Annotated in this window: 41 protein-coding genes, 2 tRNA genes and 1 pseudogene; 17 read left to right on the forward strand and 27 right to left on the reverse strand. The window is 65.9% G+C overall.

The window, feature by feature from the left end:
- Positions 1 to 33 precede the first annotated feature (33 nt).
- The 3 genes from BMY25_RS11190 to tsaD are packed head-to-tail and all read right to left on the reverse strand — an operon-like array spanning position 34 to position 2,589.
- Positions 34 to 459, reverse strand: coding sequence for an EVE domain-containing protein (locus BMY25_RS11190; protein WP_092496721.1), 426 nt, complete (start codon positions 457 to 459; stop codon positions 34 to 36).
- Positions 460 to 487: 28 nt separating this feature from the next.
- Positions 488 to 1,492 (reverse strand): NAD(P)H-dependent glycerol-3-phosphate dehydrogenase, encoded by a 1,005-nt coding sequence (locus BMY25_RS11195; RefSeq protein WP_092496722.1) that lies wholly within the window; start codon positions 1,490 to 1,492, stop codon positions 488 to 490.
- Between the two features lie 23 nt (positions 1,493 to 1,515).
- Positions 1,516 to 2,589: a tRNA (adenosine(37)-N6)-threonylcarbamoyltransferase complex transferase subunit TsaD gene (gene tsaD, locus BMY25_RS11200; protein WP_177176828.1), complete on the reverse strand. Its 1,074-nt coding sequence runs from the start codon at positions 2,587 to 2,589 to the stop codon at positions 1,516 to 1,518.
- A 125-nt stretch (positions 2,590 to 2,714) separates the two neighbouring features.
- Between tsaD and hemC the strand changes: the two genes are divergently transcribed.
- Both hemC and BMY25_RS11210 read left to right on the forward strand, forming a co-directional pair.
- Positions 2,715 to 3,635 carry a hydroxymethylbilane synthase gene (gene hemC / locus BMY25_RS11205; protein ID WP_092496724.1) on the forward strand — a complete coding sequence of 307 codons (921 nt, stop codon included), beginning with the start codon at positions 2,715 to 2,717 and terminating at the stop codon, positions 3,633 to 3,635.
- Entirely contained in the window at positions 3,635 to 4,357 is a 723-nt protein-coding gene (locus tag BMY25_RS11210) for a uroporphyrinogen-III synthase (RefSeq protein WP_092496725.1), read from the forward strand. Before hemC ends, BMY25_RS11210 begins: the two co-directional genes overlap by 1 nt.
- 349 nt (positions 4,358 to 4,706) lie before the next feature.
- On the opposite strand, the gene BMY25_RS11215 is transcribed toward BMY25_RS11210, so the two are convergent.
- Positions 4,707 to 5,165 carry a hypothetical protein gene (locus BMY25_RS11215; RefSeq protein ID WP_092496726.1) on the reverse strand — a complete coding sequence of 153 codons (459 nt, stop codon included), beginning with the start codon at positions 5,163 to 5,165 and terminating at the stop codon, positions 4,707 to 4,709.
- Between the two features lie 43 nt (positions 5,166 to 5,208).
- On the opposite strand from BMY25_RS11215, the gene BMY25_RS11220 reads away from it, so the two are divergent.
- The 3 genes from BMY25_RS11220 (at position 5,209) to BMY25_RS11230 (ending at position 8,581) form a co-directional block, all read left to right on the forward strand.
- Positions 5,209 to 6,567 carry a hypothetical protein gene (locus BMY25_RS11220; protein WP_092496727.1) on the forward strand — a complete coding sequence of 453 codons (1,359 nt, stop codon included), beginning with the start codon at positions 5,209 to 5,211 and terminating at the stop codon, positions 6,565 to 6,567.
- A 7-nt stretch (positions 6,568 to 6,574) separates the two neighbouring features.
- A complete protein-coding gene (locus BMY25_RS11225; RefSeq protein WP_092496728.1) occupies positions 6,575 to 8,374 on the forward strand; it encodes a heme biosynthesis HemY N-terminal domain-containing protein in 1,800 nt (599 codons plus the stop codon).
- A gap of 131 nt (positions 8,375 to 8,505) precedes the next feature.
- Positions 8,506 to 8,581: transfer RNA gene (locus BMY25_RS11230), tRNA-Thr, on the forward strand.
- A gap of 147 nt (positions 8,582 to 8,728) precedes the next feature.
- On the opposite strand, the gene BMY25_RS11235 is transcribed toward BMY25_RS11230, so the two are convergent.
- Positions 8,729 to 9,607 carry an aldo/keto reductase family oxidoreductase gene (locus BMY25_RS11235; protein ID WP_092496729.1) on the reverse strand — a complete coding sequence of 293 codons (879 nt, stop codon included), beginning with the start codon at positions 9,605 to 9,607 and terminating at the stop codon, positions 8,729 to 8,731.
- Positions 9,608 to 9,701: 94 nt separating this feature from the next.
- On the opposite strand from BMY25_RS11235, the gene BMY25_RS11240 reads away from it, so the two are divergent.
- The 4 genes from BMY25_RS11240 to BMY25_RS11255 all read left to right on the forward strand — a co-directional run bounded on the left by BMY25_RS11240 (position 9,702) and on the right by BMY25_RS11255 (position 13,947).
- Complete coding sequence (locus tag BMY25_RS11240) at positions 9,702 to 10,595, forward strand: LysR family transcriptional regulator (protein WP_092496730.1); 894 nt, start codon at positions 9,702 to 9,704, stop codon at positions 10,593 to 10,595.
- A gap of 152 nt (positions 10,596 to 10,747) precedes the next feature.
- On the forward strand, positions 10,748 to 11,380 hold the full coding sequence (locus BMY25_RS11245) for a TetR/AcrR family transcriptional regulator (protein WP_177176821.1): 633 nt from the start codon (positions 10,748 to 10,750) through the stop codon (positions 11,378 to 11,380).
- A gap of 35 nt (positions 11,381 to 11,415) precedes the next feature.
- Positions 11,416 to 12,507 (forward strand): Zn-dependent alcohol dehydrogenase, encoded by a 1,092-nt coding sequence (locus BMY25_RS11250; protein WP_092496732.1) that lies wholly within the window; start codon positions 11,416 to 11,418, stop codon positions 12,505 to 12,507.
- A 27-nt stretch (positions 12,508 to 12,534) separates the two neighbouring features.
- Positions 12,535 to 13,947, forward strand: a complete 1,413-nt coding sequence (locus BMY25_RS11255) for an aldehyde dehydrogenase family protein (RefSeq protein ID WP_092496733.1) — start codon at positions 12,535 to 12,537, stop codon at positions 13,945 to 13,947.
- Between the two features lie 566 nt (positions 13,948 to 14,513).
- Here the strand turns inward: BMY25_RS11255 and BMY25_RS11265 are convergent.
- A complete protein-coding gene (locus tag BMY25_RS11265) occupies positions 14,514 to 15,365 on the reverse strand; it encodes an SDR family NAD(P)-dependent oxidoreductase (RefSeq protein WP_238858284.1) in 852 nt (283 codons plus the stop codon).
- Between the two features lie 63 nt (positions 15,366 to 15,428).
- On the opposite strand from BMY25_RS11265, the gene BMY25_RS11270 reads away from it, so the two are divergent.
- Together BMY25_RS11270 and BMY25_RS20805 are read left to right on the forward strand one after the other, a co-directional pair.
- Positions 15,429 to 15,998, forward strand: coding sequence for a TetR/AcrR family transcriptional regulator (locus BMY25_RS11270; RefSeq protein ID WP_092496736.1), 570 nt, complete (start codon positions 15,429 to 15,431; stop codon positions 15,996 to 15,998).
- 318 nt (positions 15,999 to 16,316) lie between these two features.
- Positions 16,317 to 16,478: a hypothetical protein gene (locus BMY25_RS20805; RefSeq protein WP_177176822.1), complete on the forward strand. Its 162-nt coding sequence runs from the start codon at positions 16,317 to 16,319 to the stop codon at positions 16,476 to 16,478.
- Positions 16,479 to 17,008: 530 nt separating this feature from the next.
- On the opposite strand, the gene BMY25_RS11275 is transcribed toward BMY25_RS20805, so the two are convergent.
- From BMY25_RS11275 to murA, 8 genes are all read right to left on the reverse strand, one after another.
- Positions 17,009 to 17,083 (reverse strand) — tRNA-Phe (locus BMY25_RS11275).
- Between the two features lie 88 nt (positions 17,084 to 17,171).
- Positions 17,172 to 17,378 (reverse strand): DNA gyrase inhibitor YacG, encoded by a 207-nt coding sequence (gene yacG / locus BMY25_RS11280; protein WP_092496737.1) that lies wholly within the window; start codon positions 17,376 to 17,378, stop codon positions 17,172 to 17,174.
- Positions 17,375 to 18,010 (reverse strand): Maf-like protein, encoded by a 636-nt coding sequence (locus BMY25_RS11285; protein WP_092496738.1) that lies wholly within the window; start codon positions 18,008 to 18,010, stop codon positions 17,375 to 17,377. The genes yacG and BMY25_RS11285 overlap by 4 nt, the downstream gene beginning before the upstream one ends.
- A 41-nt stretch (positions 18,011 to 18,051) precedes the next feature.
- On the reverse strand, positions 18,052 to 18,513 hold the full coding sequence (locus BMY25_RS11290; protein WP_092496781.1) for an arsenate-mycothiol transferase ArsC: 462 nt from the start codon (positions 18,511 to 18,513) through the stop codon (positions 18,052 to 18,054).
- 26 nt (positions 18,514 to 18,539) lie between these two features.
- Entirely contained in the window at positions 18,540 to 19,019 is a 480-nt protein-coding gene (locus tag BMY25_RS11295) for a UPF0262 family protein (protein ID WP_092496739.1), read from the reverse strand.
- A gap of 9 nt (positions 19,020 to 19,028) precedes the next feature.
- Positions 19,029 to 20,321: a histidinol dehydrogenase gene (gene hisD / locus BMY25_RS11300; RefSeq protein WP_092496740.1), complete on the reverse strand. Its 1,293-nt coding sequence runs from the start codon at positions 20,319 to 20,321 to the stop codon at positions 19,029 to 19,031.
- Between the two features lies 1 nt (position 20,322).
- Positions 20,323 to 20,763 (reverse strand): DUF2948 family protein, encoded by a 441-nt coding sequence (locus BMY25_RS11305; RefSeq protein WP_092496741.1) that lies wholly within the window; start codon positions 20,761 to 20,763, stop codon positions 20,323 to 20,325.
- A 193-nt stretch (positions 20,764 to 20,956) separates the two neighbouring features.
- Positions 20,957 to 22,246 carry a UDP-N-acetylglucosamine 1-carboxyvinyltransferase gene (gene murA, locus BMY25_RS11310; RefSeq protein WP_092496742.1) on the reverse strand — a complete coding sequence of 430 codons (1,290 nt, stop codon included), beginning with the start codon at positions 22,244 to 22,246 and terminating at the stop codon, positions 20,957 to 20,959.
- A gap of 61 nt (positions 22,247 to 22,307) precedes the next feature.
- Here murA and BMY25_RS20810 point away from each other — a divergent pair, with 61 nt between their 5' ends.
- Together BMY25_RS20810 and BMY25_RS11320 are read left to right on the forward strand one after the other, a co-directional pair.
- Positions 22,308 to 22,481 carry a hypothetical protein gene (locus BMY25_RS20810; protein WP_177176823.1) on the forward strand — a complete coding sequence of 58 codons (174 nt, stop codon included), beginning with the start codon at positions 22,308 to 22,310 and terminating at the stop codon, positions 22,479 to 22,481.
- A gap of 231 nt (positions 22,482 to 22,712) precedes the next feature.
- Positions 22,713 to 24,749, forward strand: a complete 2,037-nt coding sequence (locus BMY25_RS11320; protein ID WP_177176824.1) for a glycosyltransferase — start codon at positions 22,713 to 22,715, stop codon at positions 24,747 to 24,749.
- On the opposite strand, the gene BMY25_RS11325 is transcribed toward BMY25_RS11320, so the two are convergent.
- Positions 24,682 to 26,505 (reverse strand): potassium/proton antiporter, encoded by a 1,824-nt coding sequence (locus BMY25_RS11325; RefSeq protein ID WP_092496745.1) that lies wholly within the window; start codon positions 26,503 to 26,505, stop codon positions 24,682 to 24,684. The genes BMY25_RS11320 and BMY25_RS11325 overlap by 68 nt on opposite strands.
- A gap of 81 nt (positions 26,506 to 26,586) precedes the next feature.
- A complete protein-coding gene (locus BMY25_RS11330) occupies positions 26,587 to 27,114 on the reverse strand; it encodes a heme-degrading domain-containing protein (RefSeq protein WP_092496746.1) in 528 nt (175 codons plus the stop codon).
- A 269-nt stretch (positions 27,115 to 27,383) separates the two neighbouring features.
- Here BMY25_RS11330 and BMY25_RS11335 point away from each other — a divergent pair, with 269 nt between their 5' ends.
- Together BMY25_RS11335 and BMY25_RS11340 are read left to right on the forward strand one after the other, a co-directional pair.
- Positions 27,384 to 27,845 (forward strand): Hsp20 family protein, encoded by a 462-nt coding sequence (locus tag BMY25_RS11335; RefSeq protein WP_092496747.1) that lies wholly within the window; start codon positions 27,384 to 27,386, stop codon positions 27,843 to 27,845.
- Positions 27,846 to 27,864: 19 nt separating this feature from the next.
- The gene (locus BMY25_RS11340) at positions 27,865 to 28,119 is read left to right on the forward strand and encodes a BQ00720 family protein (protein WP_092496748.1); all 255 of its coding nucleotides are present in this window, start codon (positions 27,865 to 27,867) and stop codon (positions 28,117 to 28,119) included.
- Between the two features lie 100 nt (positions 28,120 to 28,219).
- Here the strand turns inward: BMY25_RS11340 and ptsN are convergent, their stop codons facing one another.
- From ptsN to BMY25_RS11370, 6 genes are all read right to left on the reverse strand, one after another.
- Positions 28,220 to 28,693 carry a PTS IIA-like nitrogen regulatory protein PtsN gene (gene ptsN / locus BMY25_RS11345; protein WP_092496749.1) on the reverse strand — a complete coding sequence of 158 codons (474 nt, stop codon included), beginning with the start codon at positions 28,691 to 28,693 and terminating at the stop codon, positions 28,220 to 28,222.
- A 294-nt stretch (positions 28,694 to 28,987) separates the two neighbouring features.
- Positions 28,988 to 30,469 carry an RNA polymerase factor sigma-54 gene (rpoN, locus tag BMY25_RS11350; RefSeq protein ID WP_092496750.1) on the reverse strand — a complete coding sequence of 494 codons (1,482 nt, stop codon included), beginning with the start codon at positions 30,467 to 30,469 and terminating at the stop codon, positions 28,988 to 28,990.
- A gap of 84 nt (positions 30,470 to 30,553) precedes the next feature.
- Positions 30,554 to 31,528, reverse strand: coding sequence for an LPS export ABC transporter ATP-binding protein (gene lptB, locus BMY25_RS11355; protein WP_092496751.1), 975 nt, complete (start codon positions 31,526 to 31,528; stop codon positions 30,554 to 30,556).
- Entirely contained in the window at positions 31,443 to 32,132 is a 690-nt protein-coding gene (locus tag BMY25_RS11360; protein WP_092496752.1) for an LptA/OstA family protein, read from the reverse strand. The genes lptB and BMY25_RS11360 overlap by 86 nt, the downstream gene beginning before the upstream one ends.
- Positions 32,129 to 32,788 carry an LPS export ABC transporter periplasmic protein LptC gene (lptC, locus tag BMY25_RS11365; protein WP_177176825.1) on the reverse strand — a complete coding sequence of 220 codons (660 nt, stop codon included), beginning with the start codon at positions 32,786 to 32,788 and terminating at the stop codon, positions 32,129 to 32,131. Before lptC ends, BMY25_RS11360 begins: the two co-directional genes overlap by 4 nt.
- A gap of 259 nt (positions 32,789 to 33,047) precedes the next feature.
- Positions 33,048 to 33,662 carry a ribonuclease D gene (locus tag BMY25_RS11370; protein WP_092496754.1) on the reverse strand — a complete coding sequence of 205 codons (615 nt, stop codon included), beginning with the start codon at positions 33,660 to 33,662 and terminating at the stop codon, positions 33,048 to 33,050.
- Between the two features lie 102 nt (positions 33,663 to 33,764).
- Here BMY25_RS11370 and BMY25_RS20815 point away from each other — a divergent pair, with 102 nt between their 5' ends.
- Entirely contained in the window at positions 33,765 to 34,049 is a 285-nt protein-coding gene (locus BMY25_RS20815) for a hypothetical protein (protein WP_177176826.1), read from the forward strand.
- A 669-nt stretch (positions 34,050 to 34,718) separates the two neighbouring features.
- On the opposite strand, the gene BMY25_RS11380 is transcribed toward BMY25_RS20815, so the two are convergent.
- The 4 genes from BMY25_RS11380 to BMY25_RS11395 form a co-directional block, all read right to left on the reverse strand.
- On the reverse strand, positions 34,719 to 35,861 hold the full coding sequence (locus tag BMY25_RS11380; RefSeq protein WP_092496755.1) for a hypothetical protein: 1,143 nt from the start codon (positions 35,859 to 35,861) through the stop codon (positions 34,719 to 34,721).
- Between the two features lie 158 nt (positions 35,862 to 36,019).
- Positions 36,020 to 36,385: a hypothetical protein gene (locus tag BMY25_RS11385; protein ID WP_092496756.1), complete on the reverse strand. Its 366-nt coding sequence runs from the start codon at positions 36,383 to 36,385 to the stop codon at positions 36,020 to 36,022.
- A gap of 638 nt (positions 36,386 to 37,023) precedes the next feature.
- Positions 37,024 to 37,569 carry a hypothetical protein gene (locus tag BMY25_RS11390; RefSeq protein ID WP_092496757.1) on the reverse strand — a complete coding sequence of 182 codons (546 nt, stop codon included), beginning with the start codon at positions 37,567 to 37,569 and terminating at the stop codon, positions 37,024 to 37,026.
- Between the two features lie 844 nt (positions 37,570 to 38,413).
- A complete protein-coding gene (locus BMY25_RS11395; protein ID WP_092496758.1) occupies positions 38,414 to 39,001 on the reverse strand; it encodes a recombinase family protein in 588 nt (195 codons plus the stop codon).
- A gap of 806 nt (positions 39,002 to 39,807) precedes the next feature.
- Here BMY25_RS11395 and BMY25_RS11400 point away from each other — a divergent pair.
- Positions 39,808 to 40,287 carry a toll/interleukin-1 receptor domain-containing protein gene (locus BMY25_RS11400; RefSeq protein WP_428976959.1) on the forward strand — a complete coding sequence of 160 codons (480 nt, stop codon included), beginning with the start codon at positions 39,808 to 39,810 and terminating at the stop codon, positions 40,285 to 40,287.
- A 180-nt stretch (positions 40,288 to 40,467) separates the two neighbouring features.
- Here BMY25_RS11400 and BMY25_RS11405 read toward each other — a convergent pair.
- Positions 40,468 to 40,674, reverse strand: a pseudogene (locus BMY25_RS11405) (integrase core domain-containing protein); the annotation flags it as partial.
- Positions 40,675 to 40,788 lie beyond the last annotated feature (114 nt).

Raw genomic sequence — 40,788 nt, forward strand, 5'->3', positions numbered from 1 at the left:
GTTCCCTCCGGATCCGATCTGCGAAAGCGAAGCTCAGGCCGGAACGGTGAGCCCGCCCATTTCGCAAACCATCCGCCACTCTTCGTCCGTAACCGGCTGAACGGAAAGCCGGGAATTGCCGGCAAGCACCATATTCTGCAGGCGGGGATCGGCCTTTACCTCGTCCAGGGTGACCGGGCGCGGCAGGTCGGCCACCGCTTTCAGGTCGACGCAGGCCCAGGTTCCGGTCGGATCGGTGGAGTCCGGGTGCGCCTCGGCGATCACTTCCACGACGCCGACGACGGCCTTGCCCTCGTTGGAATGATAGAAGAAGCCACGGTCGCCGACGGTCATGGCGCGCATGAAGTTGCGCGCCTGATAGTTGCGAACCCCGTCCCATTCCTGCCCGGCGTCGCCCTTCGCCTTCTGCATGGCGAAGGACCACTTGAAGGGTTCCGACTTGAAGAGCCAGTAAGCCATGTCGTTCCTGAGCGTGCCCGTGTGCGTCTCAGGCGTTCTCCGCCTTGAGCGGGCGCGTGACAAGGCCGTCGATGGCTTCGTCCACGGTGATCGCACCGTCGAGGATGGCGGCGACCGCCGCGATGATCGGCGCGTCCACCTCATGTTCGCGCGCCAGCAGGGCGGCGGTGCGGGCGGTGTGCGCGCCCTCGGCCAGGGGCTCGCCGCTGGCGAGGAGTTCGTGGACCGAACGACCTTCGCCGAGGCCGATGCCGAAGGAGGTGTTGCGCGACGCCGTGCTCGTGGCCGTCAGCACGAGATCGCCGAGGCCGGAAAGACCCATGAAGGTCTCGGGGCGAGCGCCGAGCGCGGTCCCCAGCCGTGTCATTTCCGCCAGACCGCGCGAGATCAGCGCCGCGCGGGCGCTTTCGCCGAGACCCTTGCCGGCAGCGATGCCGCAGGCGATGGCGAGCACGTTCTTGGCCGCGCCGCCGAGTTCCACGCCGACCGGATCGTCGCTGGCATAACAGCGGAAGTCGTCCGTGGAGAGGGCGGATGAGACATGCCGCGCGACCGCCATGTCGGTGCTGGCGACGGTGACGGCCGTGGGCAGGCCGTGCGCGATCTCGCGAGCGAAACCGGGGCCGGACAGCGCGCCCAGCACCGCGCCGGGCAGGCACTCCGACAGGATTTCCGTCTGGCGCAGGCCGGTGTCGCGCTCCAGTCCCTTGGCGCAGGCGATCACCGGCACGCCGGGACGAAGATGGGCGGCGAGTTTCTCGGCGGTGGCGCGCGTCGCCTGCGACGGAACGGCCATCAGCACGAGATCGGCATCGGCGGCGGCGGAAACGTCATGCGCGGCGTCGATCTCGTCGTGGATCGCGACCCCCGGCAGGTACTTCTCGTTGGCGTGGCGATCGCGGATATGGCCGGAATGAATTTCGTTGCGGGTGACGAGGCAGACATCGCGGCCGGAGCGCGCGGCCACCACTGCCAGCGCCGTCCCGAAGGCCCCGGCGCCGATCACGACCACCCGCTGCAGATCCATCGTCATGATATTCCTTTCTGATTCCAGTATCAGGCGCGCGCGCCGAGCCGGCCGGAGCCATGCATGGGTTCGGCGCTTTCATCGAGCGGCCAGCGGGGCCGGGCCGGGAGTTCGGGATCGGGGCTTAGCCCTTCGGCCAGCCTCAGCGCTCCCGCCCAGGCGATCATCGCCGCGTTATCGGTGCAAAGCGCCATCGGCGGGGCAACGAAGGCGAGGCCCATCCCGTTGCAGAGCGTTTCCAGCCGCGCCCGGATCGCCTTGTTGGCGGCGACACCGCCGGCGACGACAAGCGCGGTCGGCGCGCCGATCTCCTCGCGCATCAGGGCGAGCGCGCGGCGGGAGCGGTCTTCCACCACTTCTGCCACGGCCGCCTGGAAGGAGGCGCAGAGATCGGAAACGTCCCGCTCGGTCAGCGGTGCCGCGTCTTCCGCCGCAAGCCGCACGGCGGTCTTCAGGCCGGAGAGCGAGAAGTTGCAGCCGGGCTGGCCCTTCAGCGGACGGGGCAGGGGGAAGCGCGTCGGATCGCCGGCGAGCGCCGTCTTTTCCACGTTCGGGCCGCCGGGATAGGGCAGGCCCAGCATCTTCGCCGTCTTGTCGAAGGCCTCGCCCAGCGCGTCGTCGATCGTGGTGCCGAGACGGCGGTAGCGGCCGACCCCCTCCACCGCGACGAGCTGCGTGTGGCCGCCGGACACCAGCAGCAGGAGATAGGGAAAGGCAGTGCCGTCCGTCAGCGTGGCGGTCAGCGCGTGGCCTTCCAGATGGTTCACCGGCAAGAGCGGCAGCCCGCGCGCGGCGGCGATCGCCTTGGCCGTCATCACGCCGACCAGAAGGCCGCCGATCAGGCCCGGTCCGGCGGTCACCGCGATGCCGTCGAGGTCAACCCAGTTCCTGCCGCTTTCGCCCAGCGCCGCGCGGACGAGGCCGTCCAGCGCTTCCACATGGGCGCGCGCGGCGATCTCCGGCACCACGCCGCCGTAGATCGCGTGATCCTCGATCTGGCTGAACACCACGTTGGACAGGATCGTCCCGCGCCCGTCCGCCTCGCGACGGACGACCGAGGCGGACGTCTCGTCGCAACTCGTCTCGATGCCGAGCAGCGTCACTCCGCGCACCTGCATGTCGTCTTCACTCATTGCGATTCAGGGAGCCAGCCTTTAGGGGTTCGGGCTTATTGCCCGCGAGGCTCCTAACATTTGAGGGCGAGGTGGCGCAAACAAGCCCCACAAGCATGAAGATCGGTACGCGCGGCAGCGCTCTTGCACTCTGGCAGGCGAATGCCGTCCGCGACGCGCTGATGCAGGCGCACGGACTGCCGGAAGAGGCGCTGGAAATCGTGGTGATCCGCACGTCCGGTGACCGGATCCAGGATCGCGCGCTGCTGGAGGCAGGCGGCAAGGGCCTCTTCACCAAGGAGATCGAGGAGGCGCTTCTTTCCGGCGCCATCGATCTGGCCGTGCATTCCGCCAAGGACATGCCGACCTTTCTGCCGGACGGCCTGACCCTCGGCGGCTATCTGCCGCGCGCCGACGTGCGCGATGCCTTCATCTCCGGCGTCGCACAGACGGTGCAGGACCTGCCCCGCAACGCGGTGGTGGGAACGGCATCGCTTCGCCGGGAGGCGCTCCTGAAGCGCATCAGGCCGGATATCGAGGTGAAGCTCCTGCGCGGCAACGTGCCGACCCGGCTGAAGCGGGTGGAGGACGGCGACTTCCACGCCACGCTGCTGGCGGCGGCGGGGCTGGAGCGGCTGGGGCTGCAAGCCCACATCACCTCGCTCCTCGATGTCAGGTCTTTCCTCCCGGCCTGCGGGCAGGGCGCCGTGACCATCGAATGCCGTGAGCAGGATGGCATCACCCGCACCGCGCTGGACGCGATCAACCACCTGCCGACGCAGCTCGCGGCGGAATGCGAGCGCACCTTCCTTGGCGTGCTCGACGGTTCGTGCCGCACGCCGATCGGCGGCTATGCCTCCGTCACGGCCGACCGGCTTTCCTTCAAGGGCATCATCCTGTCGGAAGACGGACGCGATTTCTTCGAGGTGGAGGAATCCGGGGCGGCTGCCGACGCGGCGGAGATCGGCCGGCGCGCCGGACACGACATCCGCACCCGCGCGCCGCGTGAGTTCCTGGAAAAGCTCGGCATCGCCTGATGCGGCTGCTGATCACCCGTCCCGAGCCCGACGCGACGAGAACCGCCGAGGCGCTCGCCGCGCTCGGCCACGAGGCGCTGGTCTCGCCTTCGCTGGCCGTCACCTTGCTGCCGGACGTGCCGCTGCCGAGAGGTCGCTTTCAGGCGTTGATCGCGACCAGCGCCAATGCCCTGCGCGCGCTCGCCTCCCATCACGAGCGCGCCATGGTGCTGGACCTGCCCATCTTCACGGTCGGCGACCAGAGCACCCGGCAGGCGCAGGAGGCCGGTTTCGCCAATGCCGTCTCGGCGGAAGGCGCGGTCGACGAGCTGGTCGCGATGGTGTCGTCGCGGCTGAAGCCGGAAGGCGGCCCGATCCTCTATCTCGCGGGCGAGACGCAGGCGGGCGACCCGGCGGGGCAGCTGGAAGCCGCCGGCTTCGCCGTGCAGACGTGGGTGCTCTACCAGACGGAGCCTGTCGTCCGTCTTTCGCCGGAAGCGACGCTGGCGCTGCGCAGCGGCCATATCGACGGCGTGCTGCTGTATTCCCGCAAGAGCGCGACCGCCTTTGCCCTGGCGCTGAGAGGCGGCAGGCTTTCGCCGCTGCCGGAAAACACCGCGATCTATTGCATTTCCGAGGCGGCGGCCGAGCCCGTGCGACGCCATGCCCGAGGCCCCGTTCTCGTGGCCGAGCGGCCCGACGGGGCGCATCTTTTCGCGCTGCTGACCGCGCCGGAAGGCTGAATCGACGCGTTAACCCGGTCCTCAGCCTTGTTTGCATTAGATGTTGGCCCGATGTAGTCGAACGGAATAAGCCGGCAGGCGTTTAGCCTGCGAACAAGCGCAGCCGCGCTTTCACGGAGACAGTCTTGGCCAAAGATCCCCGCCAACCCGGTCCCGCAGGCGCGGGTCAGTCGCAGGAAGCTCAGAAGGGCGACGACACCTCCCGCACCCCGTCGGCCGCCGACAGCGCGCGCGACCGTCGGCTGACCATCGACCTCCCGGCCAAGGATGTATCTCGCGCCGGTGAACCGTCCGCCCCGGCCTCCGCCGGCGCGACACCCACGTTCACGGACAGGGGTGCGCCGTCGTCTCACACGGATGGGGGTGCGAGTGCCCCGACCGGTGGCATGACGAGCGGCGAGCGCGCGCAGGCGGCGGAGCCCGCCAAGACCGGGACGGCCGGGCCAGACGCCGTGCCGGGCGCGACGTCGAACATGCCAACCTCGAACAGCGCGGCCTCGAACGCCTCCACGAAGCCTTCGACGGTCGCCTCCACCACCAGTCCGAAGAGCGAGCCGTCGAAGCCGGCTTCGCCCGTCATCGAGGCCGCCGGGTCACGCGCTGCGGAGACCAGGGCCGGCGACAGCGGGAAGCCTGATGGCGCTGCAAAGGCTGCCGCAGCTTCGGCAGCATCGACCACGGCCGCGAAGTCCGGTCCGACGGCCTCCACAACGCCCGGCGGTGGCAGCGCCAGCGGTTCCGGGCCGGCAAGCAGTGCCCCCCGGCGCGAGAGCGCGGATGTCGCCGCGCGCAAGAGTTCGGTCTCCATTCCCGCGCTGCTGATCGCGGCTATTCTCGGCGGTGCGCTCGGAATGGGCGGGGTCTACGCGCTCCAGCGATCCGGCCACTGGCCGCAGGCGACGGCCTCGGCCCCTTCCGGCGACGTGGCGACCAAGGCCGAAGTGGCTGATCTTCGCACCCAGCTGCAGCAGGTGCAGGGCACTGTCACCGATCTGCAGGGACGCGCGCAGGCGGCTCTGGCGGTCGCTTCCGGCGAGGGCGGCCAGAACGGCGCCGACCAGAACGCTGTACAGGATCTCGGCACCCGGGTCGCAGCTCTGGAAGCCAAGCTGACCGCGCCGGCGACACAGCCGGGCGAGGGGGCACAGCCGGGCGCGGGCCCCGCCGATACCGCCGCTTCGGGCCATCTTCGCGATCGCCTCGCCGCGCTTGAAGGCAAGGTGAACACCAATTCGGACGCCGTGAACGGCAAGGCCGATGCCACAGCCATCGCCGATCTCGGCAAGCGCGTCGACCAGCTTCAGGCGGCGGTCGGCACCGGCGATCAGGTCGCGCCCGATTCGCTTTCCGGCCGCCTCGCCTCCCTCACCGACCAGTTCGGCCAGTTGCGCGATTCCATCGGGCCCACCGCGATCTCCGCCATGAAGCCGGAGATCGACCAGCTCGGCCAGCGCGTGGACCAGATGGCCGGAACGGTGGATCAGCTGAACGGCAAGGTGCAGGACACGCAGACCACGGCCGCCACCACGCTCGCCAACATGGCGCAGACCACCACACATGTGCAGCAGCAGCTGACGGAGGTGACCGGCACGGTGGCGCAGCTCTCCGATCAGGTCGCGCATGCCGCCCCGAGCCAGAAGATCGACGAGTTGACGAAGGCTGTCCAGGCGGCGCAGAGCCGCGCGGATCAGGCCGCCGCCGTGGCGCCGGTCATCGCCGCCAACGGCCTCGTGGACGCCGTGCAGGGGGGTAGCTCCTTCGCGACGGAGCTGAAGGCCGTACAGACAGTGACGCCGGGGGACGCCGCCATCGGCACGCTGGAGCCCTATGCGGCTTCCGGCCTGCCGCGGATCGCCGACCTCAAGCAGGGTTTCGACAAGGTCATGGCGAGCCGCGTCTCCACGGCGGATCTGCCGGCCGAGGGCGGCGGCACACTGACCCGGCTCCTGCAGAGCGCCAAGGGCGTCATCAAGGTCACGCCGGCCGGCCCCATCGAGGGCAACAGCAGCGCCGCCATCCTGTCGCGCATCGATGCCGATTTCGACAGCGGCAACCTCAAGGGCGTGCTGGACGAATGGAACGGGCTGCCGCAGGCCGACAAGGATGCGACGCACGAATTCATCCAGCCGGTGCAGGCCCATGCCGCGGCGATCGATCTCGCCGGCCGTTTGAGGGCGAATGCCCTCGGTCAACTCAGTTCAGCGAAGTAGGTGACCGATGATCCGTCTCCTGATTGTCGTCGCCGTCCTCTTTGCCGTCGTCCTCGAGTTCCAGTGGCTGAAGGGCACCTCCGGCGAGGTCGCGCTGACGCTGCACGGCAATGTCTATTCGGTGGATCTCTCCACCGCCGTCCTGGGCCTTGTGGTCGCGCTGGCGCTGTTCGCCGTCATCGTGCTGCTGCTGCGGTTCCTCGTCCGCATCCCCGCCAATTCGGGACGCCGCCGTCGCTGGCGTCGTGAGGAGCGCGCCCGCGAAGCGCTGACGGCGGGCCTCCTCGCCGTCGCGGCGGGCGATGTCCGGGGCGCGGAGCGTGCGACCGGCGATGCGCTGCGGCGCATTCCGAACCGGCCGCTGACGATGCTGCTGCGCGCCCAGACGGCGCAGCTCAAGGGCGATCATGCCGAGGCCGGCGAGGCCTTCAAAGCCATGCTGGAAGAGCCGGACGCCCGCATCGTGGGCCTGCGCGGCCTCTACATCGAGGCGGAGCGGCAGGGCAATCACGAGGCGGCGCGCCGCATCGCGGAGGAAGCGCGGCAAGACGCGTCCACCAGCCCCTGGGCCTCGCGCGCGTTGCTGCGCTATCAGGCGGCCGAAGGCGACTGGGCCGGCGCGCTTGAACTCCTCGGCAGCTACAGCCGCACGCTCGACCGCAAGGCGGCCCGCCGCCAGCGCGCGGTGATCCTGACCGCGCAGGCGCTGGACAAGGAGATCGGCGAGCCGGAAACGGCCCGCAACGCCGCGCTGGAAGCGCATGAGCTCGCGCCCGAGCTCGTGCCCGCCGCCGTGGTCGCGGGCCGGCTTCTGTCCCGGCTGGGCGAGGTACGGCGTGCCTCAAAGGTTCTGGAGGCGACCTGGAAGGAAGCGCCGCATCCGGAGATCGCCGAGGCCTATGCGCATGTTCGCTCGGGCGATTCCGCCACCGACCGCCTGAAGCGCATGGAAACGTTGCACCGCCTGCAGCCGGATGCGCCGGAAGCGCGGATCGCATTGGCGCGCGCGGCGGCGGAAGCGCGCGAATGGGAACGTGCCCGCACCGCGCTGGAGCCCCTGGTCAAGGACCGGCCGGACCAGCGCGTGCTGATCCTCATGGCCGAGATCGAAGAAGGCCAGTCCGGCGATCGCGGCCGGGCGCGCGAATGGCTTGCCCGTGCCGTCAGAGCGCCGCGCGGCCCCGCCTGGACCGCAGATGGCGTGGTGCTGGAGCAATGGGCGCCGGTTTCGCCCGTCACCGGTCGCCTCGACGCGGTGGAGTGGAAGCTCCCCCTGGAAGAGCCGGAAGCGGTCGCACTGCCGGACCTCGTGCAGGACGCGCTCGGCCCGGACCAGCCGCGACAGGTCGGCCGCTTCGTCGAACCGCAGGGCGAGACGACCGGCGGTGCGGAGCGAACGTTCGAGATCGACGGCGAGCCCGTTCCGGTGGATGTCGCGATCCAGGAAGAAGAGCTGGCCCGCGCCGCGAAGTCCGGACGCACGGCACCTGATCGCGTCACGCCCAGCCCGGTTGTGACCGGTCCGACGATCGTGGCCCAGCCGGTAGCCATGCGACCCGCTGCGCCGGTTTCCGGCAAGACGGACGGACCTGACGCGGTGATCGTGGATGGCCCGAAGCCGGCCCCGACGGCCCAGCCGGTCATCGGCAGCGGAACGCAGCCGCCGAAGCTCGTCACGCCGCCGCTGCCGGACAGGCCGGAGGAAACGCTGGTCGCCGAGGAAGACCTCGTGCCGCCGTCCCCCGACGATCCGGGCGTGGAAGAGGGAACGGCGAAGGAGCCGCCGCGCCGCTTCGGCCTGTTCTAGGCCTGTTCCGTGCCCGGGCGGGCGACCCTTTCCGGTCGCCTTCCCCCGCAGTGTTTTTCCGGGAGGAAGTCGTCAACAGGGCTATCTGATGGCTTGCTCCCGAGCCCGTGACCTTGTATGAGGCACCCATCGCCGCTTTAGCTCAGTCGGTAGAGCACATCATTCGTAATGATGGGGTCAGGTGTTCGAGTCACCTAAGCGGCACCATTTTCCTTCCAGATCCGGTTTTCTTCACCTCGGCGGTTTCCGTTCGGGGTCGTCCCGCTCGCGGTGTCGCGGATGCGACGCGAAAGACCGGCCCGGCTTTCGCCGAACCGGTCTGACACCCGACAGGAAGGTGGAGTTGCGTCGCGACTATTGACGGTCGGCCGCCCCGATCCCGTCCAGTTCGGCGACGACATCCTCGGAAAGCTTGAGCTCGGTGGCCGCGAGGTTTTCGCGGAGGTGGCCGAGCGACGAGGTGCCGGGGATCAGCAGGATGTTGGGCGAGCGCTGCAGCAGCCAGGCGAGGGCCACCTGCATCGGCGTTGCTCCCAGCCGTTCCGCCACGCCCGACAGCGTGGAGGATTGCAGCGGCGTGAAGCCGCCCAGCGGGAAGAACGGCACGAAGGCCGTGCCCTGCGTGGCCAGTTCCTCGATCAACGCGTCGTCATCGCGATGGGCGAGATTGTACAGGTTCTGCACGCAGACGATCTCGCAGATCCCGCGTCCTTCCGCGATCTGCTTCGACGTCGCGTTGCTGAGGCCGATGTGGCGAACGAGGCCCTGCTGCTGCAGCTCCGCCAGTGCGGTGAGGGGCGCCTCGATCGAGCCCTCGCTGGGACCATGGACGTCGCCCATGATGCGCAGGTTGACCACGTCGAGTGCGTCGAGGCCGAGATTGCGAAGATTGTCATGCACGGCGCTGGCGAGCTCGGCGGGCTGCATCGCCGGGTTCCACGATGCGTCCTCGCCGCGAACCGCTCCGATCTTGGTGACGATCACGAGATCGTCGCCATACGGGTGCAGCGCCTCGCGGATGATCTGGTTGGTGACGTGCGGGCCGTAGAAGTCGCTGGTGTCGATGTGATCCACCCCGGCGGCAACGGCCTCGCGAAGCACCGCGATCGCCGCCTCGCGATCCTTGGGCGGCCCGAACACGCCGGGGCCGGCAAGTTGCATCGCGCCATAGCCCATGCGCTTCACATTGTGGCTGCCGAGCCGGAAGCTGCCGGCTGCATCGAGATTGGTCATGGTTTTCTCCGTTGCTGCTGGTCTTCCATATGGATCAGATGCCCTTGGGTGATAATCCGGTATAATCGGGACGGGTTGTACGAAAGGGTGGACAATGAAGGAGCTTCAGGATCTCGCGGCTTTCGTGGCGGTCGCGCGCGCCGGTGGGTTTCGCGAAGCGGCAAAGGCGGGCGGCGTCTCCGCTTCCGGTCTCAGCGAAGCGGTGCGGCGGCTGGAAACGCGGCTCGGCGTTCGGCTGCTCAACCGGACGACCCGGAGCGTCGCGCCGACGGAAGCCGGCCAGCGTCTGTTGGAGCGGCTGGTGCCGGCCTTGGGCGAGGTGGAAGCCTCGCTCGATGTGGTCAACGCCTTTCGGGATCGCCCGGCCGGCACCTTGCGGCTGAACGTGCCGGCAAGCGTCGCCCGCCTCGTGCTGCCGGAGTTCGTTCCGCCGTTCCTCAAGGCTTATCCGGACATCCGCATGGAGGTGATCGTCGAGGATGGCTTCGTGGACGTGCTGGCCGCCGGCTGCGATGCCGGAATCCGCTACGGCGAAAGGTTGGAGCAGGACATGATCGCCGTCCCGATTGGTCCGCGCACGCAGCGTTTCGCCACCGCCGCCGCACCCTCTTACCTCGACGCACATGGTCGCCCGGAGCATCCGCGCGACCTGCTGTCCCACGCCTGCCTGCGCGGCCAGTTCGCCAGCGGTAATATCCCGCCCTGGGAATTCGAGCGGGACGGCGAGGTGTTGCATGTCGATCCGGACGGGTCCCTCGTGGTGCGCCTCGGAGCCGCGGTGGACCTTGCGATCGACGCGGCGCTGCAGGGCCTCGGCATCATCCAGCTCTTTGAGGCGTGGCTCGCCCCCCACTTCGAGAGCGGCGCGCTGGAACCGGTGCTGGAACCGTGGTGGGAAAGCTTCCCCGGCCCCTTCCTCTATTATCCCGGCCGGCACCACTTGCCGGCCCCGCTTCGGGCTTTCGTCGATTTTACGCGGAGGGGATAGCGCGTCCGCAGACGCAGCCTGGTCAAAGCCATCCCCCCTCGACCGTGCTTTAAAAAGGCTCCCTTACGTTTTCGGTTGACCGGAATGGCTGGACCTTGGATAAATATCCAACAGGTGTTGCGTATCTGGGGTTTGGCCGAATGGAGGGTCGTATGCCGTCGCGCACGATTCCGAAGCAATTGCCGACAGGCCAGGGGTCGGAAGACGCGCGGGTAGAGCGGACCCGAGCCCGGCTTGCCCAAGCGGTATTGTCGCTTGCCGCCGAGCGCGACATCACGACCGCGTCGGTGGCTGAACTGGCGCGCCGCGCCGGCGTAAACCGAAGCACCTTCTACGCGCACGCACAAACCCCGGTGGAACTGCTGACCCGCGTGCTTTCGTCCGAACTGGACGAAGTCCGCCGGCACACGATGGAGCAGCTGGACTTCGACGGGCGGCTGCTGCGCTCCCTTACGCGCTCGACCCTGTGCGAGATCGTGGATCACATCATCAAGCATGAGGCGGTTTATGGCGGCACCAGCCACGCCTCATCGATGTTCGCGCTGCGCATCGTGCTCGCGGAGCACGTCGAGCAATCCGTCCTGATCGTGTTGCGCGAGGGATTCCTGGTGGCGCCCGAACCGGGACCCGAGGCTGCCGCGCTCTATGCCGCCTTTCTCGCTCACGGCGTCGCCGGGGCGGTGGAGGCGTGGCTGCACCTTCCCGCACCGCGCGACGAGCGCGTGCTGCTGACCGCCATCGAGGCCATGTACCCGTCCTGGTACGCGCCCGACCCCGGCCCATAAGGGCCTCAAGCAAGACCAACCAAAGGAGAAACGCCTTGAAAGCTGCTGTACTCAACAAACTGGACGGAACGTTCGCGGTCGAGGACGTCCAGATCGACAAGCCACGGGGCCGCGAGGTGCTCGTCGAGGTGAAGGCTTCGGGCCTGTGCCATTCCGACCTGCACATGGCCGAAAGCGACTTCGGCGTTCCGTTGCCGGCCGTCTTCGGCCATGAGCTCGCCGGCATCGTCAAGGAGATCGGCCCCGACGTGCGCGAGTTCAAGGTCGGCGATCATGTCGTGGGATCGCTGATCCAATATTGCGGACATTGCGAAGCCTGCCTCGACGGACGCACCTACCAGTGCGACCACCCGGAGGAAACGGTGCGCGGGCCTGACGATGGCCAGCGTCTCACGCGCAACGGGCAGCCCGTGACGCCTGTCTTCGGCACGTCCGCTTTCGCCGAGTATTCCCTGGTGCATGAGAACCAGCTTGCCAGGGTGCCGGACGAGATTCCCTTCCCGCAGGCATCGATCCTCGGCTGTGGGTGCGTGACCGGCGCGGGCGCCGCGATCAACACCGCCGATGTGAAGCCCGGCGACACGGTGGCGGTGATCGGCGTCGGCGGCGTCGGCCTCAACGTCATCTCCGGCGCGCGTCTCGCCGGCGCGGGCCGGATCATCGCCATCGACATGCAGCCGGCCAAGGAAGAGCTCGCGCGGAAGTTCGGCGCAACGGATTTCATCGACGCGGGCAAGGGCGACGCGGTCGAGACCGTGCGTGCGCTCACGGGCGGCGGCGTCGCTCACGCCTTCGAGGTTATCGGTCTCAAGCCCACCTCGGAGCAGGCCATCAAGATGGCCCGAAAGGGCGGTGGGGCCTATCTGATCGGCGTTCACAAGCCCGGCGCGCCAATCAATGTCGACGTGCTCGTGGACCTCATCTCCAACCAGGTGACTGTGAAGGGGGTCTACATGGGTTCCACCAATATCAAGCACGACATCCCGATGTATGCCGACCTCTATCTGCAGGGTCGCTTCAACCTCGACGACCTGATCTCCAAGGAGATCAACATCGCCGAGATCAACGACGCCTATCAGGAACTCAAGAAGGGCGCGATCGCGCGCAGCGTCATCACCTCCTTCTGACCGACATCGAATCGAGAGGACAAGATCATGGCATACAGACTTCTGATCGATGGCAAGCTGGTCGATGGGGCCTCCACGCTCGACGTGATCGACCCTGCTACCGGCGCGGTATTCGAAACGTGCGCGCGCGCGGACGAGGCGCAGCTCGAACAGGCGATCGCGGCCGCCAAGCGCGCGTTTCCCGCCTGGGCCGCGCTTGGCCACGAGAAGCGCCGGGACTACCTCAACCAGCTCGCCGACGCGATGCAGGGACGTTACGACGAGTTCTGCAAGCTGCTCACGCGCGAGCAGGGCAAGCCGCTCGCCCAGTCGCAGTTCGAGGTCGGGGGCGCGATCGCGGCCTTGCGCTATTTCGGCGAGCAGGACCTGCCGCTGGAAACGATCCGCGAGACCGAGGACGGCAAGATCCTTGAGCAGCGCACCCCGCTCGGCGTGGTCGCTGCGATCACGCCCTGGAACTTCCCCGTCATCCTGTTGATGATGAAGCTTGCCCCCGCACTCAGCGTCGGCAACACGATGGTTGCGAAGCCGGCTCCGTCCACCCCTCTGACGACGGCTCTGTTCGGCGAACTGGCGGCGGAGATCCTGCCCCCGGGAGTGCTCAACGTGATCGTCGACGCCAACGATCTCGGCGGCAAGATCACCGCGCATTCCGACATAGCCAAGGTGAGCTTCACCGGCTCGACCGGCACCGGGAAGCGCGTGATGGAAAGCGCAGCCGGCACGCTCAAGCGGCTGACGCTGGAACTGGGCGGCAACGACGCGGCGATCATCCTCGACGATGTCGACGCCAAGGAGGTCGCGCCCAAGGTCTTCCAGGCGGCGATGGTCAATGCCGGCCAGGTCTGCCTGGCTGCGAAGCGCGTCTACGCCCCGCGATCGATGTACGACGCCATCTGCGAGGAACTGGCGAAACTCGCAAGAGAAGCCGTGGTCGATGACGGCCTCAACCAGGGCGCGGAGATCGGCCCTCTCCAGAACAAGCAGCAGTATGAGAAAGTGCTGGAGATCATCGAGGAGGCCAAGGCACAGGGCAAGGTGATCGCCGGTGGCGCCGCACTCGACCGCGAGGGGTATTTCATCGCGCCGACGGTGGTGCGCGACCTGCCCGACAGCGCGCGACTTGTGCGCGAAGAGCAGTTCGGACCTGCCATCCCGGTCCTCGTCTATGACACGATCGAGGAAGTAATCGAGCGCGCCAACGACAGCGAATACGGCCTTGGCGGCACGATCTGGACCAACGATGCCGATCGCGGTCTGCAGGTCGCGCTGCAGGTCCAGTCGGGTACCGTCTGGGTAAACAAGCATCTCGACATGCCCTTCGACGTGCCGTTCGGCGGCGCAAAGCAGTCCGGTATCGGCCGGGAGCAGGGCATCGACGGGATGAAGGAATTCACCCAGGCCAAGATCATCAACGTGGCCAACAAGATCGCGGCATAAGTCTGCCGGATTTCGAAGCACCTGAGCTGGTCCGGCCGTCCCGCAAGGGGCGGCCGGTTGCAAAGGGCTTCTGACGAAGGGTGGCTGCAAGGCACCGCTCGGGAACCTTTACAGATGCCCGAGGGTATCGAAAATTCCATCGCCGCCGACTTCGCAGTTGCCGCCGCCAGCCGATCTGCTTCCTCGAAGCTGACGGAGGCACGAACCGACGCGACCCCCCCCGGATGGACGGACACGCCTCGGACCATCCGCGCGGCCTCTGCCCTCTGCATCACGGCGAACACGACCTGCGCTCCGTGGCTGCCGTGAAGCTCTGCGACACCGGCGCTGACGTGAACGGCTCCGCCGATGCGAGTGCTTCCGGCTCCGCTGCCGCAGTCGCTGGAAGCGACGGCAAACGGCTGGCGCTTGTTGTCAGAAGGGCCGTTCCTGCCGATCTGCCTTGGGGCGGCTTCTCTTCTTTGGCACAAGCCAACTCAGGTAAGTTGGATGTGCTCCCGGCGAGTTCGGAATAAAGGGAACAGGAGCAGCGCCGTTCGCCGCTCCCTTCTCTCGTCAGGGTGGGCTCAGCGCTCCATCACCGGGGTGACGCCGCCGGAAACGGAAAGACCTCCGTCGATGACCTGAGACGTCCCGGTGGTGAACCAGGCCTCGTCACTGGCGAGGTAGAGCACCAGATAGGCGACATCGATCGGCCGGCCCATGCGGCGCAAGGGCTGAGCGGCTGCCGCGGCATCGATGGACGCCTTGTCAGGGAATGCTTCATCCACCATCGCCGTGTGGATAACGCCGGGATCGACCGAATTAACGCGGATGTTGAAAGGGGCGAGTTCGATAGCGGCCGCGCGGGACACCGCATCGACCGCACCCTTGCTGGCGGTATACGCGGTGAAGCGACCGCAGGCATTGACCACGGCGAGAGAGGCGATGTTGACGATAGAGCCGACGCCGGCTTCCTTCATGTGCGGGATCACCGTCTGCATGCCGACGAACTGACTCCAGGCGTTGACGTCCATGGTCCTCTGCCAGTGGGCGTAGGTGACCTTGTCGTAAGATGCGGGCGCGAGAATGCCAGCGTTGTTCACCAGGATCGTGATCGGCCCGAATTTCTCGACACCCTGTGCCACGACAGATGCCCAGTCCTCTCCCGAGGAGACGTCATGCTTCAGCGCCAGGGCCGCACCCGGACGTTGCGCGTTGATATCGTTCACCACCCTGCTGACCGCATCGAGATTGATGTCGGTCGCGATCACTGATGCGCCTTCGGCCGCGAGCAGCCGTGCCTCGGCCTCACCTTGGCCTGTACCTGCGCCTGTCACTATCGCGACCTTGTTCGAAACTCGTCCCATCCCGTGCATCCTTGTTGATTGAGCTTTGCCCCCGGACGGGGCGCGCAATAAGTGGTCAACGATGTCCACTTTAGCAAGAGCCTTTGAAAGGAGTGCTCGCCTTCGGTTGCGCAGTTAGGATAGGAAGTGCTGATGCCGCCTCTGTCCGAGACCAAGCCGCTTCGCTCTGATGCCGCCCGTCGACGTCGTGCGATCCTGGATGCTGCCCGCTCGATCTTCACGAACGAGGGCATCGAAGTGGCGATTGAGCGGATCGCAATGGAGGCCGGCGTGGGACGTGCGACCGTCCATCGCAATTTTTATGATCGTAAGGGGCTTCTGATAGCGCTGCTTGACGAGGAGCTCGATCAGTTCGCGGCAGACGTGGCGGCAGCGGATCTTCTCCTCCACCCGACAGCGTTGATCGACGCCTTCGTCCGCCTGTCACTCAACAATGCCGCATTGCTTCCGCACTGGCAGGCGATGAATTCGCGCGAACCCGAGTTCTCTCGCGTCCGAGACAAGTTTCTATCGATCGTCGAGGCGGCGCTACCTGCCATGAAGGCATCGGGGCGCATGAGGGACGATCTGACAGCAGCCGACCTCGAACTGATCGCAGGGATGCTCGGCGCGGCGCTGAAGGGCGATACAGAACGCGCGCGGCAAGACCTTACCGCTCGCGCCCTTGATATCATCAAGAACGGGGTAGAGCGCCCTGAGTAGGGTTTACCCTCTCAGTTAAGCTGAATCGGATCAGGCGTTCACCAGCCTTTCACGCTGACGGGTGAGTTGTCCCGGCTTGCAAGGCCACTGCGCTCCTGACGAAGGTGCGGCTGCGGTATGAAGCGGTCCAGACGTGCCGATGAGCGCAAGTCGGCAAGTGCCCTTCGTCGATACGGCGTCTGCCTGCGCATGAACCCAAGCCCGTCTTGGGCGGGCTTTTTCTTTGCCGGGAATCTCCATGAGCCCCACGAATGTCGTCACCGTCTGGATTGGTAACGAGGGGCGTTACAGATTGCGCTGCAGGATTCAGACCGGACGGTGATCGACCTGACCGGCTACACCGTCATCGGCAAGTTCTACCGGCACGGCAGCCTTGCCGTGGTCGCCGGCCCCGGTGAGCAAGAGCCATCTGGATCAGTGACAGTCTATGTTCCGGGGCCGCAGGGAACGACGGGGAGCGAGGCGAGATGGGTGACGTGAACCTGGCGAGCCCGCGGCAGTCGACGATGCGCAGGCGGCGAAGGATGCGGCTGAGCCGTCGAAAGCAGCTCAACGCAGATCCTGAAAGCCGAGCGTACGGGATTGACTGCACCAGAACCCCGACGTGCTGCATAAGGTCAAGCAAGCGGTGGACGGAACGCCGTCCAGGCCGGTGTTGCACGCCGGCTACCGTTCCGGCGCGGGTTCGAAGAGGCCGAGCCTTATGCTGGCCCGGTTCTTCGAAGCTCCGCGGGCTTGCTCATGACGGAAGAATGCCGCGGCCTTCGCCTGCCCGACGGGCGGAAGCTGTCTGACGGGCGGAAGCTGTCTGACGTTGGCGATCTCGACGCGGCGCTCAGATCCTTACCCGTCGAAAACGAGACACGAGCGGATAGCTCGCCCAATCTGAAAGGGGGCGACGTTCAAGCTGAAGCAGGTCGAGGCAAGGGGGCCGATTGGAACCGGCAGCGGAGTTGCTCGCACGCCACGTTCCCGCTCGAAAGCTCAATCATTTCGGCAGCATTGGGAAATGGTGCCCAGGGGCGGAATCGAACCACCGACACGCGGATTTTCAATCCGCTGCTCTACCCCTGAGCTACCTGGGCTACCTTCCGGTCCGGCCGCTTCAGCGGCGCCGGAAAGTGACGCGCTTATAGGCAAAGGAGCCGGGTCTGTCCAGCACCTCAAGCGCACTTATTCAAAATCTTCGTCATCCGGCACGGTGGCGCTTTCGCTGCCCGGGATTACGTAGGATCCCTTGAGCCAACGGTTCAGGTCGATGTCGGCGCAGCGCTTCGAGCAGAAGGGGTAAGCGTCGGGCGCCGCCTTCTTTCCGCAGATAGGGCATTTGCGCTGAGGGCGCAGCGGCACGACCTTGGCTTCTCCCCGGTCGTCGCTCAAAGCCCTTCTCCCCAGCCATGGCTGACGGGAAACCGGTTGCCCTCCAGAAGCGTGACGGTCTCGAAAAGCGGCAGGCCGACGACATTGGTGTAGGAGCCGACGAGCCGCGTCACGAAGGCGCCGGCGCGGCCCTGGATCGCATAGCCGCCAGCCTTGCCCTCCCACTCGCCGGAGGCGAGATAGCTCTCGATCTCGTCACGCGACAGGCGCTTGAAGCGGACGCGCGTTTCCACGAGCTTCTGCCGGCATTTGCCGGCCGGCGTGATCAGGCACACGGCGGTGAAGACGCGGTGCGCGCGGCCGGAGAGCAGGCGCAGGCACGTCGCGCCCTCGTCGGAAAGCTCGGGCTTGGGCAGGATGCGCCGACCGACGGCAACCACCGTATCGGCGGCCAGCACGAAGGCGCCCTTGAGTTCCGGGTCCTGCTCCACGGCGCGATGGGAGATCTCGGCCTTGTTGCGGGCAAGCCGCTTGGCCAACGAGCGCGGCAGTTCGTTCTTCTCCGGCGTCTCGTCCATGTCGGCGGGCACGAGCCGGGCCGGCGTGACGCCGATCTGGTTCAGCAGGGCGAGCCGGCGCGGCGAGGCGGACGCGAGCACAAGGCGAGGCTGTTCTGTTCGGGAACTCGGCATGGCGATCCGGCGCTGTTGGGAAGGACGGGGAGAGCCCGTTCCTAGCCCATTTGGGGTTTTCTGTGAACTTTTAACAACCGCGAGTGCCGCGGCCCTTCCGGCGCGAAACGATCGCGGATGCGATGGGCCAGGAGATCGCGGAGATCGCGATAGCCGTCCAGGATCTGCTCGCGCGTGGAGAAGGTTTCGGTGAGGTTCGCCGCCGGATCCATGGTCGGCCAATATTCGACCTCCAGCGCTTCCGTCCGCGTCAGTTCCATCGCGTAATGGTGCGCTTCGGGCGAAAGCGTGACCACGAGATCGAAGTTCAGGTCATGCAGGTCGTCGAGGCCGCGCGGGCGATGCGGACCGAGATCGAGCGCCACTTCCTTCAGGACGATGTCGACGAAGGGATCGCGATCGCCGGGCAGGATGCCGGCGGAGGCAAGATAGAAGGCCTTGGGAAAAAAGCCTTCCACCAGGGCGGCGGCCATGGGCGAACGGATGCTGTTGCGTCCGCACATGAAGAGGATCGAACTCGGGCGCTTGCTCACATCGTACCCCGCCAGTGCAGGGCCGCGATCAGGGTGAAGAGGCGGCGCGCGGTCTGGAAGTCCATGCGCGCGGTTCGTGACAGGCGCGCGCGCAGGAGCTCGGCGGCTTCGTCGTGAATGCCGCGACGGCCCATGTCGATCGCCTCGATGCGGGTGACGACACCGCTGCGCAGCGCCTCGCGATAGCTGTCGCAGACGATGCGGTAGTCTTTCAGGATGCGCCGGAAGGGAACCAGCGACAGCGGGTGCGTCGCCGTGCTCTCATCCGTCTCGCTCATGATGTCGAAGACCAGGCGGTCCTCGGTGATCGACAGGTTCAGCCGATAGGGACCGGGCACCGTCGCGACCTCGAACTCGCTCTCGGCCACGAGGTCGCGAACGGCGACGCTGCGCTCCTGCTCCATCTCCGCCGAGCCGTTGCCGGCGGGAAGATCCAGCACGATCTCAGTCAGCCTGTTGCGCGTCTCCTGGTCCATGGCGGGCCGTCAGAGATTGAGCCGGATCCCGACGGAGCGGGCATGCGCGGCGAGGCCTTCCGCTTCGGCCAGCCGGATGGCGGCGGGCGCGAGTTCGCGCAGTCCTTCCGGGCTGCAGCGCAGCAGCGAAGTCCGCTTCATGAAATCCAGCACGGAGAGGCCGGAGGAGAAGCGTGCCGACCGGGCTGTCGGCAGGACGTGGTTGGAGCCGCCGACATAGTCGCCGATGACTTCCGGCGTATGACGGCCGAGGAACACCGCGCCGGCATTGCGGATGTCCTTGAGCAGCGCCTCGGGATCGTCCACGGCGAGCTCCAGATGCTCGGCGGCGATCCTGTCGATCAGCGGCAGTGCCTGACGGAGCTCGTCCACCACGATGATGGCGCCGAAATCGGTCCAGCTCGCCCGCGCGGTTTCCTGTCGCGGCAGGTGGATGAGCTGGCGTTCGACGGCCTCGGCGACCTCGTCGGCGAGCGTCGCGTCGTCGGTGATCAGGATCGACTGCGCCGCCGTGTCGTGCTCGGCCTGGGCCAGGAGATCGGCGGCCAGCCAGTCCGGATCGTTGCGGCCGTCGGCCACCACCAGCACCTCGGAGGGGCCGGCGATCATGTCGATGCCCACCGTGCCGAAGACCTGCCGCTTAGCGGCGGCGACATAGGCGTTGCCCGGCCCGACGATCTTGAAGACCGGCGCGATGGTCCCGGTGCCGTAGGCCAGCGCGGCGATCGCCTGCGCACCGCCCACCTTGTAGATCTCGTCCACGCCGGCGATGCGCGCGGCGGCAAGCACCAGCGGGTTCAGCCGGCCGTCAGGCGCGGGAACCACCATGACGAGCCGCTCCACGCCGGCAACCTTGGCCGGCACCGCGTTCATCAGCACGGAGGAGGGATAGCTCGCCGTCCCGCCGGGCACGTAGATTCCGACGGCGGAGATCGCCGTCCAGACCGAGCCGAGCTCGATGCCGAGTGCGTCGGTATAGCGGTCGTCCTGGGGCTTCTGGCGGCTGTGATGGGCATGGATGCGGGCGCGCGCGAACTCCAGCGCCTTCACCGTCTGCGGGTCGGCCGCCCTGAACGCCGCCTCGATCTCCTCCTCGCCGACGCGGAAGCCGCCGGGGGGAGTGGGATTGCGGTCATATCGCCCGGTGTATTCTGCGAGCGCCGCGTCCCCACGGCTTCGCACGTCATCCACGATGGTGCGCACGGCACGCTCGACGTCTTCGGAAACCTCCCGCTTGGCAGCGAGCAGGGCGGCGAAGCGGGCCTCGAAATCGGCCTCGGAACTGCGGAGAAAGATAGCCATGTCAGTCTAATCTGTGTCTGGGTGTCATCCGGGCGGACCATTGCGGCCCGAGATCGGCAAGGCGGGCCTCGATGCAATCCACTTCGAGGCGGATCGTGGCGCCGCCGGAAAAGACGAGCGTGAGATGGCCGTGCGGGGCGGCATCCTCGAACTGCAGCGCCAGCAGGGACAGCACATCGTTCGGCCGGCTGCGGTCGATGCCCTGCGATTGCACCGCGAAGACGCGGTCCAGCGTGAGCGCCGAGCGCCGGCGCTCGGGCGCGCCGAACCGGAGCTTGCGAACTTCCCAGGCGAAGCGGTTGCAGCTCAGCGTGAGGCGCCGGTCACGGGGGAGATACACAAGGTCCCGAACGGTGAGCACGGCATCCTGGAGAGCCGCGGAAATGACCTGCAGGTCTTCCGTGTCCAGGGCGGCGAGGCGGAGGCTGTCGGCAGCGGACATGGGCACCGTTCAGTCTGGAGAACAATTGCAAGGGTCGTAGGGCGTTGCCCCGCGTCCGGCAAGGTCGGCTCCAGCTTTGTTGATCGGTCCGGCACGCGGGTCGCCGCTGATCGCCGGTGTCGAACGTTTCGTCTCAGGCCCGGGCCCGGCCACCAACCGCCGCGCGCCGAGAGCGCGGCGGGTGAAAGGACGATCAGGCGCGCAGGCGCTCGATTTCCGCGCCGCAGGCGGAAAGCTTCTGCTCCAGCTTCTCGAAGCCGCGATCCAGATGGTAGACGCGGTTGATCGTGGTCTCGCCGTCGGCGACGAGCCCGGCGATCACCAGCGACACGGAAGCGCGCAGATCGGTCGCCATGACCGGCGCGCCCTTCAGCGACTTGACGCCCGTCACTGTGGCGCGCTGGCCGTCGAGGTGGATGTCCGCGCCGAGGCGGGCGAGCTCCGCCACATGCATGAAGCGGTTCTCGAAGATCGTCTCGGTGATCTCCGAGCGGCCGTCGGCGCGGGTGATCAGCGCCATGAGCTGCGCCTGTAGGTCGGTCGGGAAGCCCGGGAACGGAGCGGTCGTGACCTTCACCGGGGCAAGGCCCGCGCCGTTGCGATAAATGCGCAGGCCGTGATTGGTCTCGGTGATCTCGACCCCGGCCTGAACCAGCACGTCGAGCGCGTTCTGCAGGAGATCGGCGCGCACGCCTTCCAGCGTCACGTCGCCGCCGGTCGCGGCCACGGCCATGGCATAGGTGCCGGTCTCGATGCGGTCGGGCAGCACGCTGTGGGTGCAGCCGTGCAGGCTGTCGACGCCCTGGATGTGGATCGTGTCCGTGCCGGCGCCCTCGATCTGCGCGCCCATCTTGATGAGGCAGGCGGCGAGATCCTGGATCTCGGGCTCGCGCGCGGCGTTCTCGATCACCGTTTCGCCGCGGGCCAGCGTCGCGGCCATCATCACCGTGTGGGTGGCGCCGACCGAAACGCTCGGGAAGCGGACGCGGCCGCCCTTGAGGCCGCCGGGCGCGCTCGCCAGCACGTAGCCGCTTTCCAGCTCGATCTTGGCGCCCAGCCCTTCCATGCCATGCAGGAAGAAGTCGACGGGCCGGGTGCCGATGGCGCAGCCGCCGGGCAGCGAGACCCGCGCCTCGTGCATGCGCGCCACCAGCGGGCCGATCACCCAGAAGCTCGCCCGCATGCGCGAGACGAGGTCGTAGGGAGCCGTGGTGTCGACGATCTCCTCGGCCCGGAAGTTCAGCGTCTCGCCCGCATGCCCGCTTTCGCCGATGCGCTTGCCGTTGACGGTATAGTCGACGCCGTGATTGCCGAGAATGCGCTTCAGCAGCGCCACGTCGGCGAGATCGGGCACGTTTTCCAGCGTCAGCGTTTCCGACGTGAGCAGGCTGGCGATCATCAGCGGCAGGGCGGCGTTCTTCGCGCCCGAGATCGGGATGCTGCCGTTCAGCCTGTGGCCGCCAGTGATTCGGATTCGGTCCATACGGATTTCCTGGTGTCTGGTCTTGGAGGACCGGATTGTTTCATTCGCCCCGACCGGCCGCGTGGTCCTGATCGTCCGCGTTGCCACGATCGGTTGCGTCGCCCTGGTCGAAGGGTGGGCCCGGATTGCGGTCTGCCGCGCGATTCGTCGCTCCGGCAGCCTTGCGGCGCCTGAGATTGGCGCGCAGGGCCTCGGCAAGACGCTTTTCGCGATCCTGCTTAGAGGTGCTGACTGAGTCGCGATCCGTGGCCATGACCGTTGTGCATAGACCAGACCGGCCGCACTGCAAAGCAAAGTCCCTCGCAGGACGGAGGATTACTCGCAGACGTTGTACAAAGGATTCGCACTTGGAGCGAAAATCCGGCAGAAGCACGTTCTGTTGGGGAACTTACCTTTGGTGGGGTAGGTGGTGCATTCCAGTCTGGAAGATCCGGGGGGCGGCCGCAGGCGCCTTTTGCAGGGACGTTTGCGTCTGCGTGGGGCTGGCGCGACTCTGCGCGAGGCCGTTCCGGCTTTGCCGACCGCGCAAGGCTCGGCGCGGGTCGTCCATCTCGGCCGGGCTCACCGGGCGCTGCCGCCGGAGATCGCCTTTCTGGAGCGCCATGGCTTCGGCCGCCCGCTGCTCGACACCGCCGCCCGCCTTGCCGATCTTCGCGGAACAAGCCCGCGCGACGAACTCTTCTCCTTTCCGAGCTTCGACCGGAATAGCTACTGGCGCCTGCTGGCCGATGACCTGGGGCTGGAATATCTCCCCGATCTCCACGGCGCCGACCTCGATCCAGCCGCCGGTCCTGTGGTGAGCCAGGCGCTCCGCCGCGCCGATACCGTGCATGCGATCCTCGGTGGCGAGGCGCTGTTGGTCCGCGCGCCCGACGGTGAGGGAATAGAGTTCCTCCGCGCGTCGCTGGCGCGGCTGCCGGGGCTCGACCAGCGCGTTCGTATCGCCGCGCCGGAGGCGATCCGCACCCTGCTGCTCGCCCGCCGCCGCGCCGCCTTCCTGCGCCTGTCGGTGGAGCGGCTGCGGCGCGCCATGCCGGATTGCTCCGCCTCGAGGCTGCACCGGGCGGGGTTCTTCAGCCTCGGCATCGTCTTCGCGCTGGTCGCGCTCTTCATGAGCGTGATCCTGCACCCGATGCCGGTCTTCTCGGTCGCGGCGGCGCTGGTCACGATGTGCTTCTGTCCGGCCGTTGCCTGGAAGCTTGCCGCGGCCTTTATCCGGCCGAAGCTGCCGGTGGGCGAGCCTCTGCCCGATCATCTGCTGCCGACCTACACGATCATGGTCGCCCTCTACCAGGAGGGGGACGTGGTGCAGGACCTGCTCTCGCATCTCGACCGGATCGACTATCCCCGCTCCAAGCTGCAGATCCTGCTGGTGCTGGAAGAGGACGACGCCGACACGCATTTCGCGGCCTGGCGCGCCTACGCGGAGCGGCCGTTCGAGACGGTGCTCGTGCCGCCCTGCCGCCCGCGCAACAAACCGAAGGCGCTGGTCTACGCGCTGCCCTTCGCGCGCGGCGATCATGTCGTCGTCTTCGATGCGGAGGACCGGCCCGAGCCCGGCCAGCTCCGGCAGGCGGCGGCGCTCTTCCACGAGGACCCGGAGCTCGGCTGCCTGCAGGCGAAGCTGACGCCCGACACGCACGAATCCTGGTACGCGCGCATGTTCACGCTGGAATATGCGACGCATTTCGAGGTGCTGCTGCCGGCGCTGGCGGCCTGGAAGATGCCGCTGCCCTTGGGCGGCACGTCGAACCACTTTCCCCGCCACGTTCTGGAGCGGGTGGGGGCGTGGGATCCATTCAACGTCACCGAGGATGCCGATCTCGGCGTTCGTCTCGCGCGCTTCGGCTACAAGGCCGCGATGTTCGGGGCGCGCACCTTCGAGGAGGCGCCGGTCACGCTCGGCCAGTGGTTGCCGCAGCGGCGGCGCTGGATCAAGGGGTGGATCCAGACCGCGCTGGTCTGCTTCATGGCGCAGGGCAGCGGACGCCGCGATCTGCCCCTGGTCAAGGCGCTCTCCGCCCATGTGGTGCTGACGATCGGCGTGCTGGGCCTGCTGCTTTATCCCGTCTCCATCCTCGCCTTCGTTCAGGCGGTGGAGCAGATGCTGCGGGGCGTGCGGTCGCCCGATCTCGCGGTCAACGTCCTGTCCTGCCTCGCGGTGCTGAATGCGGGGATCTGGCTGTTCGGCTCGGCGGTGGCGAGCCTGCGAGGCTTACGCTCGGCTGGAGCGTGGAAGCTCGCGCCGCATGTCCTCTGGCTGCCGATCTACTGGGCGCTGATGTCGCTGGCGGCGTGGCAGGCGCTGTTCCAGGTCGTGCGCGATCCCTTCCATTGGGAAAAGACGAAGCACGGCGTCGCCCGTCACCGCGGCGGCGCGGTTAAGGGGGAGCCGGAGCGGCGCGGGATCGCGGGTGGCCTCGGTCGAGCCCGCGTCACTGCGCGGCTCGGGAGCCTTTGGCTTTCCCGCCGAAAAACTGCCGGATCCGCACCGCCACCCTGAGCAGCGCACGCACCGTCTGCATGGTCGGGCCGACGACCGCCTGCGGTTCCAGGGCCAGGCCGGCCGAAATCACGCGCCCCTCGTCGTCCGTGTCGCGCACGACGAGATCGACCGGGCCGCAGCCGACGCGGTCGCCGACTTCCGCCCGGCCGCCGAGCCGATCGGCCATGAAGCGGGAGATGGTCAGCTCGGGATCGGCCGTGGGCACCTGCGCGCCGTAGGCCTGCGCCAGGCCGGCCACCGGCTTTGTCGGATCGATCACGAAGGCGCCGAAGAAATCGTCGTCGTCGGCCGCCAGACGCGCCGGACTGCCGAACAGCCGGTCGAGAAGGCGGGTGTAGCGCGGCGCGGCGAAGAGATAGACGTAGTCGCCTTCCTGCAATCGCCCGGCATACTGATACCGCATCGACTGGCCCTTGCGGATCACCAGCGAGGGACGCGCCCAGCGCGGCACGCGCTCGCCCAAAGCCACGGGGCTGTTCCCGACGATGCGATAGACGACCAGCTCATGATGCGCGCTGCCCGGCAGCTCCAGCTCGACGCGCTCCACCAGCCCGGTCTTCGGCGGGATGACGAGGCCGAGCCGCGTGGCCAGAGGCGTGATCGTCCAGCCATGCACCAGCAGCGAGGTGAGCACGACGATGAAGGCGACGTTGAAATAGGTCTGGCTGTGGTCGATGCCTTCCGCCAGCGGCAGGATGGCGAGCAGGATCGAGACGGCACCTCGCAGGCCCACCCAGGAGATGAAGGTGCGCTCGCTGCTCTGGAAGCGGAACGGCCAGAGGCAGACCCAGACGGCGAGCGGCCGCGCGATGAAGATCAGCACCAGCGCGATCAGAACGGACGGAAGGGCGATCATGGCGAAGCGGGCGGGATTGGCGAGCAGGCCCAGCATCAGGAACATGATGATCTGCGCCAGCCACGTCATGCCCTCCTGGAACCGCTGCAAGGTGGCCTTGGCCTTGAGCGGCCGGTTTCCGGCATAAAGACCCGCGACGTAGACGGCGAGGAAGCCGCTGCCTTCCACCTCGCCCGCCGCGGCGAAGATGACCAGCGAGGCCGCCAGCACCAGCACGGGATAGAGCCCGTGCTCGAAGTTGAAGCGGTTCACCATCTTGGTGATGAGAAAGCCGCCGATCAGGCCGAAGACCACGCCGAGGCCCATCTCCCGCACGAAGCTGAGGACGAGGCCAGGAATGCTGATCCCGCCATGCGCGCTGCCGAACCGGATCAGCTCCACGAGCGTGATGGTGAGGAAGATCGCCATCGGGTCGTTGGCACCGGATTCGATCTCCAGCGTGGAGCGCACCCTTTCGCGGATCGGCGTGCCGCCGACGCGCATCAGAAAGAAGAGGGCGGCCGCGTCGGTGGAGCTCAGGATCGCGCCGAGCAGCAACGATTCCGGCCATGAAAAGGGGAGAACGACATGCGTCGCGAGAGCGATGAGGCCGGCGGTCACCAGCACGCCGACGGTGGCGAGCGCCAGCGCGGGACCGGCTGCCTGCCGCAGCGACGCCAGCCGCATCTGGAAACCGCTGTCGAACAGGATCACCGCCAGCGCGAGGTTGCCCACGACATAGGCCGTGGTGGCGTCGTCGAAATGCAGCCCGAGACCGTCCTCGCCGGCAAGCAGGCCGACGGCCAGGAAGACCAGCAGGATCGGCGCGCCGAAACGGAATGCGAGCAGGCTCGTGAAGATCGCGATCATGATGAGCCCGGCGCAAATCAGGATCGCCGGGTACAACAGATCGAGCATCAGCAAACTTTCCTCAGTCTATGTCGGTCGCGCGGCGGTGGGCTTCGCCCCGAGCGGGTTCCCGTTCCAGGCCGGATCGGATCAACGCGCGGGGGACGCCGGCGGGGCAGGCTCGTCGGGGCCGCCCCCGTCCAGGTGAGCCCGGGAGAGATAATCCCTCAGCGTCGTCACGATCAGCGCATGATCTTCCGTCTGGGGCAGTCCGGACACCGTGATAGTGCCGACGAAACCGGCCGACTGGACGAAAAGCGGGAAGGCCCCACCATGCACGGCGAACTCGCGCTCGTCGAGGAGATATTTCTCGTGAAACGACGTACCCTTGCCTTCGGAGCTCATGCGCATCAGCATCGTGCTGTGGTGAAAGCGCTCGACCACCGCACGTTTGCGGCGGATCCATTCCACGTTGTCGGGCGTGGCGCCGGGAGCGGCATAGAAGAAGAGCCGCTCCGCCCCCTGCATGATCTCGATGGCGATCGGCAGCCCGCGCTGCAGCGCCCGCAGGGCGAGGCGGGAGCCTATCTCCCAGGCGACCGCATGGTCGAAATGGGGAAAGCGAAGCTCCGCCTCCTGCCGGGTCAGCTCTTCGACAAGGCGCGCGTAATCGGTCATCGGTCTCCCGCCGTCAGAACCCGCCGATTGAACAACATGGCCGCCGCCTTTTCCAGTGCGCCGTGTCCGCCACTGGCCGAAGATCGCGATCGCCCCGGCTGAGTGGCGGCAATCGGCGTGGGAAGTGAGAGGTGCTGGCGGGAGGGGTTGCCGGGATCGCTGTGGCGGGGCGTTGAAGGCGCCGCCGGACCGCCCATATATTCGTTATGCAATGGCCGGATGCCCGTCGGGGTCCGGCATGCGAAGTCGCTTGCGAAGGACTTTGCGGAATGTCTCGTATGACTGCCTTTTCAAGCCCGCTGCTGTTGGGCTTCGACGATATCGAACGGCTGCTCGACCGGGTATCCAAGACCTCGGCCGACGGCTACCCTCCCTATAATATCGAGCGGATCGTTCCGCCCGGCGGGGAGGTGCAGGACGCCGGCGCCGAGGAAGGCGCCGGGCCGACGCGGATCCGCATTACGCTGGCCGTGGCCGGTTTCTCGCCCCGCGATCTCGATATCTCCGTGGAGGAAAACGAACTCGTGATCCGGGGTCGCCAAACCGAGGAGCAGGGTCGTGAGTTCCTTCACCGGGGCATCGCAGCCCGCCAGTTCCAGCGCACCTTCGTGCTGGCGGACGGAATGCGGGTCACCGGAGCGGATCTGAAGGACGGGCTTCTGGCTATCGATCTCGAAAGGCCGGAGCCGGTCAAGACGGTTCGCAAGATCCAGATCGTTTCGCGCGACTGAGCCAACAAGGAGCCAAGACATGAGTAATACGGCACCGAACACAATGTCGGCCGACGAGCTGGAAAGCTTCGGCGACAGCGGGCTCGCTTATGTGCGTCCGGTCTGGTCGGATGAAGTGCGTTCGCTGTTTCCCCAGGCCCCGGATCTTGCGCCGGGCCTCAAGCTCTGGGCGCTTCTGACGGCGGAGGGCCAGCCGATCCTGCTGACAGACGACAGGTCGGTCGCGATCGCCAACGCCCACGAGCACGATCTCGAGCCGGTCAGCGTTCACTGATCTGTCACGCCGGTCCGGAGAGCCTGCGGGCTCGCGCCGGATCGGTTTCGATCCCTGAAATCAGGGGCACGCCTGCCGCGTTTTCCTGCGGCACCGCGCGTCAGGCGAGGGCGTCCGAGGATTGCGGATTCACCGGCGCCAGCAGGAGCGCCAGCCCGGCCGCCTCGTTGGTCGCGCGAAGATCCTTGGCAAATTCCGGATCGCGCAAAAGCCGCGCCACGCGGGCCAGCGCCTTCAGGTGATCCGCGCCCGCGCTTTCCGGCGCAAGCAGCAGGAACACCAGATCGACCGGCTGATCGTCCAGGGATTCGAACTCCACCGGGCGGACGAGGCGCGCGAAGACGCCTGTCATGTGCTCGATGCCGGGAAGCTTGCCGTGCGGGATCGCAACGCCATGCCCCACGCCTGTCGAGCCCAGCTTCTCGCGTTGCTGGATCGTGTCGAGAATGTTCTTCTCCGGCAACCCGGTCAGGCCCGCCGCAATGGCCGCGAGTTCCTGCAGAACCTGCTTCTTGCCCTGCGCCTTCATGCACGGAATCACGGCTTCCGGCTTTAGGAGATCACTGAGGTTCATGGAAACATCCCGGCTGTGGGGCGGCATCGGAACCGGACGCTCTCGCCCGATCCTGCTGCTGCTTGTGCCTGGTCCTTATCAAGGGCTCTGTGGCGGGTTGCCTTGCTGGCGCAGCCTCGACTGCGCCTGATCTCGGACGGCCATGGCCGAGGCCCGTCCGTTTCTTTCAGCGAAGTCCCGTTCGTCGCAGCGAGGCGGCGCCGGGAGGGAACTGCGAGGCGGACGTGTACGCGCCGAACCTGGTGAAGTCAATCTGACGCATCCGGGAGCCCTCGGGTCTGTTTCGATGAGCCTTCATGAGGCCAAGGCACGCCGCTTGTCGCGCCGGCGCTGCACCGATGAGGCGATGCCCATCATCTCGCGGTACTTTGCGACCGTCCGGCGGGCGATGTCGATGCCGTCGCGGTCGAGCAGGGCCACGATGCCGTCATCGGAGAGGACAGCCTCGTTGTGCTCGGCGGCGATCAGCTGGCGGATGCGGTGCTTCACCGCCTCGGCGGAATGACCCTCGCCGCCATCGGTGGCGGGGACGGAGGAGGAGAAGAAGAACTTCAGCTCGAAGACGCCCCGCGACGTCGCCATGTATTTCTGCGCGGTGGCGCGGCTGACCGTGGATTCGTGCACGCCGATCGCGTCGGCGATGGCGCGCAGGTTCAGGGGCTTCAGCCGCGACACGCCGTGCAGCAGGAACTCCTCCTGCTGGCGCACGATCTCGCTCGCCACCTTGAGAATGGTCCGGGCGCGCTGGTCGAGGCTCTTCTCCAGCCAGCTCGCCTTCTGCAGGCATTCCGACAGAAAGCGCCGCTCGGCCCCATCCGGCAGCTTGCCGCACACCTTGGCGTGATAGCTCCGGCTGACGAGGATGCGCGGCAGCGTCTCCTCGTTGAGCTCGACCAGCCAGCTGCCGTCACGCGCCTTCCTGACCAGGATATCCGGAACCACGGTGGGGGCGAATTCATGCGAAAAGGCCAGACCCGGCTTCGGATCGAGCGCCCGGATCTCCGCGATCATGTCTCTGATGTCGTCGGCATCGACACCGCAGACGAGGCGGAGAGCCGCGAAGTTGCCGGAGGCCAGCAAGGGCAGGTTGGCGCAGAGCGTCTGCATGGCGGGATCGAGCCGGTTCTTCTCCGCCAGCTGCAACGAGAGGCACTCGGCGAGATCGCGGGCGAAAATGCCGGTGGGTTCGAAGGTCTGGCAGCGGAGCAGCACCCGCTCCACATGCCCGACATTCGTGCCGAGTGTCGTCGCGACGACTTCGGTCGTCGTGGTGAGATAGCCGGCGGGGTCGAGTTCGGAAAGCAGATGCGAGGCGATCAGCCTGTCGCCGGCGTCCCTGAAGGTCGTCTCGATGCGGCGTTCGAGGGCGGCGGTGAGGCTCTCCTGTTCCTCCGCCCAGTTGTCGAACTCCCCCGATCCGCCTTCCGGGGCGGGGAGGCGGGAAGCGCCTGACGAAAGCGAGGAAAAGCTTTCCGGCAAGGCGTCCGAAAGGGTGTCTGAGCCGCTGTCATGCGGGGAAACGTCCGCCGGCTCGGCGTCAAGCTCCCGCAAGGCGACGATGCCGTCTTCGGCAAGGGTCTCGGAAACCGCCGGCGCTTCGCTGTCGGCGGTGGTTTCCCCGCCGCGCTCCAGCAGCGGATTCTGCTGCAATTCGGTATCGAGGAACTGCTCCAGCTCGAAGCTCGACATCTGCAGCAGACGGATCGCCTGCATGAGCTGCGGAGTGATGACCAGAGACTGACTCTGTCGCATCTGAAGCTTGGCGGAAAGACTCATGACACCTGCCCCGCCGCGCCCGAAGGCTTCAACTCTCCTTCCGGCCCGGTTCTTGCATGAAGCTTAATCGGGCCTTCGGATAAGTCAAAGCCTGAACTGCTCGCCGAGGTAGACGCGGCGCACATCCGGATTGGCGACGATCGCTTCCGGTCGGCCCTCGGTCAGCACGTGACCGGAATGGATGATGTAGGCGCGGTCGATCAGGCCCAGCGTTTCCCGGACATTGTGATCGGTGATCAGCACGCCGATGCCGCGCTGCGTGAGGTGGCGCACCAGCGCCTGGATATCGCCGACCGCGATCGGGTCGATGCCGGCGAAAGGCTCGTCCAGCAGCATGAAGGACGGTCGGCTCGCCAGCGCCCGGGCGATCTCGCAGCGCCGCCGCTCGCCGCCGGAAAGCGCGATGGAGGGCGACTTGCGCAGATGCGTGATGTGGAATTCCTCAAGGAGGCTGTCGAGTTCCTCCTCGCGCCGCTTCTTGTTGGGCTCGACCACCTCCAGAACGGCGCGGATATTGTCCTCGACGTTCAGGCCGCGAAAGATCGATGCTTCCTGCGGGAGATAGCCGACGCCCAGCCGCGCGCGCTGGTACATCGGCAGATGGGTGATGTCGAAACCGTCCATTTCGATCCGCCCGCCATTGGGCCGGATCAGGCCGGTGATCATGTAGAAGACGGTGGTCTTGCCCGCGCCATTGGGGCCGAGCAGGCCCACGGCCTCCCCCTGCCGGACGGCAATGGAGACATCCTCCACGACGACGCGCGACTTGAAGGCCTTGCGCAGCCCGCGGGCCACGAGCCACCCTTCGCTGCCGGAGAGCGCGGCGCCTTCGGCAAACTCGGCGGAGCGCACGGCCTGCCCGATTCCGGCGTCAGGGCGGTGCGGCTCGCTCGGGGCGCCCTTCGGGGCAGGGCGGGCGGGGGAATTCCGTTTCAGCAGGATAGTCCGGTCCTCGGGTTCGGGAGTGGCGCGGTCAGCGCTTCTTCGCTGCGGGGGCGCCACGCTTTCCCTGGTTGCTGGACGGCGCAAGAATGGTCTGGACGCGCCCGCCCTGAACATGCGCTTCCTTGGTCTTGAGGTTCACGGTCAGGCGATTGCCCCGAACGACATTGCCGTTCTGCGTCAGCACGACGTTGCCTGTCATGGTCACCATGTCGGTCGCCATCACGAAGGTCGCGTGGTCGCCGGTGGCCGTCTGGTCCTGGGATTGAACGACAACCGGCCCGGTGGCCTCGATGCGTTCGATCGAGCTGCCCGGCGCGCCGGCCACGCCGGAAGCAGCCGCGCCGCCGCCATTCGCGCCCGCGCTCTTGCTGGCCGCCCCGTTGCTGGCAGTGCCGGTGTTGGCAGCATTGGTGCCGCCCCCGGAATTGCCGCCGGCACCGCCCCCGACGCTGCCGGTGTAGAAGACCTGCATTTCCGGGGTCTTCATCAGCGATTCGCCCTGGCGAACGCGGACGTTGCCGCGATAGATCGCGAGCTTCTTGGCGTCCTGGATCTCCAGCGAATCCGCCTCGATCTGGATCGGATCGTTGGAATTGGCGGACAGGCCGGTGAAGGCCGCGCCGGGGTTCTGATCCTGCGACTGTGCGAACGCCGCGCCGGCCCCCAGCAGCGCCGCCGCCGCGAAAATCCCCGTTCTGAGAATATGACCCGAAATCATTTGGCCTGCCCGCCCCCCTGATCGGCCGCCGTGGCGGCGCCTTCCTCATTCTGCCTCTTGGGAGGCATCAGTGTCGAGCGCACGCCGCCCTCAAGCCTGATATTCTGCCCGCCCTCGCTAACGGAGAGTGTATCTCCGCTGGTCTGGCTGTCCTGATAGTGCACTGTCACCTCGTTGGGTGAAGTCATCGTGCCTCCCTTCAGGTCGATATCCGCATCATGCATTCGGACATCATAGCCGTCGGTCGATTCAATATTGATGTTGCCGTAGAGCTTCAGCGTGTTCTTCTGATTATCGAAGTCGCCGCTCTCCGCCGAGATGTTGGCCGAGCCCTGGCTCGGCAGCTTGATGACCCCGTTGATCGCCTTCAGGTTCACCTGGTTCGGTGAGCCCAGCGCCTGAACCGCCTGCGTCGCGTTGATGGTGTATTCGCGATGGGACTTGTCGAAGCCGGTCAGCTTCGGATCCTGCATCACGATGCCATTCTTGGTGATACTGAGCTTCAGCGCGGAAAGATCCGGGAGATTGTAGCTGGCGAGCTTGGCGATCACGGCGAAGAGCACCAGCGCCAGAGCGCCCGAGACGGGCAAAAACCGGCGGAGGAAGCGGACGGTCCGGCTGTGCCGGCGGGCGGACAGGAAAGCGCGCGTGCGCATCCGCGATCCTCGCGTCGGCAGGGCGGGATCGAGGGGGCTTTCACCGTTCATCGTGGCCGGTATCGACAAAGTCACGTTCCTTCAGTCCCGGCAGGCCGGACCGCGAGGCATCCATCCAGTACAATTGGGTTGCTTTCGCGGCAGTGGCAAGACAGCTCCGCCAGGACCGGGGAAGGCGGGAGGAAACCCAGCACCGAGCGTCGGGAACCGGAGCCAGGCCGGGGGCCCGAAAACAGCGAAGGCACGACAGGCAAACCCGTCAGGCGTGAGCGAAGATGTCGTTGTCCTCCCAGCCCAGGAGATCGAGTTCGGCCCGGGTGGAAAGAAAGTCGAAGCAGCGCTGCGCCAGGTGCAGCCGCCCTTCGCGCGCCAGCCGCTCCTCCAGCACCGCCTTCATGCGGTGGAGATAAAGGACATCGCTGGCGGCATATTCGAGCTGCTCGGCGGAAAGCGTCGGCGCGCCCCAGTCGGACGATTGCTGCTGCTTGTTCATCTCGACGCCGACGAGTTCGCGCGCGAGATCCTTCAGTCCGTGGCGGTCGGTATAGGTGCGCACCAGCTTGGACGCGATCTTGGTGCACCAGACCGGGTTCACGTCGATACCGAAGGCCTGTCGGAGCGTGGCCACGTCGAAGCGTGCGAAGTGGAAGATCTTGACGACCGCGGGATCGGTCAGGAGCCGCTCGAGATTGGGCGCGCGCTGCTGGCCGAGAGCGATGCGCACCACGTCGGCGCTGCCGTCGCCCGGCGAAAGCTGTACCACGCAGAGGCGGTCGCGATGATGGTTGAGGCCCATCGTCTCGGTGTCGACGGCCACGCTGTCGCGGTAGCGGGACAGATCGGGGAGGTCGCCCTCATGGAACCGGATGGTCATGGGCGATGGTCTCCGTCTGTCGTCTTGGGGAGGGCGACGGTCGCAGAACTGCGACCGGGAATGGTGCCCAGGAGAGGATTTCGCCATACCCGAGCTAACTGGTTGAAGAACAACAAGATTTCTCCGCGTTCAGGAGGCGTTGTTTATCACCCCTGTAGCACACTGGCAACCCGCTCAGCGCATCGCGTCCTTCTTGCCGCCGAAGCCAATCCGCCGATAAGCTTAAAGGCGAGTCAGGGGGAGGACATTGGTTATGCAAAAGAAGGTTTTTTCGCCCTTGCTGGTAGTGTCGTCTTTTTTGATGAGTGCTCCTGCATGGGGCTATTGTTCGGAGCCAAGCTTCAGCAGTTCAGCCCCGAATGCCCCATCAAGCTCCTCACGTCCTAGTGTTCCCTATTGCTTAGAGGAGTACCGGATCACCGGACGTCCCACTTGTCAGAGTTGGGAAATAGACAGCTATAAGTCTGAGCTGCGGGACTACATCGAGAAGCTTCAGCGATATGCAAACGAGAGCATCGACTTCGCCAAAGAGGCCATCTCCTTCGCGAAGAATGCGCAGGCCTATTCAAAGTGCGAGGCCACGGAAGCGGCAAACAGAGATTGAACGGGATCGGACCCGAGAGCCCTTAAGTGGCAGTGGGCGTTAAACGTGAGGGAGCGACACTCGGGCGTCACTCAGCAAGTCTGCTGCTCAAGCAGACCCGGCGGTGCATCGAAGCCGTGAAGCTCCCACTTGCGTCGGCGAGGGCACATGAAGGCAGAACAGGTCTCGCCTGAGTGCAGGATCAGCGTGGCCGCTTCATGGATGCTCGCGCGTTTGGGTGGAAGTTTAAAAACCATTGCTTGGCAAAGACTTAGTGCGACAGAGATCGCTATCTGCGTACTATAAGGACACAGAGGGGCCCTCTAAGCAGCTACGCTCCGGTTATGAGACAACCATATCATCTCCTTCACCTCAGCGGCATCCAAGATGGACCTCCTTCCTTCTCCTTTGTCCTAGCCATTAAGTGACCAACCAGAGAGACCTCTAGGCCTGTCACTCAGTGGTGAGGGTGATTAGGTCTCCTCTCCCTTCAGCTCCTTCCGCACCACTGGAAGCCTTGCCAGGACGTGTAGCTCTGCCGTCTTCTCCATGATCGCTATAGCTTCGTCAGCCCGAGAGGCCGCGACCATGATGCCATCGTGCATCCCGAGCGCGGTGATCCCCCTCTCATTGAGCGCCAAGGCGGCATAGACGAGAATGCAGCTCTCCTTCCACATCAGGTGGAGCCCCAAGCCCCTCTCGAAGCAGTCCGCCAAGGACGGGTGATGATCGTGGATGGTGTCTCTGATCCGCCGAATGGACCACCCGGCGGGCAGCTTCGCCGCCACCTCGGCGGGAAGGCCTCGTTTCGGCCCGTCGTTGAATAGCAGCGTTGCGACCGCTGCCTTAACGCCATCGCGATGCCCTTCCAGGCCCGGCACCGCGTAGAGGTCAATTCCATCCTCCGGCTGCGGGTGACCCATCCCCAGCAAGGCGAGCCTCGGGAACAGGCTCTTGAAGTCGAGGTCCGCTATCGGCTCCCCATCGATCCGGATGAAGCGCCTCTGGTGGCGCTTGAGGCTCTGCCACCACCCTCCGAAGAGCCGGCCGCCCAAGTCGAAGCGGGGCTTGTTGTCCCCGAGTGGCTGCGTGAAGTACCTCCGCAGAACCCGCTTAGACGTGTCCACGGGCTCGTCTCCGGTGAACCGGATATCGGCCGTCCTGAGATGACGGTTGATCCGGGCTACCTCGGCCCTGAGTTTCTTGGTCTTCCCCGTATCGCGGTAGTCGGACTGGGTGCTCCGGCGCTCCCATCGAGTGCTTCCCGGCATGGTCGGATTGTCCGCAAAGCCCCACTCCTTGCGGGTGAGGATGATGGTCTCGGGCTCCTCTTGCTCGATGTCGTCCAGCGTTGCTCCGGCGGCCCTAAGACGCTCCTGGAAGCTCTCTAAGGGAAAGATGATGGTAGTGAGGCCAGTCTTCTTCGATCCAGGCTGTAGCCCTATCCAGCCCGCTTTTTGAAGGGCCGTGAGGGCTTCCGAAAGATTCCGGAAGATCTTGCGGCTATAGCGCGTCTGCGCCTGGCCCTGGACCCTGAGGAACACAGCCAACCTGCTATCGCCCTGAGGAGGAGCAAGGCAGGCACAGGTAAGATTTGCCACGACCGCATCCAGCATCGCGAACTGCCGCTGGGCGGCGTCTGAGCGCTGCTGACGAGACCGCACCGCGCCCTCGTTCAGGAGTACAACGGCTTCGCGGGTGAGGACACGAAGAGGGGAATCAGGCCGGCTGGAAACCCACTGTTCAAACGGTGGTGCTCGATCAGCGGCTCCGTTCATGCTGGTTGCCCCTTACTGAGGAAGGGCGGGAAACCGTCTGCCTCGGTCACGATCACGGCGTCGAATTCGCTGGAGAGCCTCAGCTTCAACATCACGTCTCTTTTATCTCGGGCGAGCTTGGAAGCCCCTGCAAGCATGTGAGCATCTTCTGGGGCACCCGAGACGACCTCAAAATACTCCCGAAGCTTCTGAAGCCGCTTCCATTCTTCCACATTCAAGTAGGGTCTTCCACCTCTCGACGGAGAGGGATGGTCGAAGTCGAGGGCAAGCCGGTCCACCAACCAGCGACCGCTAACGTGGATGACGAGCTTCACCCCTTCTGCGCTTTGAACGACCAGGCGCGGGATCGCACGCATCGCCATAGCGCAGCCCTCTATGGTCTTCCCCGATCCCCAGTTCTTGTAGAGAGGTCCCGGTCCCTCAGGCCCAACCTCGAAAAGATAGGCGCCGTATGCCGCCGCAACGGGTGCACCCGGATGACTGCGAGCCCTGCCAGTGATGCTGTAGGCGATGAAGGCGTGAAGGATCGTGAGATCGTTCTTTCGCGTGGACGAGTTCTTTCGGGGATGATGATGCCTCGATCTTCCTGGCGCTCGGGGACGGAGCTGGCGTGCAGCTCTTGCTGCCCCTTGGAGGGACCGTGGATGGTTGATGGTCGAGGAGTGGCGTATGTCTTTCGTTTCCCCCTGAGAGTGGCCCAGGAGGCCTTGTGGGGGCCTCCCGCCGTTCGAGGGTGTTTGGATGAGCAACTGGGGCATATCGTTCGCTACCGCATCGGCCTCGGAGCGGACTGCTACCTGTCTCGGCCATTGAGATAGGGGCGGGCTGAGTCGAAGGTTGATCCGTTGATGATGCAGGCGGTATTCCGAGACCGGGGCCGACGAGCTCTTCGGGGTGCCCAGGCTAGCCGTCTTGTGGCGGCTGGTCGGAAGGCAGGCACTCAGAGAAGCATCAAAGCGGCCGGAGAGCGCTGGGCTTGCAGCGTGTCGGACATGCCGACTCATGCTGTTCCCTCTTCCTCAGGATCACAGGGGCCGAACCCCCAGTTCCGCGTGTCGTCCGTTATCACCGCGTCAAAGTCACCGAGGCCCTTCTGAAGTGCCTCCCCAAGTTTGGCCTTAGCCAGCTTCGAGGCTCGGGGGAGAACAGGGGTATCTTGAGTGGCGATGACAAAGCGATGCCGTAGCGATTGAAGCTGACGCCATTCATCAACATTGCTGTACGGCTTCCTCCGGGTTTTGGGAGGATTGTCGAAGTCGGTGGCCAAGCGGTCGGGCAGTCCAGGGCCTTTGACGTACACCGTTAGATCGGTGCCCTCCGGATATTCCTCAATCAGGCGGAAGATTGCCCTAGCGAGCATGATGAGGTCCTCAGCAGCCTTACCGGCACCCCAGATCGTTCGCCACGGCGCTGACGCCTGCGGGTTGGTTTCGAAGATGACCCCGGCGTAGGCTGCCTCAATGGTGGCCGCGAAGCCTTCCCGGCGTTTGCCGGAGATGGCTGCGGCTAGATAGGCGTGGACGGAGGTCGGGCTTTTCTTTTGCATGGTATGTTTCCTTTCTGGATGATGTCTCGGAGGGCCAGGGCGAGCGGAGCCTTGCGCGGGGTGACCGGACTTCGTTCGACTGATATCCACGCGGGAGACTTGGAGGCTCGTGAGCCGGCACAAGCCGAGATGGAGAAGGAGCGGAGCTTGCTCTGTTCGAGGCCTCGTCCCGCTTGCTTCAAGCCAGGCGGATTGAGTTCGAGCCTAGGGAATGCGGTTAGGCTGCTTCTTCATTCGGTCGCCCTAAATGGCCATCCCGCAGCCGACCGCTCCTTCAAGTGGGATGTCTAAATGCTCCGGGCCGGACGATCGCTCTCTCTTCTGGCGTCCAGATGCCGGGCGGAGCTCACACCGATTGCGTTGATTAGTCGGAAAAAAGGGGTGAGGAGGAATGACTGAGTAGCAAGCCATTCGGGTGTCGCGGTCGCGCGACAAAGCTGGCCTGCGGCACCGCTCGACCGCCCACGCAAATGAGACGCCCCCGCTTGTTGCCGAGGACGTGAGCAGAACTGGGAGAAGGAAGTGCTCCGCTACGCGCTTGATGTCTTGTCGCACTTGATGCGCAAAGCCGAACGCGCCGGAGAGCCAGAGAACGGATATAAGAATGCTCACAAGCAACCACTCCCAATTGGCAAGAACCAAGTACGGGCGGGAGTGGTGGACCCCTGGAGCTGGGCTTCCTCTCAGAGGGAGAGTTGGTGGCGAAGCCTAAGCCATAGTTGATGCTAGCTAGGCGATGCCAATCCTGCAAGACCCGTCATCCGCCTTCCTGGCAGCTGTCTGGGCTTTCGATCCGGAAGGACTTTGCCGAGCGGCCCGAGTGTGACCACGGGGCCCTTGACGATCACGCCGGGGAGGAGGTTGGCTTGTGTAGCCCCGCCGCCTCAAGCGCCCGGTACACTGAGCCGCGCCCGACGCCTGTGAGCTTTACGATGTCGGAGACACGCTTCCCGTCCCTGAACAGCGCGACGACTTCATCGGCTTTGGCGCGAGCCGTAGGCTTTCGACCCTTGTATCGGTTCTCCGCCTTGGCCTTGGCGATGCCCTCTGCCTGCCGCTCCAGCATGATCTCCCGCTCGAACTGCGCGATGGCCGCCAGGACGTTGAGCATGAGGCGGCCCGTAGAGCCGGTCGTGTCGAGGGTCTCACTGCCGAACTGGAGTATGCAGAGGCCCACTTTGCGGGAGTGGAGGCTGTCTGCAAGCTCTGCTACGGATCGCACGTTGCGCCCCAGGCGGTCGAGCTTCGTGACGACCAGCTTGTCTCCCTCTCGGAGGAACCGCAGAGCCTCATCCAGCTCCGGTCGTTCCGTCACTGACGAGCGCTGCTCGCTGAAGATCCTCTCGCATCCTGCCGCTTTGAGGTCTCGAAGCTGAGCCTCCAAGCCTGCTTCCTGCTCGACGGTCGAGGTCCGCGCATATCCCACCAGCATCCGTGTTCCCTGAGTGTCCATTAGGCTCAAGAGATGATGAGTCGTGATTGTCCGAAAGTCAATGGGGCTCTATTGGACACAAAGAAGGGGAGGGGCGGACACGTCCGATAGCTCCTGCCCTAGTGGACATGGCGCCTGCACTCGCAGTGGCGCACGTAGGGCTTGCCCTCACGTCGCCAGGTGCTAAGCTAGCTTTCGCTAGAGGCGGTCTGACAGGCCGCTGCCCGAGGCAACCTCACTTAGATGACGATCCAGAAGGTCACGGTAAGCAGCGCCGTGGCCTTCATTCTCCTCCCCCTTCAAGACGCATGCCTCCACCCGCGCTTAGGTCCGGATGGTAGGCTGTGCGCGGGTGTTAGCCCCCACCGGGGGGAATGCGTTCGCTGCCGCGTGAAATATCACCCCTCGCGCGGGTGACCCTCGCGCAGACTCCTGAGGGGGGCAAAATCAGTAAGCCACGCACCGATTTTCCGAATGATCTAGAAAATTGGAGCGGGCCGCCGGTATAGAGGATGTGCCGCCCGTAATGATGCTTGTGAGCGGCAGTGGTATACGGGATCATCAACCACATGGCAAAATGCACAGCACCAGTAAACGGTCACCACTCAGCTAGCGCTGAAGCGGCCTGCCCTGCATGCCGTGAGCGCTACGGTCGCTACAGCAGCTACGGGACCTACTCGTCCGGTTCCTACTCCGCTTCGGCCAGCAGTGGGAGTAGCCGGAGTAGTGTCGGCGGGTCCGGCAGTAGCGTCGGTGGAGCCGGTAGCGGCGTGCGGCCGAGCTGGTCGCGAGCCGGTTCGTCCGTGATGTACACGCCCGCCGAGGTGCGGGCACTTACGCCGATCCGCAGCAGCGTCGAAAAGCGAGCGCCCCTGCCTGACCGTCGGGACGTCTTTCTCTGCCACGCGTGGGACGACCGGAGAGGGGCTGCCAAGGAACTGCACGATCTTCTCGAGTCGCTTGGTGTCTCGGTCTGGTTCAGCGAGAAAGACGTCGCCCTCGGCACTTCGTTGCTACGCGAAATTGATAAGGGGCTGGCCAAATCGAGAGTTGGGATCGTGCTGGTGACCCCTGCACTGCTTCGCCGCGTTCAAGGCGAGGGCATTGCGGACAAAGAACTTTCGGCGCTTCTAGCGCGTGACCTGCTCGTCCCCATTGTGCACGATACGACGTATGAAGCTCTCCGCGAAGTAAGTCCTCTGCTTGGGTCACGAAGCGGCCTTAGCACCGCAGAGGGGCCAATGGCGGACGTCGCGGCTAAGCTTGCTGAGCTTGTCGCCAGCTAGCTCTACGATTTTGTTAGAGGAACGACGAAGGGGCAGGGCGGCCAAGGTACCCGTGCCGCTGCGGAACAAAATGCGTTCAGCACTCTATGAGCGAGCTATGGTTGTGGCGTGATGATGTCACGAAACTTCTTCGGCCGACGCTAGGCCTGGCCTGCCCCCAATCGGTGGCCCGTTTCAAATCTAATGCATTGTTGGCTTGTCGGCCACGCTTGAGGCGGCCGGGGAAGCGGGTTGTGTTGGCGTCGCCGGCCACAGCACGGCGTTGGGTGCGGGCGGCTTGTAACCGAGCGAAGAGTGCGGGCGACGGGTGTTGTAGTGCTGCCTCCAGCCCTCAATGATGATCCGTGCCTCGGCCAGGCTATAGAACAGCTCGCCGTTCAAAAGCTCATGACCTGCCCCTAAGATATCCTCCACGCGGCGTTAGAGTCCGGCCCTTGAAAGGACGGACGGACGGAATGAAGCGAGCGAGATTCACGGAAGAGCAGATCATCGGGATCCTGC

The organism is Faunimonas pinastri (assembly GCF_900110915.1).
GTDB lineage: Bacteria > Pseudomonadota > Alphaproteobacteria > Rhizobiales > Afifellaceae > Faunimonas > Faunimonas pinastri.

Coding starts and splice junctions, on each gene's coding strand:
- BMY25_RS11190 (WP_092496721.1), bottom strand. CDS start 459: ATGGCTTACTGGCTCTTCAAGTCGGAACCCTTCAAGTGGTCCTTCGCC.
- BMY25_RS11195 (WP_092496722.1), bottom strand. CDS start 1,492: ATGACGATGGATCTGCAGCGGGTGGTCGTGATCGGCGCCGGGGCCTTC.
- hemC (WP_092496724.1), top strand. CDS start 2,715: ATGAAGATCGGTACGCGCGGCAGCGCTCTTGCACTCTGGCAGGCGAAT.
- BMY25_RS11210 (WP_092496725.1), top strand. CDS start 3,635: ATGCGGCTGCTGATCACCCGTCCCGAGCCCGACGCGACGAGAACCGCC.
- BMY25_RS11215 (WP_092496726.1), bottom strand. CDS start 5,165: ATGGAGACCGAACTCTTGCGCGCGGCGACATCCGCGCTCTCGCGCCGG.
- BMY25_RS11220 (WP_092496727.1), top strand. CDS start 5,209: ATGGGCGGGGTCTACGCGCTCCAGCGATCCGGCCACTGGCCGCAGGCG.
- BMY25_RS11225 (WP_092496728.1), top strand. CDS start 6,575: ATGATCCGTCTCCTGATTGTCGTCGCCGTCCTCTTTGCCGTCGTCCTC.
- BMY25_RS11235 (WP_092496729.1), bottom strand. CDS start 9,607: ATGACCAATCTCGATGCAGCCGGCAGCTTCCGGCTCGGCAGCCACAAT.
- BMY25_RS11240 (WP_092496730.1), top strand. CDS start 9,702: ATGAAGGAGCTTCAGGATCTCGCGGCTTTCGTGGCGGTCGCGCGCGCC.
- BMY25_RS11245 (WP_177176821.1), top strand. CDS start 10,748: ATGCCGTCGCGCACGATTCCGAAGCAATTGCCGACAGGCCAGGGGTCG.
- BMY25_RS11255 (WP_092496733.1), top strand. CDS start 12,535: ATGGCATACAGACTTCTGATCGATGGCAAGCTGGTCGATGGGGCCTCC.
- BMY25_RS11270 (WP_092496736.1), top strand. CDS start 15,429: ATGCCGCCTCTGTCCGAGACCAAGCCGCTTCGCTCTGATGCCGCCCGT.
- BMY25_RS11285 (WP_092496738.1), bottom strand. CDS start 18,010: ATGCCGAGTTCCCGAACAGAACAGCCTCGCCTTGTGCTCGCGTCCGCC.
- BMY25_RS11290 (WP_092496781.1), bottom strand. CDS start 18,513: ATGTGCGGACGCAACAGCATCCGTTCGCCCATGGCCGCCGCCCTGGTG.
- BMY25_RS11295 (WP_092496739.1), bottom strand. CDS start 19,019: ATGGACCAGGAGACGCGCAACAGGCTGACTGAGATCGTGCTGGATCTT.
- hisD (WP_092496740.1), bottom strand. CDS start 20,321: ATGGCTATCTTTCTCCGCAGTTCCGAGGCCGATTTCGAGGCCCGCTTC.
- BMY25_RS11305 (WP_092496741.1), bottom strand. CDS start 20,763: ATGTCCGCTGCCGACAGCCTCCGCCTCGCCGCCCTGGACACGGAAGAC.
- murA (WP_092496742.1), bottom strand. CDS start 22,246: ATGGACCGAATCCGAATCACTGGCGGCCACAGGCTGAACGGCAGCATC.
- BMY25_RS11325 (WP_092496745.1), bottom strand. CDS start 26,505: ATGCTCGATCTGTTGTACCCGGCGATCCTGATTTGCGCCGGGCTCATC.
- BMY25_RS11330 (WP_092496746.1), bottom strand. CDS start 27,114: ATGACCGATTACGCGCGCCTTGTCGAAGAGCTGACCCGGCAGGAGGCG.
- BMY25_RS11335 (WP_092496747.1), top strand. CDS start 27,384: ATGTCTCGTATGACTGCCTTTTCAAGCCCGCTGCTGTTGGGCTTCGAC.
- BMY25_RS11340 (WP_092496748.1), top strand. CDS start 27,865: ATGAGTAATACGGCACCGAACACAATGTCGGCCGACGAGCTGGAAAGC.
- ptsN (WP_092496749.1), bottom strand. CDS start 28,693: ATGAACCTCAGTGATCTCCTAAAGCCGGAAGCCGTGATTCCGTGCATG.
- rpoN (WP_092496750.1), bottom strand. CDS start 30,469: ATGAGTCTTTCCGCCAAGCTTCAGATGCGACAGAGTCAGTCTCTGGTC.
- lptB (WP_092496751.1), bottom strand. CDS start 31,528: ATGTTCAGGGCGGGCGCGTCCAGACCATTCTTGCGCCGTCCAGCAACC.
- BMY25_RS11360 (WP_092496752.1), bottom strand. CDS start 32,132: ATGATTTCGGGTCATATTCTCAGAACGGGGATTTTCGCGGCGGCGGCG.
- lptC (WP_177176825.1), bottom strand. CDS start 32,788: ATGCGCACGCGCGCTTTCCTGTCCGCCCGCCGGCACAGCCGGACCGTC.
- BMY25_RS11370 (WP_092496754.1), bottom strand. CDS start 33,662: ATGACCATCCGGTTCCATGAGGGCGACCTCCCCGATCTGTCCCGCTAC.
- BMY25_RS11380 (WP_092496755.1), bottom strand. CDS start 35,861: ATGCTGGATGCGGTCGTGGCAAATCTTACCTGTGCCTGCCTTGCTCCT.
- BMY25_RS11385 (WP_092496756.1), bottom strand. CDS start 36,385: ATGGCGATGCGTGCGATCCCGCGCCTGGTCGTTCAAAGCGCAGAAGGG.
- BMY25_RS11390 (WP_092496757.1), bottom strand. CDS start 37,569: ATGCAAAAGAAAAGCCCGACCTCCGTCCACGCCTATCTAGCCGCAGCC.
- BMY25_RS11395 (WP_092496758.1), bottom strand. CDS start 39,001: ATGCTGGTGGGATATGCGCGGACCTCGACCGTCGAGCAGGAAGCAGGC.
- BMY25_RS11400 (WP_428976959.1), top strand. CDS start 39,808: ATGTACACGCCCGCCGAGGTGCGGGCACTTACGCCGATCCGCAGCAGC.